This is a genomic window from Pseudoalteromonas sp. PPB1 (assembly GCF_015356275.1).
Lineage (GTDB): Bacteria > Pseudomonadota > Gammaproteobacteria > Enterobacterales > Alteromonadaceae > Pseudoalteromonas > Pseudoalteromonas rubra_D.
This window is the reverse complement of the sequence record NZ_JACEQV010000019.1, coordinates 57,672-106,669: the sequence shown is the minus strand read 5'-3', so window position 1 is coordinate 106,669 and position 48,998 is coordinate 57,672. Positions and strand designations below refer to the sequence as shown.

Genomic DNA, 48,998 nt, shown 5'->3' with positions numbered 1-48,998 from the left:
AGCTACGAAGACATTTTGGATCAGGTCAGTGAAGCATGGAATGCGTTTATCTCATGTGCTGACAGGGTGAAATCACTATGCTTTAGAGACTGGATAAAAATGACCAGTTAATTAATCAAAATGGTATTACTCTGGGAGGGCAGGTCATCAACTCTTTAAACGTCGGTGCGGCCTGCGTTTACCGACAAATACAACATGGAAAAGGTAATGAAATATAAAAACTTATTAATGGCGCTGCCATTGCTTGGTGCAATGGAAGTCGCGCTTGCGGTGGACTGTAGTAACTTAACTGACTGGCAGGCTCAAAGTGTCTATACCAAAGGGGACTCAGTCACTTATCAGTCTGTGAGTTATACCGCAAAGTGGTGGACTCAGAATCAAAATCCCGCAAATAACTCCACTACCTATGCTGTATGGAATAAGGATGGTAATTGTGATGCAACTGAGCCGGTACCGTCAGTAACGGTCACCTCACCAAGCAATAACGCGAGCATTATTATAGGGACGCCTATCGATTTGACTGCATCTGTTTCTCATCCACAGAATGTTGCGATTGAGCGGGCTGAATTCTTTATCGATGGTACGCTGATTGCGACAGATAATACCGCGCCGTATTCTGTGCCCTGGCAAGCACAAGGGCTAGGCAGTCATCAGTTACAGGTATTTGCAGTCGATGCCGCAGGCGGTAGAGGGGAATCCAGCGCTGTAAACTTTACAGTCGCTGCCGATGATTTCCCGCCGGGTGATCCTAATTTTAAAATTGTCGGCTACTTCCCAAGCTGGCAGGGGGCTGTCAGTGATATCCAGTTTGATAAACTGACGCATATCAATTACTCATTCTTGTTACCTAACGCAGATGGCACACTTCAGCCACTTGAAAATTTGAGTAAAATGACAGCGCTGGTAAATTCTGCGCATGCAAACAATGTAAAAGTTGGTATTGCTATAGGTGGCTGGAATGGTGGCGATGACAGCGCATTTGAAACATTTGCTGCGTCGGCACAAGGTCGCGCGACGTTTGTACGTGAAGTAATGGCCTTCGTAGAGCTACACAACCTGGATGGTGTAGATATGGACTGGGAATATCCAGATCCTGGCACATCAGCAAATAACTACGCGTTGTTAATGAAGGAACTGAGCGTAGAGTTGCGTGCTCGTGGTAAGTTCCTGACCGCTGCGGTTGTTGCGTTAGGCTATACAGGCGGTGGTGTTCTGGAGTCTGTATTCCAGGATATCGATTTTCTGAACCTGATGGCTTACGATGCGAACAATGGCAATCATGCGTCTATGCAGTATGCCAAAGACTCTATAGCATACTGGCAGAGTCGCGGTCTGAGTAAGGAAAAAACTGTATTAGGTGTGCCTTTTTATGCGCGTCCAACCTGGAAGGCATATCGGACTTTGGTCCAGGAAAACCCTGCTAATGCCTGCCGGGATACGGATGGCAGCAGTTATTATAATGGTATTCCAACTATCCGTGCCAAAACAGAATACGCAAAGCTTAATGCCGGCGGTATCATGAACTGGGAATTGTCACATGACAGCAAGGGACCGGCTTCATTGTTAACCGCAAAGTGGGAAGTCGCAAAGGGTCTGGCACCCAGCTACACCTGTCCGTAATACATCGATAAGTACGGAGTTCAGCAGCTAACCTAGTTGCTGAACTCACCTTCGATTAATAAAACCGTTTCAAAGTGTCCATATCTGGCAGTAAAGGCAGGCTTATCAGTTTGCTTTGCCAGAGCCGAATGACCTCGGATATGTCCTCGTAATGAGGGAGCAATAAATAGCTACCCAGCAGCACTACACCTATCTGAAGTACAGAGGCCAGCGGCGCACTGGTCGCAACGGGTTTGAGTGCACTGCCAAATGAGGCTTTCAATTCATTATTGTTGATGTCTACTGCGTAGCATTCATCGAGGATTAAATGGGTTAGCATGCCTAATACAACCATCACACCACACGACAGCGCAAAAGGCAGCCCTTTACCTAAATACAAAGGGATATTAACTGTGATGATGGCAAACATCAGCACAGACAACAGCGAATGGCTTGCGCCGCGGTGAATGGTATAGCTCTCAAATATAGGCTTCAGACCATACATGATGAGCAGATAGACGCCCAGCCCGGACAACCAGATGCTGAGCAGAGAATGAAACTCGATGGCCAGTGGCAGTCCAATGGCTGCACACAGTGCAAATATCGAAAACAAACTATTTAACGAGCGTGATTTGTCGGCGTCAAGATCTGGCAGAAGCCCAGCTAGCGCACCTAATATAAATAACAGCAGTATATCACTCATATCGGCAAGGCTGGTTGCCAGTATAACGGATGATGCGGCGGCACTAACTACCACCGCTGCTTTGAAGTGAGTTGCAAAATTGGCCACTAAGTAAACTTCCGGTTGTATGGAGAGTACACCAGCCACAAAACCAACTCTGTGGCTGCTCTATCGAGAGTGATCATAATGGCATTGTTATTGTTTTACTAGCTATAAAATAGGGGCTTACTTATAGTGATTGCCACAGCAGTGTGAACCACGCGATAAACAGAGTGATACTGCCAAGGGCAAAGGCGAGCGTACGCATTTTGAGGTTCTGGCCAAGTATATGCTCATAGCAATGCCAGTAACGTGCAGTAACGAATACTGTGCTGAATACATACCATAGTTGCCCTTGGATCCCCTGAATATGCAGCATCAGTAACAAGCAGATAAACAAAAGGGGTAACTGGAACTGGTTGTCATAACTGTTGGTCAATAATCGGATGCGCTCGGGAAAGCCTTCTTTACTGACAAAGCGGATGTCTGACAGTGTTATTTTGCGCTGATAGACAGCGCGGATCCGCAGACTGGCAGTTATAAACCACAATAGAGTATAAAGAGACACTAAAAAGAATATTGGGATGTGGATCCACATTGGGTTGTTCCTTCTGTAAATGAGATTGGCTTTACTTTATCTAATCAGGTGGCTAAGTTACTGTGTCAATATTGACGAAATTTGGGTTGAAAGTGACATGCGGATCGTACTTGTGTGCCCGCCGAAAGTGTTTGCCAGTGCACTGACTGGGGTGATCGACATATTAAACGTAGCTAATCAAGTTCTGGGGCGGTCTTTTTTTAGCTGGAAGATCGCTGCGCTAACCAGTGAACTTGAGGTTGTCAGTAGTCAGGGGCTGAAGATTCAATGCGACAGTACTTTGGCGGATTTACAAGATTATGATGCCATGATCTGGGTAGGCGCACATTACAGTGGCCACAGCGCTTTATGGCAACAGTGTATGCAGGTTAAGGAGGCACTAAGAGGGCTTAATGATGTACACCGTCATTGTCGTTTTCATCTTGCTGGATGCTGCGGTGTTGCTTATCTGGCAAGTACGGGTTTACTCGATAAACATCAGATCACGGCCAGTTGGTGGTTGGCTCCATTTTTTGCTAAGTATTTTCCTCATATTGACTTTAAATCCGATGAAATTGTTTTTCGCAGTAATGACGTTTATACCGCCGGCGCAGCACACAGCTATTTACACCTGATCCTCACGTTTATCAGCGATAGAGTAGGCAAAGAAGTGGCTGAGCAAATTGCTTCATGGCTGGCAATTCCACAAAAGTTTTCCAATCAAAATCAGTTTATTCGACTTAGTGTGTTACAGAACCATTCAGATAAGCAGGTCAAAGCGGTACAAAGGCTCATTGATGAAAATCTGCAGGATTCACTGACATTAAAACGATTGGCAGAGTCGGTATATATGTCTGAGCGAACTTTGATCCGGCGTTTTAAGCAGCATGTAGGGCTAACGCCTATAGATTATGTTCGATTAGTGCGGTTGGAGAAATCCAGATATTTACTTGCGAGTTCTGAACTGTCACAAGAGCAAATAGCCTATCAGGTTGGTTATCAGGATCCGCAAGCATTGGCGAGACAATTTAAAAAGCACTTTCAAATGAGTATGAAGGCCTTTAGAGAATGATAGTAATTTAGTATATGTTTTTTCTAAATGCTCTGTTATAAAAGTATTAAGTGCTATTGTGGACACTGCAATTATGAATGCTCACCTCTATCTTGCGGCGTTTTGCCTGACAACCCTTGTTGCCTGTGGTGGCGGCTCGTCAGACAGCAGCCCAACTTCAAATAATACCTCATCAAACACAACAACAGATACTCAAACTCCCCAGCAGGCTGGCGGAGATACTGAACAACCTACTCAGGAGCAGGGAGATAGCTCGCAAGGCGAGGGGAGCAATAATGCTTCTGAAGGAACTGATGAAACGCCGGAGCAGCAAAACACCCCGCCCGAGGTGATTGTCGATATCGCTCAGCCTGAGGTGATTAAAGGTGAGCCATTAACTCTGTCTGCCAACGTCGCAGACCCTGAAGATACTTCATTTAGTTATCTCTGGAAACAGTTGAGTGGGCCAGAAATTGAATTGGGTGATGTGACTGGTCCAACGCTGGTTATCACTTTACCAGAGACCTACCAGGCCGTTGGTGATACTTATCAATTTTCAGTCACGGTGACGGATCCACAGGGCGCAGAAACAACCTCTGAGATCGATGTTTATGCCAGTAATGCGATGTCAGATATTCAGGCTGCAGTGCTCTTACATCAGGGGACAATGGGGCCAACGCTGGAAGAGGTGAATGCAGCTACTGGCATGAGTGAAGAGCAATGGCTGGATGCGCAAATGGCATTACCGGCTACGTATCACTCTGCACTACTTGAAAACTATCCTGACAGAGATACGCCTTATCAGATAAATCGTATTGATGCCTGGTGGAAAGCCACATTGAATGCAGATGATCAACTGAGACAACGTGTGGCTTTTGCATTGAGCGAAATTCTGGTGGTCTCGGATGCAAACAATGCATTAAAAGGTGAACCGGAAGGCATGCTTGCCTACTACGATCTGTTGATTGAGCATGCGTTTGGCAACTACCGGGCACTGCTTGAAACTGTGACTTTATCGCCTGTGATGGGGACCTACCTCAGCCATCTTGGTAATGAGAAGGCAGATCCTGAACGTAATATCCGACCTGATGAAAATTACGCACGAGAGGTCATGCAATTGTTTACCATCGGGCTGGATTTGCTCAATCTGGATGGTAGCATCATGCGTGATGACAACGGCCAAAGTATCCCGACCTATTCTCAGCAGGAAATCACCGGGTTTGCACGTGTTTTCACGGGCTGGACGTTTGCATTCTCGGCTCGCTGGAATCGCCCAAGTCGTAATTTTAGTCTGCCTATGCAAGCATTTCCTGACTATCACTCAGAGCTAGAAAAGACACTACTGAATGGAGAAGTGATCCCGGTCGGTGTTGGGCCAGAAGACTCTATGCAGCTCGCTTTGGATAATTTATTTAATCATAGCAATGTTGCTCCCTTTATCTCCAAGCAGCTTATTCAGCGATTGATCACCTCAAACCCTACTGCTCAATATGTAGAACGCGTTGCTATGGTATTTAATGACAATGGGAGCGGTGTGCGGGGAGACCTCAGTGCTGTGATCCGTGCCATTTACCTTGATGATGAGGCGCGACGGTATGGATCTGTTCTGGCGCATCAGGGAAAAATAAAAGAGCCACTGCTTAAAGGGGTTCAGATGTGGCGTACACTGGATGCACACAGTGAGGAAGGTAACTACTTCACCTGGAACCTGGATGACAGGTTTGGTCAGGGCCCTATGCTATCACCTTCGGTATTTAACTTTTTCAGGCCAGATCACCAACCAGCGGAATTGAGTGAGCAAGGGTTATTTGCGCCTGAACTACAGATAGCGAATGATGCAGCAATGATTGGCACGTTAAACCAACACTACAGCGACTTGGTCTGGCGCATGGCTGAGCGCCACGATACGCTCAATCCATCGGCAATTTATTTGTATGGCCATAGTGATATCGCATTGCTAGAAGCCAGCGGCCTCAACGCGTTGCTCGACAGATATAATGTGCTGTACTTTGCAGGCAATATGTCACAAGCAAGCCGGGAAGCGTTTGTAGAGCTCGACGCGTACTTTGAGAATAAAAGTGCAGCGGACAGAGTTGGGCAGCTTTTGTTTATGGTGTCATTATCACCCGAATTTAACGTGCAGTATTAGGAGGCCGGCAAGATGAACAAGAGCAGAAGAGACTTTCTATCCCTGTGCCTGAAAGGAGGCATGTCGGCTGCAGCATTGACCAGTTTGCAGCTTCAGGCGCTGTCGGGCAGCATAGAGCAACGTAACTTTTCAGACTATAAAGCTCTGGTATGCGTGTACCTGTATGGCGGCAACGACTCCATGAATATGCTTGTTCCGCTGACGGGCGATCATCGTAGCTGGTACGAAGCAAGCCGGCAGAACCTCGCTGTGCAGGATGCGCTGTCACTGACAACTGCCAGCGAGTTTGAAGGTGGCGTTGGCCTGCATCCTGCGATGTCTTCATTACAGCCATATTTTGACCAGCAGACTTTGGCCTTTGTGGGCGGGGTAGGGACTTTAATCGCACCGACGTCCCTAGCTCGGTATCAGGCCAGGAGCGTACCATTACCGCAGCATCTGTTTTCGCATAATGATCAACAGGCAACCTGGATGCACGGCCAGGAAAAGCAAACGCTGAATACCGGCTGGGGTGCCAGGTTACTAGAGCGGTTAGATCAGGGCACGGTATTTGGCAGCAATATTACCGTAGATGGGGCAAATCCATGGCAAACTGGCATGAATACTAGTGCATTTGCATTGAGTAAAAGTGGTATAAGTAAAATTAACGCCCTGAGCGGTTATGAGCCGCGAGTAGAGCATGTAAGGCGCGTCATGCAAACCTTGTTTAACCAGACGTCTCATCCGCTGGCATCGGCGTATGGCAGCCGGTTAAATGGTTCTATCGAACATACTCTATACATGAACACTTTGCTGGAAGAAGCGCCTGTACTGGCTACTGAATTTGGCGAATCGAGTCTATCCGCGCAATTGGCAGCGGTCGCGAAAACCATCAGTATCCAGTCTCAGCTGGGTGCTAAACGACAAATCTTCTTTGTCTCTATGGGCGGATTCGATACGCATGATGAGCAGGAGTCTGCCCACCCGGCATTGCTGGGCGTGCTTGCACAAAGTTTAGTGGAATTCCAAAGTGCGATGGCTGAGCTTGAGCTGACAGAGCAGGTCAGTACATTTACCATGTCTGATTTTGGTCGTACATTAACCTCTAACGGAGATGGCACCGACCATGGCTGGGCAGGTAATCAGTTGATACTTGGTGGTGCGGTCAATGGCGGTGATGTGCATGGCGCTATGATGCCGCAGCAGCTCGATGGGTCAAATGATGTTGGAGGCGGACGCCTGATCCCGGCATTCGGCAACGAACAGTATTTCGCACCGTTGGCACGTTGGTTTGGTCTTGCAGACAGCGAAATGACAGAGTTATTTCCGAATCTTAGTAATTTTGATGCGCAGGCACTTTCCTTGTTCAAAGTATAGTTGTGTAGTTTTGCTTCTGCGTCAGTCATGTTAGATTACTTCGTGAAATATCACGAGGTAATCTATGTCTTCTGTAATCGCACAATTCTTAAACGATCCCCGTCTGCTGCTTAATGCAGTCGGCGAGGGGATATACGGGTTTGATCTATCAGGTAATGCCGTGTTTATTAACCCGGCTGCAGAAAGAATGACTGGCTGGTCTGCCGACGATTTACTGGGCAAGAAAATTCATCAATACCACCATCATAGTTACGCAGATGGCACCCCTTATCCAGCGGATCACTGCCAAATTTATCGAACTATGTTTGACGGCAAAACCCGGCATGTCACAGATGAAGTGTTTTGGCGCAAAGATGGCAGCTGTTTTGCTGTGGAGTACACGTCGACACCCGTATATAAGGATGGCCAGGTTATCGGTGCTGTCGCGATATTTCGCGATATATCAAAACAAGTTGAGGCAGAGCGGGCGTTGAGAGACGCGCTCGACCAAGTTCAGACGCTTTCTGAGCAACTCAAAGAGGAAAACAGCTATCTGCTGGCAGAGATTAATGAAGACTGGCAGGATTCCGGGTTGGTGGGCCAGAGTCATATTTTTCAGACTATGCTTGAGCAAATAAAGCTGGTTAGCCAGACCGATAGCACCGTACTGATCCTGGGTGAGAATGGCACCGGAAAAGAACTGGTTGCGCGGAATCTGCATCGCCTGAGCTTACGAAGTGCTCAGCCTTTTGTACGTGTTAACTGTGCTGCTTTTTCCCCCAGCTTGCTGGAGTCTGAACTGTTTGGCCATGAAAAAGGGGCGTTTACAGGAGCGAATGAAAGACGCAAGGGGCGTTTTGAACTGGCGCATCAGGGCACATTATTCCTCGATGAAATTGGCGAGTTGCCACTCGAAGCACAGAGTAAGCTACTGAGGGTGCTGCAGGAACAGGAGTTTGAACGTGTCGGGGGGAGCAAAACCATTTCAGTAGATATTCGTGTGATTGCCGCGACCAACCGAGATCTGTGGCAAATGGTAGAAAAAGGGGAGTTTAGAATGGACTTATACTACCGCCTCAATGTCTTTCCTATTAAAGTACCGGCGCTTAAAGAGCGGCTTGAAGACATTCCTTTATTATGTGCCAATATGTTATCGCGACTTAATGCTCGTTTGGGTAAGCAATTACGTGGTATCGCTAAATCTTCACTGGTAAAGCTTCAGGCTTACGACTGGCCCGGTAATATTCGTGAACTGCAAAATATTCTTGAACGTGAAGCCATATTAGCCACAGGCAGAACACTGCGGCTGACCCAGGCATTGGCTGCGAATATAGGAGAAGCGGCCGTATCTCAGGATCTATCTCTTGAACATGCCCAGCGGGAACACATACTCTCAGTCTTAGAACTTTGTCAATGGCGGGTGGCAGGCGAGCAGGGCGCAGCAGCATTACTGGGTATGCCAGAAAGCACTCTTCGATCAAAAATGAAGAAGCTAAATATTCAAAGAGAACGCGATATATAACGGGTGTTCGCGATATTTCACGAGTCTATGTTTTTCGCGAATATTAAAGTTGTTATAAAACAGCAAGTTAAAAACTTTCAGTTTGGTCTGAAACTTGCAAATTGTATTGGTGTGTTTCACTGATAATAAGCAAGTATTATGAAGTTCGATATTAAAGAAGAAGATATGATCATTAAGCCCTATAAGCAGGATGGGCCGATTTATATCCGCGAACAAAAGGGGCCTTTCCAGCAGATCCGTCGCTATCTGGGTTGGTTCCTGATGTTGGTTTTCATTGCCATTCCCTGGATCCCATACAAAGGCCAGCAGGCTGTATTACTGGATGTGGCTTCTCAGCAGTTTCGTATTTTTGGCGTTACTTTACTACCGCATGATTTCATGATCCTGGCCTGGGTATTTATGGCTGGTGCATTTGGCTTATTTTTTGTAACTAACTGGCTGGGCCGGGTATGGTGTGGTTACACTTGCCCACAAACGATTTGGATGCTGATGTTCACCTGGGTTGAACATCGGATCGAAGGGACTCGAAACCAAAGAATTAAGTTGGATAAAAGCAACTGGGACGGCAAAAAAGTATCTAAAAAACTGGCAAAACACGCAGTATGGCTGCTGATCTCTGTCTTTACGGCCACTTCTTTTATGGCCTATTTTGTGCCAGCCAAAGCACTGTATACCGATATGTTTACACTGCAATGGTCTGGTCTTGTGAGCTTCTGGGTGTTTTTATTCGCATTTTGTACCTACGGGAATGCAGGCTTTTTGCGCGAGAAAATGTGCAACGTGGCTTGTCCATATTCACGCTTTCAATCAGTCATGTTCGATAAAGATACCTTAGTTGTATCATACGATAGTGCGCGCGGCGAAAATCGAGGCCCCAGAAAACGCAAAGCAGATCACAAAGCGATGGGATTAGGCGATTGTGTAGACTGTAATCTATGTGTTGAAGTGTGTCCGGCGGGCATTGATATCAGAAATGGTCTGCAATACGAGTGTATTAACTGTGGACTGTGTATTGATGCTTGTGATGAGACTATGAATAAGTTTGGCTATGAAACCGGGCTTATCAAGTACACCAGTGAAAATACACTATCGGGTAAAAAGACGAATCCGTTCAGGCTAAAGCTGGTGGGATATGCGGCCCTGTTCGCTATGATTGTGGTCACTATGGTGGTCTGGGCAATGAATCGTACGCCTATAGAAGCTTCTGTGATCCGCGACAGAAACGCGTTGTACCGTGTGAATTATGAGGGGCTGGTGGAAAATCCATATACCTTGAGTATCATCAATAAAACACAGCAGACCTTGCATTATCAGGTTGGGATCAGTGGGATAGAACATGCCAGTTTAGCAGCGCCTGATTCGATCAAGATAGAGGCGGGGCAAATGCTTCTGGTTCCAGTGACGGTAACGGCGGATGGCTATGATTTAAGCCGCACAGCAACACCATTGAAGTTTGTGGTGACGGCCCAGGAGGATGCAAACATCACGATAGAAAAGGAAAGCTACTTCTATAAAAACCGCTAAAGGCGGGTTAGTTTCGGTCTTCTCCGATGTGCACCTCATTATTGAGTTGAGCGGTTTCATTAATGAGGTGCCTATTGAGCTTACTTTTCAAATGAGCTGGTAGCCACTTTAACATTATGCGTTTGTATTCCTCTGTTTTGACCAGGTTAACTAATGTCTGATCGAACAGGGCAACTGCTTTTTTGCCCAGGTCGTTATTGGTACAACCGATATAGCCTTTAGCAATGAGTGGCACGCCGATTAAGGCGATTTGTGTCAGGTTATCAGCGCCGAGGCGTTTACTCAGGTAGTAATGTTCACTCGGATAGCCCAGGACTAAGTCCACTCGCTTTTTCACCAGCATGTTTGTCAGGCTTTGTAGCGTATCCCAACCCGGCCGAATAACAACCTGGTCGCGTGGCAACCGCTCAATAAGTTTATCGAGCTTTTCCCCATATGAGCGACTTTGCGCAATACCCAGAGTGAGGTCATGTTTGAGCATCAGGTTTACCAAAGAAACAGGTTGTCTCACATCTAGCTCAAGCTTCTGTATGGTCTCTTTTCGCAGCGCAAGCCCGGGCGAAAGACCCACGGTTGAGTGGTGCTTTGTATAAGTGATGTATTTTTGTCTGCTGGCGGTTTTATAAAGCGACACCATACAGTAACCGCTGCGGCTGTGGCTCAGTTCATGAATGGCGCGACTGGCTGGAAAGCTATGATAATAATAGTCAAGTTTATTTAACTGAGTATGTAATAACGAAATGACCTGTTCATCTCGACCTTCGCCTTCATCCCTGTCTGCATAGATGTAGTAAGGTGGAAAGTCTAAGGTGATCCAGGATATTGCATGATTCTCGATACGAGCGTAACAAACTGAGGTAATACACGTTAACAACAGCAAAAAGAACTTCACGCATTTCTCCGAATATGTCATCCGAATAGTGAGTTTAGCAGAGGTCATAAAAAAGCGGAGTAAAAGGCGGTTCGGGCCGGATATTTCATGGAATTGGCTGAGTGAGATATTTGCGTTTTAATTATTTTTACAAATGGTAATGGTTTGCTACATTTTAGAGGGTTCCAACTCAGTTTGCACCGCTTGATGAACATGGATAGACAAACTTAGTTACGCTGCAATTGGTGCACTTTTCAGTTAAGATGGGGGGTTAGCGTAACGATTAATATAATAACTAAATTGGAAATAAGAGAAGACAATCATGGTTACGCTTATCGTCAGTGATATATTCGGTCATAGCGACTATCTCGAGGACTTTGCACAAAACCTGGACGGTGATTGCAAAGTGAGTTCTCCCTACGGGGATCGGCAGGGAAAAGGACACCTGCCAGAAAACCAGGTTTATCAGAGTTTTATCAATGAAGTTGGGCACGATGCGTATATGCGCAAAGTATTGGACGACATCCTGGCCTTTCAACCGGATCTGATCATTGCTTTCAGTGCTGGGGCTGTTGCTGCATGGCGGGCTTTGTCTGCAATTGCATTAAAGAGCTCTGTTAAGCTGATTGCATTTTACCCGGGGCAGATAAGAAATTATTTGCATCTCAACCCAGGCTGTCGGGTTGACGTCTTTTTTCCCTATCAGGAAAACCATTTTGACATAGTACCAGTCATGGAAATTCTGCAGCAACAGCCTAATGTTGAGTGCTTCCGTACCCGTTATGAGCATGGTTTCATGAACAGACTGTCTGCGCACTATGACAGTGATGCTTACGGCCACTATCTGGCCAGATGCCAGGGAGAAGTGGCGCAGCTGGCAAAGATTAAATTTAACTATCGACGCATTAAAGATGAACTAGACTTAGTGTCATCTTAATCATTGTGGGCACTTAACACCCCCGGTTATCGGTCATGGAAGTACAGCTTTAGGTTGTGATGTGGTGGTTGCTGATAGCGCATGGGAGCAGTGGTAGCAAGCTTGTTTGTTATCGCTGTGTTTCTGTCGCCGCATACTACTACCGCAATAGAAGGAGTTTTCTATGTCTGAAAAACTGACTATCCCTTATCGCCATTTTTTGGGTAATCCCATTGCTAAACCACCTTGCAGAATGCTTAATGCAATGATGTACGGATTTTTTTTAAAAGGGAAAATTGAGAAAATACAGGCGTTTTTCGATGCTACGTTGAACTCCGTACCTAATGAGATTAATACCTACAAGGCCATATCTTCGCATTGTCTGCTAACATTTACTGATATCGAAAATATTGCCTCTAAGGTTCCGCCATTTAGTAATTATGGCTACATGCAGGAAACCGATATCATTATCTGGGTGCCAGTTGCTGAGGTGTGCAAAAACACCAACCGTATGACTCACCTTTATTGGTATCCCGCGTTTATCACTGTGAATAACATCAATGCACTGATCAATGGCCGTGAAACCTGGGGATACAACAAGTACTTATGTCGTTATGAAATGCCCAGTGACCGGCGGCATGCGGATCATTTTTCTCTGAGTCTTGAGACCTTTCAGCCTTACGACCCGAATAAAAAAATGGCCTGGTACGAGTTATTATCCATCGATCGGGTAGCGGATGATGACACCTGGTTCGAGGAGGCGGTAGAGATAAGCAAGGAAGTTGCCGAGTTGCTCCATGAAACCGCCAGTGAAATCGATATTAGTAGCGAGTTTATCAAACAACTACTCACTGGGTTTACTAACCCGATGTTAGATCAAATCTTTTTCAAGCAGTTTCCGGATGGCTACGCCACCAACAGTGTGTACAGTGCGGTTGTTCATTCTCCTTCAGAAGTGAAAAAGCTCCATAAACTGGGTTTTTTAAAAGACGAATATAAAGTCACCATTAATCAGGTTGATGCATTTCCCCTGGAAGATATGTTTGGGATTGCTGTGGGTGAGCAGTTTGCCAAGCTACCTTACTACCTGTGTATGGACTTCGATCAAGACGGGGCCCATGAAATTGTCAGAGCGGAGTTGGGGTAGGGTGTCATTATGAGCAAAGAAAAAATTGCAATTTTAGGTGGTGGTGTATCGGCTATGACTGCCGCTGTTTATCTGACAGAAAAAGAAAATTGGCAGAAAAACTATGAGATCACAGTCTATCAGTTAGGTTGGCGCCTTGGTGGGAAAGGCGCCAGTGGGCGCAACCCAGATGCGCATGAACGTATTGAGGAACACGGCCTTCATGTATGGTTTGGATCATATGTTAACTCATTCCGGGCGATCGAAACCGTTTACAATAATTTGGATCGACCCAGCTCTGTGCCTATTGCAACATGGCAGCAGGCGTTAAAACCTCATAGCTTTGTGGTTTTACAGGAGTTCATTGACAATGAATGGGAAACCTGGCCAGTTGATTTTCCTTTGGTGCCTGGTAATCCGGCGGACGGTACTCTGGATCTGCATTTTTGGCAACTGATCCAGATGACCATTGCCTGGTTACACAAATGGATAGATGGCTTAGAAGATGAAGTGGAAGCTGCTCATCGGGAGATTCGTCTGCAAACGCGTAAACGCCGGGACCGGGGGTTGTTGCAGCACCTTGCCAGCGAAATTACGTCGGCATTTGATAGTCTGGAAGATAAAGTTTCTGATTTTTTTGATAGTGCACACGATGAGGCCAAAGAGATCTGGTCGACTCCCCGGTTACTGATCACGCAACTGCACGAATTATTGAATTTGCGTGCAGCGGATAAAAACCTCTCAAACAGTCGTGACCGCCTGGTTACCTGGTACATAGTTCGTAAGCTTAAACGCTGGCTTAGAGCTGAAGCGCGAGATTTGTTGGATGATCATCCGGGTATCAGGCGCTTATACATCTGTGCTGATCTTGCTATTGCGATGTTGATTGGCCTGCTCCGTGACCATGTCCATTCAGATGGTTTTGAAGCAATCAATAAATATGACTTTAAGGCATGGTTGAAACGCAATGGTGCTGATGAAGAGTATGTTGTTGAATCAGCGCCGGTGAGAGGGTTTTATGATCTCGTGTTTGGGTATGTTGATGGTGATTTTGATAATGGTAATGTAGAAGCGGGCGTTGCGTCACTGGCTATGCTTAGATTGATGCTGTGCTATCGCGGTGGCGTAATGTGGAAAATGCAGGCTGGCATGGGCGATATTATTTTTTCACCCATTTATGAATTGCTGGCTAAACGCGGCGTTCAGTTCGAGTATTTCCATCAGGTTGACGAGCTGATCCCGGCATTGCACGGTAGTGAGCATGTGGTTGATGAGATCACAATGACACAGCAAGTAAAGCTCAAAAATGGGCAGTATGATCCGTTTGTCGACGTTAAAGGATTACCATGCTGGCCAGATAGACCGAATTATGACCAGATAGATGATGCACAGGCTGCGTTATTACAGCAGCATAATGTCAATTTAGAATCTTTCTGGAGTAACTGGCCGGCAATTTATGAAGCTGAGTTTGGTACGCCATTGCCGACATTGTCGCTTAAGCGTGGCAGGGACTTTGATAAAGTGATCTTTGGTATTTCTGTCGGTGGTCTGGAGCATGTATGCCCACAACTGCTGGCTCTGGATCAAAAGCTGAGTTTACAAAGTAGTGAAGTCAAAACAGTGGCAACTCAAGCATTTCAGGTTTGGCTCAATCAAACAGATGAACAACTCGGGTTCAATTATACGCCACCCAGTGAAGAGCGTCCTATCCTCAGCGGGTTTTCGCAACCTTTTGATACCTGGGCTGCTATGTCGAATTTATTACCGCATGAAGATTGGCCTGCTAACGGACCAAAGAACATCGCCTATTTTTGCAGTGCGTTTGGTTGTGCTGAGTATCCACCCAGTAACCACCATAGTTTTCCTTCAGACCAAAAAGCCAAAGTAAAAGTAAATGCCATCAACAAGTTAGCGACAGAAATGAAACCGCTTTGGCCCAATGCCTATAATGCAGCGGGTCAGTACAATTGGAATACACTCTATGACGACAGCATCGCGCAAGGCGAAGAGCGTTTTGACAGCCAATACTGGCGGGTCAACGTTGATCCTAGCGAGCGGTATGTCTTGTCTGTAGTAGATAGTAGCCAATACAGGCTCCCAACAGATGGCACTATTTTTAATAATCTTTACCTGACAGGAGATTGGATCAGCACGGGTGTGAACGCCGGGTGTGTTGAAGCTGCGGTGATGGCAGGTATGCAAACCTCTCGTGCAATTTGTGGATTGCCTGAAAGTATCAGTGGTGAGGATGGCTTTAAACCGGACTGAGCCCTGTATAGCTGACTGTTCAGGGAGCCAAGTTAGCTAACTATAGAGATAATATACAAAAGACCTCCGATTTTGTTGGAGGTCTTTGCATTTCGACTATACTCAAACAAGCACAAGCGTGAAGCAGAAAAAGAGCACGGATATGTTTAAACTCTCAGCGATATCAATTTCAATAATTACAGTTTTTTTCTCTCCCGTTAGTGTTTTTGCAAACAATGATAGTATCGAAGTCATCGAAGTTTATGCGCAAAAACGTAAGCAAACGCTAGAGGAAGTGAGCATTTCAATAGCAACCCTGAAAGGCGATAATATCACCAGTCAGGGGATTAAAGACATCAGTGAAGTAGGCGGCTATGTTGCCAACTTTAAAATCAGTCAAAATGCTGCCGAGGGCACACCACCGGCACTAAACATTCGCGGCGTAGGGTTAATAGACTATAACACCGCAAATACGTCGCCGATCGCAATGTATATTGATGGCAGACCGGTTGGCTCTGCCAACAATCAGATCGCCAACTTGTTCGATGTTGAGCAAATTGAAGTACTGAAAGGTCCACAAGGCACTTTGTTTGGACGTAACAGTACTGGCGGTGCATTGCTTGTCAGAACTAAGCGCCCGGATGATGGTAACTATGGCTTTATTAAGGCGGGTGCTGGCACCGATGAATGGCGTCGGGTGCAAGGGGCATACAATGCAAAAGTTAACGAGTTAAGCGCGTTACGATTCTCTTTTAATCATACTGATTACGAATACACAAGCTATAACTTGTTTGACGCATCTCCAGAAGCTGGTCTCAAGCAGCAAGATGCCAGGCTCAGCTACTTAGCTGAATGGGACGAATTTACACTTTATGCGAAGCTTGAATATGGCCACTGGGATGGGATTGTGCAGCCAGTGGGCAATATTGGTATCTTTAAAGACCCAGCTAATGGGGTGCGATGTTCAGCGGCAGAAGCTGGTGGTCCTGGGTGCTTTGACATGTTTGGCTTCAATGATGGCAGCGATGATTATTGGGCTGTCAGCGTAAATAATGACTCTCCACATTTGTCTATTTATAAAGGCTGGACGGTACAAGGTGATTGGCGAATCTCGGACAGTCAGCAGCTGACCTACATAAATGGTTTTAATCGCCTGGACAGGCGCCACGCATTTAACTGCGATGGCAGCCCCGCGAGGCTATGTGAAGGAGAACTAGGCCTGAAAAATGAGATGCTTTCAAACGAATTGCGATACAGTCAAACCAATGACAGAGATCATCTTACACTGGGCTTATTTCACATAGAAGAACGTATCTATCAGGACAATTTCAATGATATTCTGCGAGATTATCGTGGCTTGTTAAGCACCGATCTAACTAATACATTCTTTTATGACAATGAAATTATCGTAAAGTCTGTAGCCGCGTTTGCGCAGTATGAGTGGCAGCTTAACGACGCACATCGTATTACTGTCGGACTTCGTTACAGCGATGAAACCGTTGAGTATGATTCAGTTTCCCGGCTAAACACTGTTGCAGATATTACGCAGCTAGATGGAGTGACCATTCCTTACTATCGTGTGAATGGTGAAGTGAAAGATGATGGCTTGTCTGGGCGCTTAGCCTGGAATTATCAATACTCTGATCCTCTCATGTTCTACTATAGTTTTGCCAACGGTACCAAAAGCGGTGGATATAATGGCGGGTTGCTTGCAACTGAAGAGCAGGCAAAGTTAGCCGATTATGGCCCTGAGGAACTCTACGCACACGAAATCGGGGCGAAATATAACAATGCGGATAATTTATCGGTCAATGGTGCTGTGTTCTTTTACGATTACAGCGACCAACAAGTATTTATGAACCAAGCTTCTACTGTCCCTGGCGCACCCCCGCTTCAGTTGCTTGAAAACGTCGGTAGCTCGACAATATACGGTGCTGAGTTGGCTATTCAATACAAGCTGAACGATGCCCTTAAGTTTAGAAGTGCAGCTGGCTATGTGCCAGAGGCAAACTTCGACGAGTTCATTGATCCGGTGGGCAATGTATTGACAGACAATCGGTTACCGTTTACCCCAGAGTGGAACATTAATGGCGATGTTACTCATACCATGTCATTTTTGCAAGGAGAGCTGGCTTCAACAATTGGGTTTGATTATCAATCCGAGTACTACTTCGATCAAAACCAAAATGCTTACGCAATGCAGTCAGGGTATACTCTATGGCGTGGGAGCGTGCACTATGAACGAGGTGACTGGCGCTTTGGTGTATGGGGAAAGAACTTGTTTGATAAAGAATACAGTCACTTAAAGTTTGATTTAAGTGCTTTTCTTGGCATGTTGGAAGACTTTAAAGGAGAGGGGAGACGCCTTGGGGTGGATATTTCGTATCGGTTTTAGCCAGGCATTGACCCTGAGCTGCTATAGTTTAGGTCTCAAATGGGTAGTGTAAGACTATTATGCGCGGCATTGCTGTGCCTGTTTACTTTTTTTGCAAACGCGAGCGTGTATGTCTTTGACGGCACGCAGCGAGGGCAAAATTTACATGACAAAGGAATGGTGCTGTCGGCTCAAAATGGTGCGCGGTTTCCGGATAACTTTGCTCAAGTAGAACAGTGGGCAAGCATACAGCCGGAGCAGACTAAACGTGCGCTGTTCTCTGGTCGATACTGGCTGGTTACAGAAATAGAAAATCACTCTAAGTACCAGGACCTGGTGCTTTATCCGTATAATACTGTGCTGTCTAATGTCGAGACGCGTATTTACTCACAGTCTGGTGTGGAACGGTTTTTTACTGGTGGTATGCATGCCAATGAGTATCCCTTTCACTACGGTAATAAAATCCACCTTTTACCTAACCAACGGTATTTTGTTGTTACCTTATTTGAGAGTGACTACTTTTACACACCAATCAAACTAGAGCTTATTCCGGTCAAAGAGTTTGAACGACAGGTGACAATTGATAATTTACTCATGTCACTTTGCTTTAGCGTGGGTATTGTACTTGGCTTGTATAACCTGCTGATTTATATCGGCTCTAAAGATATGACTCACTTATACTATGCCATGTTTGCTGCAACCTGGGTGTTTGCCTGGAGTCACTTCTTTCATATTTCCGATCAGCTTTTTGGTTTTTATTCTGCCCATTTACACTGGCTGGGTTTTGCGCTGACGCCGATTACCAATGTGCTTTTTTACAATCAACTCCTCAAGCTGAAAGAGACGCATCCATCTTTGTCTACAGCCTCGCTCTGGGTAGGTGCAATCGGTGCGATCGGTACACCCTTTTGTATCTTGTTCCCGGGTTTTGGTTTTCTCTGGGCAACCCTGGCCACGGGATCGGCATTGTGTATGGGGCTATACGTGGGCGTGTTGCGCTTGATGGAAGGCTTCAAGCCTGCGCGTTATTTTGTTCTGGCCTATGTGTGCATGGCCATTCCTAACATGGTCGGCAATGTGACTAACCTTGGATTATTGCCTCCCATTGCGGTTAATTTATATTTAATCGGCCTGATTGGCACTGCACTAGATGCCTTACTGCTAGCTTTTGCCGTTGCCGACAAATATCGTCTGACCAACGAGCAAAACATTGAGCTGAATAAAAACCTTGAAGCTAAGGTGCTTAAGCGGACTTATGAATTAGAGCAACTGGCTTCTGAATTACGGGATGCCAGCGAAGCTAAAAGTCGATTCCTGGCAAACATGAGTCATGAAATTCGCACTCCTATGACGTCGATAATTGGCTATGCCGATGGCATTATGCTCGGTGATATCAAGCCGCATGAGCGTAATCATGCTATTTCGGTGATTTTGCAAAATTCCCGTCATGTTCTTGGCCTGATTAACGATATTCTTGATATGTCTAAAATCGAAGCAAATCGGCTGGAAGTAGAGCTCATAGAAGCGAATCTGTTTCAGTCGATTGCTCATGTTGAGTCTTTGCTGGGTAAGCAGATCAGAGATAAAGGGTTGGAGTTCGAACTGAATTACCATTTCCCTTTGCCTGATTACATTGTGATTGACCCGACACGCTTGCGACAAATACTGCTCAATCTGACCTCTAATGCGCTTAAGTTTACTTCGGTTGGTAAAATTTCCATTGATGTTAATTGCACGCAGGATACCTTATCAATCAAAGTGCAGGATACCGGGATCGGGATGACGACGGCAGAACAGAAGGAGCTATTTAACGCGTTTCATCAAGCTGACTCGTCTACGACCAGAAAATACGGTGGTACCGGCCTTGGGCTAAATATCTCAAAAAGTCTGGCTCAGAAACTCGACGGAGACATTGAAGTTGAAAGTGAAGTTGGTTCGGGCACCGCTTTTACTTTGTCTGTGGGCTTATACACTACGCAACGCACTAAATGGCTCAACACCTTTTCGGAAATTCATCAAACTCAGGAACCTGGTACAGAGCCGGAGGGTTATGAATCTGAATCATTAAAAGGCGAAGTACTGTTGGCTGAAGATCACGTTGATAATTGTCGTTTGATAACGCGTATTCTGGAGCGAATGGGGCTTAATGTGACAGCGGTTGAGAATGGGCAGCTAGCTGTGCAAGCAGTGTTGGACGGAGAGTTTGACTTGATCCTGATGGATATTCAAATGCCCGTGATGGATGGTGAGCAGGCATTTAACTTCATTCAGGCTACGGGCAGCACGGCTCCAGTCATTGCTTTAACGGCAAACACTATGAGTCATGAGGTAGAGCGATATCTGAAACTTGGCTTTACAGATCATCTTGCTAAGCCAATAGACAGAGCAGAGTTCGCCAGAAAAGTAAGCCACTACCTGAATATTACCGTTGAAGAAGACCTGGCTTTACCCGATGAAGAGTTTTCAATATTAAAAGCACAGTATATAGCTGGTCTGCATGAGCAGCTGGTGCAGTTACAAAACCAGCTCAAATACCATGACTTTGAAGGGTTGTCACGCTCCATACATGCGCTGAAAGGCACGTCAGCAATGTTCGACTGCCATGACATTTATCAAACCGCATCTAAGATAGACGTGTTACTTAAAGAAAAAGAATATGACAAGGTCAACGTACCAATGGCGGAGCTTCTGGAGTTGATGCATATCGCAATTCAGCAGTCTGAATGTCATCAGGCTATCTGAGGGGCTCTGGTTGTTGTGCTTTTATTTCGGGTTTTGAGCTATTTTAAATGTAATAAGTTGTTCGGCTTTTGTTATTTAGCGATCACCATTTTTTGTTTTGGAAAAAGCAATAAAGTGTAATGTAATCACTACACTAGTCTTATTTATGTAATCTAAATGAGAATACATGCCTTTACCAGTTTTGTGTAAAAGTAGAAACATCAAAGCTTTAGCGATAAAGTGCTCAACATATTTTCACACTTCAGGGTGGTGTATTTTTGAGCTGCTGGTCTTTTTGGCTTACCTTTAAAGCGGGTTAGACAACAAGGTATGCAACTATGAAAACACCTATTCCATATATTTTACTGGCTTTATTAGCGGGCTGTTCTTCATCAGATAACGATGAGCAGAGCAACACAAATGCTCAGGAGCAGCAACAGCAGGCTCCTGCTAATGATGATTCAGCCAATGACGACACGGACAACAACACTGATAACTCTGATAATGATGACTCTGGCAGTGAAGATTCAGATCCGGGTGATAACGGCACGGATGATAGTGATGACTCGAGTGAACCCGATGAATCGCGCGGCATCTATTTTCCCACTGACGTCATGGCCTCTTCTCCTTTTAGTGATAGCAGTGAAGAAGTTGAGCGTGGCTTTGGCAATCGGCCAGCGGTAGAGTACGGCCCGTCCGTACCTACATATTTGTGGTCTACGCAGCGGATCGGGCGGATACTCAATGGCACAGTTCCTTTGTTGGACGTATTTAGAGTTCAGTCATTTTATCGCAACAGTACGAATGCGGACTGTTTTGGGCCTCAGGTGGCCTACACAGGTCATCCAGATGCGACTGGTCCGGCCTCTGCCTCTGGCACCTTACCTGGTGGTGATTTAGGGTTGTGGTCAGAGAGCGACAGCAATGGTAATGCCTGTGCTGTTGCGCAAACTAATGCGTTGTTAAGTGGGATCAGAGATCAGTCAAGAATGAGTCTGATGACCTTGGCCAGCATGGTTTCAGCAGCACTGGATTCAGGTATGAGTTTGCCCACAGATGGCAGTAGTATTGATGTGACCGGCGAAATGAATGCTAAAGGTGTTGCAGGTGTGACTTTCTCCGCTGCTGCCATAACCCGCTCGGGGAGTGAGTGGCTATATACAATTTCTCTGAAATATACAGTCAGTGGGTCAGATTATGACATTTCGTTATCTATGGCACATACGCCCGGAGTAGATCTGTTGAATTATTCTGGTCATCTTACTTACCAGGTGGAAGGTGAGCAGGGCGTCAGCGGCATAGAATTTCCTGGCGGTAATTGTAGTCAAAATGAACGCACCAGAACGGGGTCACTGGCTTATGAGCGTTCTGGAGATAATATGTCCCTGCAAGCCAGGGTTGCCACCTTGTGTGGTCACAGTAATAGCGGCATGTTCAATAGTGACAGCCAGGTAGATGTGAATAACAAGTATCACAGTGTCGATAATCCTGATGGATGGAGTGAGAACTTTTCAATATTTGGCGCTAATTTTGACCTTACAACATTGGCAGGACAATATGCCTATGTTTGGCAGGCCGGCGTGAACGACAGCCACAGTCGAATTTTCAATATCGGGTTTAATTCCCCGAGTCTCGACAATGGCGAAGCGCATTTTGGTTATGGGTCGAAAATTGAAGACACTGATGGGCTTATCCAAGGTTTCATCTGTAACTGGGCGGGTCCTGGTAATGATCACAGTATGCAGGCATTCTCGCAGCGACAGTTCTTTGAGTACGATAGTGCAACAGCGACCTATGACGGGACTGGTAGTAAAGCAAATATTGAATACGCGCCTACAGCGTCGTGTAGCTATGACGGCACTGGTAGCTTCGTATTCGATATAGATGCCAGTGGCGTATTGGGTGATATCGCTCTGGAAGATGCCTCACTGGTGTTCAGTCAGGATTTATGGGCACCCACTGATCCGAGTAAAACAGTAGCGGAATCCATCACCGACCGGGGGTTATCTGTACCAACAGTGCCTTACACCTGGCCCATTGATGAATAAATACAGTGTTATCGGGCCCTCAGCAGAGGGTCCGTAACCCTCTTATTCATCGTAGGCTTGCGATGGATCAAACTCTCTCCCGTCATCGACCAATGTCTAGTGTTGTCTTTATTTCAGTAATTCTATGTTTAATAGCGTACTCGTCGTTAACCGGGTGTTAGCGAATTGGCGAAATATCAAGCTACCTTTACCCGGCCCAATAGGAAATCATTATGACAACAACAGCATATCAGGCCTATCAACAGGCGTATGAGCAATTTGAGCAAGATCCTGAAGCATTCTGGTTACATAAGGCTGGTCGCCTCAACTGGCATACAACACCCAAAAAAGGCGTAAGTTATGACCATGAGTCATTGAGTCACTGGTTTGAGGATGGTCAACTCAACACCTGCTATTTGGCCCTGGATCAACAGATAAATGAGGGAAGAGCTGAACAAGTTGCACTCATTTATGATTCTCCGGTGACAGAGCAAAAAGAGTGTTACACCTATGCGGAGTTGCTGGAGAGCGTTAGTTACTTTGCAGGCGCGCTGAGTGAACTTGGTGTTGTTGCCGGGGATCGAGTGGTCATCTATATGCCGATGATCCCGCAAGCGGTAATAGCCATGCTGGCATGTGCGCGACTCGGGGCTATTCATTCAGTCGTATTTGGTGGCTTTGCGCCTAAAGAGCTGGCTGTGCGTATTGACGATGCAAAGCCCAAGCTGGTGCTGAGTGCGTCTTGTGGTGTTGAGGTAGGCCGAGTTATTGAATACAAGCCAATGCTGGATGAAGCTTTAGTGTTGGCAACGCATGAAGTTGAGCATACGCTTGTATGGCAGCGTCCTCAATATCGCGCATCGATGCTGCCTCCTCGGGATATCGACTGGTGTGAACTGGTCGCTGCCGCAACTCAGGTTGATGCTGTGCCATTACCTGCTACTCATCCGCTCTATATTTTATACACCTCAGGTACAACGGGTGTGCCAAAAGGGGTCGTGCGTGAGCAAGGGGGGCATGCTGTAGCATTACACTATAGTATGGAAGCTGTGTATGGTATGAAACCCGGCCAGGTATTCTGGGCCGCGTCTGATATTGGCTGGGTTGTTGGCCATTCTTACATCGTTTACGCGCCACTGCTGTTTGGCTGTACTACTTTATTGTATGAAGGAAAGCCAGTCAGAACCCCGGACGCAGGCGCATTTTGGCGGGTTGTCGAGGAGTATCAGGTAAATGCGTTGTTCAGTGCACCGACTGCTTTTCGTGCCATTAAAAAAGAAGACCCGGAAGGTAAGTTGTTCGCTCAGTACAATACCCGTTCACTGCAAACCTTATTTCTCGCTGGTGAGCGTTTGGACCCCGCTACCTATGACTGGTTGCAGTCGGTGACAAGGCTTCCTGTTATTGACCATTGGTGGCAAACTGAAACTGGCTGGCCAATTGCCGCCAACCCCATGGGTTTATCACCTTTGCCGACCAAAGCGGGTAGTGCATCCGTGCCTACGCCAGGTTATCAATTGACTGTCCTGGATGCGAATGGTGAACCTTGTGCGGCCAATGAGCAGGGGCTCATTGCACTCAAAACACCGCTGCCACCAGGTTGCCTGAGCAGTATCTGGCAAAATAGCACTCGCTTTAAGCAGGGGTATCTGTCGGAATTTCCCGGTTATTATCTCTCAGGAGATGGTGGGTATCTGGATGAAGAAGGGTACGTATTTATTATGGGGCGCACGGATGATGTGATTAATGTTGCAGGCCATCGCTTATCAACCGGGGAGATGGAGGAAGTGGTTGCAGCACATGACGCTGTTGCTGAGTGCGCTGTATTTGCGGCCAAAGATGAGCTAAAGGGACAGGTGCCGGTGGCCATGGTGGTGCTCAAAGATGGTAGTCAGCTTACTCAGGCGCAATTGCGTGAAGAACTGGTGCAGTCTATACGCGGCAGAATTGGTGCAATAGCGTGCCTGAAACAAATCCTGGTTGTAGAACGTTTACCTAAAACACGTTCTGGTAAGATACTGCGCAAGAATTTACGTCAGCTGGTGGATGGCGAAGCGATGACAGTACCGTCAACTATTGACGATCCTGCCACGCTTGATGAAATCAGTACCCTGTGGCAGGCTTCACAGCAATAACCTGCTGTATGTTCTACTAGATACACTTAGCCGGTTTTGGTAAACCGGCTATTTTAGTTGCTTGCTTTGCCGGGCCTTTAGGGAAAAGTTTGTATAAATAAATACTCTTGCCTTTGTCTTCCCCTAACTTCTGACCAATGGCCTTAACCAACATGCGAATAGCCGGGCTGGTGTTATATTCTTCATAAAAGTCGCGAACAAAGTTGACAACTTCCCAGTGGGCATCCGTCAGTGTTATATTCTCTTGCTCCGCCAGCAGCGGTGCCAGTTCTTTCTGCCAGTCCTGATGATTCAGCAGATAGCCTTCTTTGTCTGTTTCGATCTGTTTATCTTGAAAAACGAGCATAGTTACCACGTAATTGTTTTATGACATTGCTCAACCAGCGTGATCCACTGCTGGTCGTCGAGCGGTTCGATGTTATCCAGTGCGCTGATACCCCGGGCCTGTGCACAGACGCTGAGCATACAGGTATGATTTGCACTTAATGCTCGCCATGCAAGTTGATCATAACAGGCATCTCGAGTGAGCAGTAATACGTCTTGCTCACCGAGCAAGGAGGCATTGAATGTTGCTTTGTAGTAGCTCACTGGCTTGGAAAAAATATGTAATGTGGGGAGACTCATAAACTTACTACCTTGTCTTGCTGCTGAAGGAGTGCTTGCTGTGCATCCAGGGTCAGGAGTTGCGCATCAATGTTTAAATCGTCCTTAGTCAAGTCAAACTGGCTCATAGCCTCGGCACACACGTAGATTTGTTCAACGTCATAAATTTCTAGTGTTTTTAGCTGCTTAAAGTAATTTTTCATACCCAGATGAGACGCATTATTGCCTGCCTTTAGCGCAAGTACCGCTGGGCCTTTGAATAGCCAGGACACATTTTGATCCAGTGCGGCAAAAATCAATGCCACATCTAACCCTTCCCGGATATTAGCGCCATCAAAGGGAGCAGTGTGATTGATCACGAGAATGTTTTCGCTCATTTGAACTGCACCCATTTATCTGCTTTGGTTGCCAGCATGGCAAACTCTGCCAATCCGGCAACTTCAAATGGGCCACAGTGCGAGGTGTCCAGGCCATATTTCTCTGCAGCTGTGACACACAGTTTGAGTGCAATGCCCGCATCATTCAGCGATTGCCATAGGTGAGTTGGCTGAAGTTCATCACTGGCAAGGCGAAAATGTTGGCTGGCAAACAAAACGGCCTGTTGGTAAAGGAAGATACAGTCGATCTGGTGATCTTGTGCCTGTAAAGCATTAGCAAACCGCACCAGTTGTTGTAACGCATCATGATCGCTGACGTTGCTGTGAAGGGAAAGTACGTATTGACTCAAAAGTTACTCATAAAAAAAGCCCCGAATGGGGCTTATTTTAGCAAACTGAGCGTATTAGTCATCACTTGAACCAAGTAGGGCCAGGATAGACGTGAACAGGTTGTAGATGCTTAGGTACAGACTTACTGTTGCCAGGATGTAGTTTGTTTCACCACCGTTTACGATGCGGCTTGTGTCATACAAGATGAAACCAGACATCAGTAATACAACAGCGGCGTTAATCGCGATGAAGGCGATTGAGCTGCCGATGAACAGGTTAACCAGGCTAGAAACAATTACTACCAGCATACCTACAACAAGGAAACCGCCCATAAAGGAGAAGTCTTTCTTTGTTGTTAGTGCGTATGCAGACAGGCCAAAAAATACTAAAGCAGTTGAACCCAGGGCCTGAGCAATCAGTAAACTGCCATTTGGCATTGCTGCATAGTGGTTAAGCAGAGGGCCCAGACCAAAGCCCATGAGGCCAGTGAATAGGAAAACCAGACCAATCGCTGAACTCGAGTTCGCTTTTTTCTGGATCACGAACAGTAGACCGAATGCAATTAAAGAACAGACAAGACCGGTGAAGCGCGGTAGTGCCATAGTCATAGAGATGGCAGCAGTAATCGCACTAAATGCCAGTGTCATTGCCAGTAGGAAGTAGGTGTTTTTAAGCACCTTGTTAGTTTCGACCGTCGACATAGCCACTTTTTGGCCAGTGTACGAATGATTGAACGCCATTTTCAGCTCCTTATTAGAAACATTATGTTCCGAAAATTATTCTAGGCCAAGATTACCAAGAGTTAAATCGCTCGGCAAACCTTTCTGGTTTAGTAGACCCTAAAACTATGTTAAAAGTTCTCTAACTCCCGATTTTTGACCATAAAACCTCCCAATGAGTCCGATGTTTGTACAAATGAAGTGAATTTTAACCAATTAAACAAAAAAGCGAAAAAAAAGCTTCACAAGGGGGCCGGGATTCTCTAATATTCGCCCCGCTGCGGAGAGATGGCTGAGTGGTTGAAAGCACCGGTCTTGAAAACCGGCATACGTTAATAGCGTATCTAGGGTTCAAATCCCTATCTCTCCGCCATATTAAGGCCGCAAGTTTATCACTTGTGGCCTTTTTTCTTAGCATCACCCAAAGCATGTTTTAACCAGAGAGCCGCAATGCCCTTTTTACATAGCGTTTTGCCCGGTGTGTGCAGGCATTGATTGCATCAGACGCTTTGCTTGCCACTTCGTTTGCCTCCACAGCCTGATAGCCCTTCAAGCCAACGCGTATAGTACATTGAAATTGTGGCTGGGTTTGCGTCTGGTTTTCATCCGCTAAAAGGAACACTTCAACTTTGTCTATTTGACCTGCATAGCGGCCAAGCATCAGCCTTACCTGCGCATCTACGTAATTATCTTCGGCCTCTGTCGTGTCACTATGGGATGAAAACACATCTACCCACATATTTTGCTCTCGTTGGTTAGTATTGTTGTAAATAAATTCGGTACATGTCCGAATGTCGCCTTCACATGATCGTTTTACCTCTGCTACCGTATCAATCGAAAAGAATTAAATGAAATCGTTTGTTCTATATACTACAGTTCGGATTATTCGAAGTGTTATCGAGTTGGAGAAAGCACTATGCAGGATGTTATTAACTACAAACACTTAAAATACTTCTGGGCGGTGGCGCATGAAGGCAGCATCGCTAAGGCCAGCGCAAAGCTGAACATAACCCCACAAACCATCAGTGGTCAGTTGTCCTTACTGGAAGAGCGGGTTGGCAACGAGCTTTTGCAAAAAGAGGGGCGAGGCCTGCGGTTAACCGATACGGGCAGAGTCGTACTACGATACGCAGATGAAATATTTGAACTTGGCAACGAGTTGAGTGATGTTTTGAAGGGCAACAATGCGGTGGGGCCCGCCGAGTTCATTGTTGGGGCGTCGAGTGTATTACCCAAAACCATAGTACACAAAATTATCAAACCAGCTATGCATATAGAGCAGGAAATTAGACTGACCAGCCTGGAAGGGCCGGTAGACAGCATGCTTGCCGATCTAGCCGTTCATAAAGTGGATTTGGTGCTAAGTGATGTGCCCGTGACGGGGGCGTTTAGTGTCAAAGCCTATAACCATTTATTGGGGGAAAGCGGTATTACTTTTTTGGCGGCACCGGCATTGGCCCGGCAATATGAGAAGAACTTTCCAGCATCGCTTAACAGCGCGCCTTTATTGTTGCCAACACAACAACATGAAATTCGCAAAGAGTTTGATTTTTGGCTGAGTGACCAGAATATTCACCCTAAGATCGTAGCGCAGTTTGATGACAGTGCACTGATGAAGTCGTTTGGTCAGTCAGGTCTGGGGCTGTTTTTTATGCCCAGCACGATTGCTGACGATGTGTGTGAGGCATTTCACGTGCGCCCGGTGGGTGAACTAACGCAGGTTAAGCAAAAATTCTATGCAATATCAGCGGAACGTAAGATCCGACATCCAGCAATTGCAGCCATTTTTAACTCGGCAAAATCGGCGCTATTCCGATAAATTACGCTTGCACAGTGCCAGAAGATCACTTTTTTGGCCGACTTAAAGTTCGCTTTTTTCGATATTTTAAAGTCAATAATTCGAGTTTTACATATCATTGCGGCACCCTAGTATGGTTTTAGTACAACTAGTTCCCGAGGTGTTTTATGCAAGATCTGAAAGACTGGCACAGTCAACACTCAGAAGAAGTACTCAAGCAGTTCGAGGCCGACCCGGAGCAAGGCTTATCTTTGCAACAGGTCGACAGGCAACAGGCCGAGTTTGGGCTTAATGCCATTACTAAACATGATGGAGACGGACCAATCAAACGGTTTGTCTTGCAGTTTCATCAGCCTTTGGTCTATATCCTGCTCTCGGCAGTGGTGGTTACGCTGGCGCTTCAGGAGTGGGTTGATGCCATCGTTATTTTTGCAGTAGTACTGCTCAACGCCATTATTGGCTTCGTGCAGGAATCCAAAGCAATCAATGCTATCAATGCTTTGTCTGGCAGTATCAAATCTACCGCTACCGTGATCCGGGATGGGGTGAAAATGACCATTCCTGCCCAACAACTCGTGCCCGGCGACATCGTCCTGCTGCAAGCTGGCGATAAAGTGACTGCGGACATGCGTCTTATCAAGGTCAGAGACTTACAGGTCGATGAGTCGGCGCTGACTGGGGAGTCAGTCCCTGTTGAAAAGAACCTTGAGGCGCTTGCCAAAGAAGCCTTGCTGGGAGACAGGCAAAATATGGCGTTTTCTTCGACTTTGGTTGTATACGGCACGGGAGTTGGTGTCGTGACGGAAACAGGCGACAACACTGAAATTGGTAAAATCTCCGAGCTGATTGCTACCACGCCAACACTGGATACGCCACTAACCAAGCGCATCAAACAATTCAGTCATGTATTGCTGTACGCAATCGTTGGTCTCGCGGCCATTACTTTACTGATAGGCTACTTGCATGGTCAGCCATTGCTAGAATCATTTATGGCGGCAGTTGCTCTGGCTGTAGGCGCAATTCCTGAAGGGCTACCTGCGGCTGTGACTATTATGCTGGCCATTGGCGTCTCTCGCATGGCTAAACGTAAAGCCGTTATCCGTAATTTGCCAGCGGTTGAAACGCTGGGGAGCACCACGATCATCTGCTCCGATAAGACTGGAACCTTGACTAAAAATGAAATGACGGTGGAGCGCATTTACAGTGGTGGAAAGCTGTATAGCGTATCTGGGAATGGCTATGATCCGGAGGGCGTTATTGGGAGTAGTGATGCGCAACCGCTTGTCACCGAGCCGAAAAATGAGCCTGCCTTATCTGCCACACTCAGAGCCGGCGCGTTGTGTAATGATGCGCAGTTAATGGCGCCGGACCAGGACAATTCACAGTGGCGGATCAGTGGCGACCCAACAGAGGCGGCATTATTGGTGTCAGCTCATAAGGCGAGTATGTCACCAGCAGTCTCAACGCAAAACGCATCGACTGCATTCCATTTCAATCTGAATATCAGTATATGGCGACACTGGACGAAGTTGACAGTGTCCAAATGATCCACATGAAAGGCTCCATTGAGAGTATCTTGCCCAAATGCCAGTTTATGTTAAATGACCTGGGCGAGGAAATTGGGCTTGATTTGGACGCCATTGAGCAAGAAGCTGAACGACTGGCTGCAAAAGGTTTACGTGTTCTGGCATTTGCCAGTAAAACATCACTTGATGCACAAACCTCTCTGAGCCACGAAGATGTTGCGCAGGGTCTGGTTTTTCTCGGGTTACAGGCAATGATTGACCCGCCTCGCCCAGAGGCCATAGAGGCCGTTGCCGCCTGTCATCGAGCCGGGATCCGGGTCAAGATGATCACTGGCGATCATGCGTTAACTGCCACCAGTATCGCCAAGCAACTAGGCATTATACAGCCACAAGGTGCGGGTAAAACCGTCACTGGCTATCAGTTAGGTGATTTGTCTGAGCATGAGTTTAGTGACATTGCCAGTAATAATGATGTGTTTGCCCGGGTTAGCCCGGAAAACAAGCTACAGCTGGTGAAATCGCTACAAGCGGAAGGTCATGTCGTGGCGATGACGGGCGATGGAGTTAATGATGCCCCGGCGCTCAGAAGAGCTGATATCGGCGTTGCTATGGCATTAAACGGCACGGAAGTGGCAAGGGATGCATCCGATATGATGCTGACTGATGATAACTTTGCTACCGTGCGGGCGGCGGTTGAGGAAGGTCGCGGTGTATTCGACAACCTCAAGAAATTTATTGTCTGGACGCTTCCCACCAATGGCGGTGAAGGATTAGTGATCCTGCTGGCAGTGCTGTTGGGCGTTTCATTACCCTTATTACCGGTACATATCTTATGGGTTAATATGACGACAGCCATCTTACTTGGTCTGATGCTGGCTTTTGAGCCTCGCGAAAAAGGCATTATGGAGCGCCCGCCTTATGATCCGAATGCCCCCATTATAGATAGAATATTAATGTGGCGAATTTTGTTGGTGTCTTCTTTGCTATGTATCACTGCATTCGGTTTATATGAACTCGAGTTGATGTGGGGTGCAACAGAAGCGCAAGCGAGAACAGTTGCAGTCGCTATGTTTGTGGTGGGCGAAGCATTCTATCTGTTTAACTGTCGCTCTCTGGACCGCTCGGTGTTTTCTGTCGGTTTGTTCTCAAACCGTTGGATCTGGATAGGTATCGCGCTCATGATGGCGCTACAGTTATTGTTTACCTATCAACCTCTGATGAATGACTGGTTCCAGAGTGCGCCTATCTCACTGGAAGCCTGGCTACGAGTTATCGCCTGTGGCTGGTTCATCTCTCTGATTGTTGGGGTTGAGAAGCATTTGCGTAGCAAAAGCACAGATGCACAGGCGACCTCGGATCCAAACACTAACAGAGTGAGTGAATCGGTATGAACTCAAAGACGCATTCTTACAATTCAGACAAACGGACCTTGCTTATCCGGGCATTGATCTTCAGCGCACTGTGGTTATTACTCACTAAAGGGGCATGGTCCTCTTGGGTAATAGGTATTGTCGTTGTCCCTGTGTCTGTCTGGATGAGCATGCGTCTTTTTAATGATACGTCACGCAATACTGCAAGGAGCAATGGCAAAGTTGTAACAGGGCAGTTCCATTATGTTCGCCTGCTGCGTTTGTTGCCGTATTTTCTACTTAACTCCTTGAAAGGAGGAATACAAACCGCGCGCCTGGCATTTGCACGTCGCGTATCCATGCAACCGGGTACTGTACTGTATCCACTGCGTTTGCCACCGGGTCATGCACAGCTATGGTTTATTCACCTTATCAGCTTACTGCCAGGCACATTGAGTGCACAGCTCAGAGGAGACTCTTTGTTAGTGCACATGTTAGAGGTCACCGAGGGCAATTATAAGGATGTGATTGACTGTGAGCAAAAAATCGCCTACTTGTTTGATTTAGAAATAGATAAACAAGCTGTGACAGTTATGAAGGAGCAAAAATGAGTGAGTATTTAAACTGGATGGTGACCGTTCTAACCCTGGTTCTATTAGGTGGGCTTTGGCGGCTCTGGCTGGGGCCTTCTAAACTGACTCGGATACTTTCTTTGCAGCTGTTTGGCACGGTGGGAGTGGCCATTTTGGCTCTGCTGGCCGTTGTCTACCAGCAAAGTGCTTTGTTTAATGTTGCGTTGGTTTTGGCTTTGCTGGCGCCGACTGCGACTGTCATTTTGGTAAAAATGGGGGATACCAAATCATGACCTTGATTGACTGGTACAGCGCGTTGATGGTGGCACTGGGTGTATTTTTCTTTATTGCCGGGTGCGTTGGTCTGTGGCGCTTCCCTGACGAGTTATCAAAGCTGCATGCGCTGACCAAGGCCGATAATTTAGGGTTGGGGTTTGTTGTACTGGGCGTGATCCCTCAGGTTGCAGAGATTGCCGATGCCATTCAGTTGCTGGTGATCTGGGTTGCCGTGATGTTGGCCGGCGCGGTGTCTTGCTATCTGCTAGCCAGCCAAACGCAGTCTCAGCAACTGGAGCAGCCAAACGTGGATGAGCACCAAACAGGAGAAAACAAATGACAAGTGGTGAGCTGATTATTGATCTTCTATTGGGCTGTGGCGCCGTGGTGACAGCAGTACTGTGTCTCACTGCGAAAGACTTATTCCAGGCCATTTTGCTGTTTATCAGTATGGGCTTGTTGGTTACTTTAGCCTGGGTACGATTGGGCGCGTGGGATGTCGCAATCGCAGAGGCGGCGATCGGCGCTGGGTTGACTGGTGCTTTACTCATAGCAACACGCAGACAGCTCAGTCAATAGCATGGATTTGAATAATCACAGGGGGAGCTATGTTTAATGACATTACGCTGGCACGTAACGCGGAGCAGCAAGCAGGACTATCTGGCGGCGTTTTGTTTGTTGTTGGGTTAGTGGTTGGTTTAGTTTGCCTGTTTCTTGTCTTTGCGCTGATTGACGCTCCCGTGGCAGAGCAGCCGCTTGTTGCTTTGGTCGCCTCTAACCTGGAGCAAAGCGGCGTTCAGAACCCGGTTACGGCGGTGTTACTTAACTTTCGCAGTTATGACACCTTACTTGAAGTCGCTGTGTTGTTGATTGTCGCTCTGGCGGTGATGCCAGCAAGTGAAAAACAAAGTAACCAAGTCTTTGTTACGGTATCAAAACCTGCACAGCGCAGCTTGGTGTTAGAAGCATTTTTGCGCTGGTTGTTGCCTGCAATCGTAGTTACTTCCGGGTATTTACTCTGGACTGGGGCTGCTTTGCCTGGCGGAGCGTTTCAGGCAGGGGCACTTCTGGCAGGTGCTGGCATTTTATTATTACTGGCCGGGCATCACAGCTTTAACTTTAATGCACAGATAGCGCGTGTGTTGTTAGTGGTCGGCTTGGCGGTATTTTTATTGGTTGGTGCTGCTGTAATGGTATCGACTGGCACGGCACTGGCCTATCCGATTGCCTGGCTGGCACTTTGATTCTGATAATTGAAGTGGCGGCGACGTTAACCATAGCCGCTATTTTGGTTTTGCTGTTCTGCGCACTTCATGTTGCGCCTCAGCAAAAGACGGCTCGGTAAAGGGGGATAGTCCATGACACAAGCGCTGGCCTATAGTGTATTTGGTATTATTTTGTTCGGCATTGGTTTGTTTGGCGTGTTAGCGATTGCGCATGTCGTTAAAAAAATCCTGGCGATCAACATTTGTGGTGTGGGGGTTTTTATGGTGTTCATCGCTAATGCCTCATCCGGCGCATCGCCTGACTTTGTGCCTCATGCAATGGTTTTGACTGGGATAGTAGTGGCCGTTGCAGGCACGGCGTTAGCTTTGTCTTTGGTATGCCGGATCAATGCTCTTGAAAAGCACGAGGATGATGCCTGATGCCCTTATTTGATATGTCCACGTTACTACCTTTGCTGGTGGCTATTCCCCTGGCCGGTGCGATTGTCTCTGTGTTACTGAGCACGAAATATGTTCAAGTGCTAACCGGACTACTGACAGCAACAAGCTTGTTGCTGGTAATGGGGCTTATCTTAGGCGGGCTATCGTTCAATGGTACAGGGGAGACAATTGCTGTCAGATATTCGCTTGCTGGCTGGGCAGCACCTTTGGGTATTGCGTTGAGCCTAGATGGGTTTTCAGCACTGCTCATCACGTTGACGGTCTTCTTGGTCGCGGTACTGACCTTGTATTCAGCTTTTTACTTTGCAGCCTCGCCTGCTCGCGAGCGTTTTTGGCCTTTGTGGTGGCTGCTGGTGGCCGGGATCATCGCATTATTTTTATCTGCCGATATTTTTAATATTTATGTCACGCTTGAGATCATCGGGCTGGCGGCTGTTGCGCTGGTCGCGCTAAGTGGTAATAAGGCTGGCCTGACCGCGGCATTGCGATACCTGTTAGTGGGGTTGTTGGGATCACTTTGTTACTTGCTGGCTGTTGCTTTGTTATATCATGCTTATGGCACGCTGGACTTTTCGCAGCTTGCAGAGCGGGTTGAGTCTAATCCTTTAAGCTGGGCTGCACTTGCATTGATTACAGTCGGGTTGGTGCTAAAAACAGCCCTGGTTCCATTACACTTTTGGTTGCCCCATGCTCATGGCAGCGCGCCGGCACCAATCAGTGCGATATTATCAGCGCTGGTTGTTAAAGCGTCGTTTTACTTGCTGGTACGATTCTGGATGGAGATCCTTACGCCTGCCGTGACCAATGATGCGTTGATGTTGTTGGGTGTGTTAGGGGGAATGGCTATTGTCTGGGGGTGTGTACAAGCGCTCAGAGCAAAACGTCTTAAACTGATGGTGGCATATTCGACCGTTGCACAAATTGGTTATCTATTTTTGTTGTTCCCGCTTTTGATGAGTACGGATGGGGTTTCGGCATCGCAATTGGCTATACAGCATCAAAGTGCACTCGCTGCAGTATCATATTTTATTGTCGCGCATGCCTGCGCGAAAGCTGCAATGTTTATCGCCGCCGGCAATATCATCCATTCACTGGGTCATGACGACATTGCCAGGTTACAGGGCATGGCGAAATATATGCCTTTGAGCTTGTTTACTTTTGCAATAGCAGGGGGCAGTTTGATTGGCTTGCCTCCCAGTGCTGGGTTTATCGCCAAATGGTTGTTATTGAATGTCGCCATAGATACTCAGCAATGGTGGTGGGTTTTGATTATTCTGGCCGGGGGCCTGATGGCGGCACTGGCTATTTTCAGAGTGCTGGACCTGGCATTTATTAAACCTGAACAGGCGTGCGAGCAAAGTACCCCGGACAATTGGCAGAAAGTGCCCGTTGCTATGCCGATTAGTGGTCTGGCTTTGGCACTTTGTACCATGGCGCTAGGATTCAATGCAGACCTAATAATTGATTTGGTTGCGATAGGAGGCGGCGAATGATGTGGCAAAGCACACTGCCTTTACTGATATTGTTGAGCGCACTGGTATCTGGTGTTGCGATATTTTTTGTCAGTGACACCAAGCCAAAGCTGAGGAAAACGTTAAACTTTCTGGGGGCTTTTAGTTGTGTCGCATTGATACTTGTGATGATCTCTGGCGTTTATCAGGGGCAGGTGTTTGAAACGCGTTTGCCATTATTGCCTAACATGGATTTGGTACTTCATGCGGATGCTTTATCTTTATTATTTGTCGCTTTATCTGGGTTTTTATGGCTGCTGACCACGATTTATGCAATTGGATATCTCGAGCAATCACCTAACCGCAGTCGCTTTTTTGGATTTTTTAGCTTGTGTGTGTTTGCGACCATTGGCGTTGCGCTTGCGGGTAATCTAATAACGTTTCTGATTTTCTATGAATTACTCACGCTAACAACCTATCCGTTGGTGGTACACAAAGGGAACAAAGCATCGCTTGCAGCAGGGCGTAAATATCTCATTTACACTATGCTTGGCGGCGCTAGCTTATTGGCCGGGGTAGTGTGGCTAAAAGCCCTGGCTGGATCGCTGGATTTTACTGCGACCGGTCTACTGGCTTCTATGCCACATCTCGATCCACTCCATCTCAAAGTCATATTTGCCCTGATCATCTTAGGGTTAGGTGTAAAAGCGGCATTGGTGCCCTTACATGGCTGGTTGCCTGCTGCAATGGCTGCGCCTGCGCCAGTCAGCGCGTTGTTGCATGCGGTCGCGGTTGTTAAAGCGGGCGCATTCGGTATAGTACGGGTCGTATATGATGTTTACGGTGTTGAGTTTGCTCAGGAGCTGGGGTTAACTATCATACTCGCTGTGATGGCTTCGATCACCATAGTGTATGGCTCTACCCGAGCTGTATTTCAGGATGATCTGAAACGCAGACTCGCTTATTCGACCGTTAGTCAGGTTTCCTATATTGCCCTGGGCACCGCGATTGCCGGGCCGATTGCGACGATCGGCGGTATTGCACATCTGGTTCACCAGGGATTAATGAAAATCACCATGTTTTTCTGTGCCGGTAGTATCGCCGAAACGCTGGGCGTGACTAAAGTCAGTCAGATGAACGGTGCGGGTAAGCGTATGCCACTGACTATGCTCGCTTTTAGTCTAGCGGTGCTGGGGATGATAGGGATCCCACCTGCAGCGGGCTTTATCTCAAAATGGTACCTCGGGACTGGTGCACTGGAAGCTGGCTTTTATTGGGTGCTTGGGGTGCTTATTATCAGTAGCCTGCTTAACGCCATTTATTTTCTGCCTATTCTGTATGCCGCCTGGTTTAAACCGCAACAGGGAGCATGGCCAAAAGATCAACCGCGTGGGCGATTTGAGACACACTGGATGCTCATGTTGCCACCCATAGTCACGTCGATACTGGCACTGAGCGCAGGCCTTTTCGCGGATGCCCAGTTTAGCCCGCTTAATTGGGTTAAACTGATAGCTGCACGGGAATACGGTAGTGAATTTGTGTCGATCCTGACAGTAAGTTCGCAACAAATCCCCTGGATGTGGTTGGCCATTGGGGCACCTGCACTTTGCGCATTATTATTGGTGCGCAAGCGGATGCACAGGGCGGCACATTGGTTCTTGCCTTTGTCAGCTGGTGTTGCGCTGGTTGCCTACATGATGTCGGCACAAGGCACAAATGCCACTCCCTGGCTGTTTTTTGGCAGCATCATGACATTAAATGAAACTACCTCAACCTTTTTCTTACTGGCTGGTTGTTTATGGTTGCTGGCGGCGGTCTTCGCGGTTAATTTTGCAAAAACTGACAAGCGCAAGGTGCGCTTTTGTTTATTTTTTCTGTTAGCTATGTGCGGTAACTTCGGGCTTATTTTGGCTGAGGATATCTCTGGCTTTATTAGCTTTTTCACCCTTATGAGCCTGGCCTCGTACGGTCTGGTTGTGCACTTTGATACTGAGGAGGCCCATCAGGCTGGTAAGTCATACATGCAATGGGCGGTGCTTGGAGAGTTATTGCTGTTTACTGCACTGGCGGGCTTAGCATTTGGTTCAATTGACCCTTCTTCTGCGAGCAATCCCGAGCAGGCTTACCCCGCCTGGGCAATTGGGTTTTTACTGGCGGGATTTGGCGTAAAGGCAGGCTTGTTTGGTCTGCACGTTTGGCTGCCTATGGCACATCCTGTTGCCCCGGTTGCTGCCAGCGCACTATTAAGTGGGGTTATGGTCAAAGCAGGCTTGCTAGGATGGTTGAAGTTTATTCCATTTGGTGAGGTTGCGTTTGCTACTTTTGGCTCGTTGCTTGTTGTACTGGGTTTATTTGCTGCATTTTTTGGCGTGCTGGTTGGGGTGACTCAGGACAACCCCAAAGCTTTACTGGCGTATTCGACAATGAGTCAGATGGGGATTCTGATTGCGGCAGTTGGTGTGGGATTGAAGTATCCCGACGTATGGGCACTCCTGTTGCCAGCCATAGTGCTATACGCAGTGCATCATGGCCTTGCAAAAGCGGCGCTGTTCCTGTTTGCCGGCATGAATAATAGCCTGGCATGGCAAAAGTATCGTTGGCTATGTTGGTTAGCAGTAATCATTCCGGCGGCTGCGCTGGCTGGGCTTCCACTAACCAGTGGCGCGGTCGCTAAGGTCGCTTTGAAGGATGTCGTAGAGCAAGATCTCCTGATGGGAACCGTTTTACCGCTTACTGCAATCGGCACGACCTGGCTGATGATGCGCTTTTTAGCCTTGGTTGGACAGAAGGCTTCAAAAACAGCAGCTGGACAAGCCGATAGACTCCAGTTGGGGGCATTTGGTGCCTTGCTGATACTGGTCCTCGTGCTCAGTTACTTGTTACCCCAATCGGAAGGCGCATGGTCTGGTCAGCTAACTGTGACGGTTTTTTGGGGTGGCCTATGGCCAGTGTTACTTGGTTTTGGTTTGTATATGGCGACGCGTGCGTTCATAAACAGCATGGGGGCGTTACCTGCTGGCGATATTAATGTGGCCTACCAGGAAGCGGGTAGCCTTGTACGTCTCGGTGCTGACACCATGGCACAAGGCTTATCGCTGCTTAAAGATGAGCTAAAGCAGACATCCTGGCAGCTTCCCCAGCATGTTGTGCAGCGTAAAATCCGCTTGGTCAGCCTGGCGTTGGCGATATTGCGGTCTATGATGACACCTGGTGTGCTGTTTGCGTTGCTACTGTGTTCGGTGCTGTGGGCTTTGGCAGCCGGTGGATAGCTCTATACGACCAAAGTTGACTTGTGATACAGGTGATTCACGATAACACTGAACATCTCTGTGCAGACTGATAAAGGTGAAAGAGATGATAAAAAGGCAGGTAGCTAAGGCCGTGGGGTACTCGTTGTTGTCACCACTTATCGTTGGCATTGTGCTGGGTGGCTACTATGCGTTGCTAAGTGGTCAAAGTAAAATTTTGTTTCAAGTACTGATGACAGCTGTTGCTAATGCGCACATCGTCGGTCTGTCTATGGCGATTTTTGTGTTGCCGGCTTATATGGCTTTACTACGCTATAACAAGGTAAGTTATTCAGCAGTATTAACAGCAGGTATGTTGGGTGGTGCCGTGTTCAGCTTCTTATTTGTTGCAAGTTCAGGCATGGTTTTCATCATCAATGCGGTGATGGCTGGACTGGGCGGCGGGTTGTTTTTGTTCAGTTTACGCCGCAACGCGCAAAGGGCTTGATGGCTTTTTGTACAGCTCGGTGGTGTTTTACACTAATTTAATAGTTTTTCTGTCTAAAAGGTTTCATTTAGCTGCCCGAAAGAGTACCTTTACTTCTTATGTAAATTTGTTGAATGACCGCAATGCAGAAGAAAAAGTTCTACGATACCCTCAGCCTACAAGCTCAGGCCCTGGTTGGTGATGAGCACAACTACATCGCCAATATGGCAAACCTCAGCGCCTTATTATTTACCTCAATGGAAGACATTAATTGGGCGGGCTTCTACCTCTTAGATGGTACCGATGAACTCGTACTGGGTCCTTTTCAGGGGAACCCTGCCTGTATTCGTATCCCATTAGGAAAAGGCGTGTGTGGTACAGCAGCGGCTGAGTTAACGACTCAGCTTGTTGAGGACGTACATAGCTTTGATGGTCATATTGCTTGTGACGCTGCTTCAAATTCTGAAATTGTAATCCCTGTGATGAGAAACGGTGAACTGTTTGCTGTTTTGGATATTGATAGCCCGAGTTTGGCAAGATTTGACGATGAAGATAAAATGGGTCTGGAAGCACTGGTAAAATGCTTTGAAGGTACCCTGTAAATGAAAGAACTACTTAACGTTCAGGATTACCTGTTTTCCACCTTCGATGTCGGAGATTGGGAAGGAGAAGAAGAACGTGTAGCAGAGACGTTAAATGAGCTTATCCACGTAGCCTGGGAGCAACTGCCTGACGATCTGCCCTGCGAGAAAATTGATTTAATTATAAATGGAATATGGGAGCATCTGCGCGGCGATTTGGCACTTGTCGAAGCCGAGTATGATGAACTCATTGACTGGGTTACACATTACATTCAGTCATCTCTTGATGATAATATTGAACTATAGGTTTAGACATGGAAACCACAAACAAGCTAAAAGATATCAAAGAGGTTCTCGACTTTTTATATGCCGAGTTTCCTCAGTGTTTTAAACAAAAAGACGGTATTAAACCGCTTAAAGTCGGTATCTTTAAAGATATCGCTGCCAGAATTGAAGGATCTGAAAAAGTCAGTAAGACTCAGGTCCGTCAGGCGCTGCGCAAGTACACTTCTTCGTGGCGCTATCTAGAAGCCGTGATTAACAACGAATTTCGTGTTGATCTGGACGGCAATGATGCCGAGAAAGTTGAGCAGGAACATGTAGAGCATGCTCAAAAAGCACTTGAAGAGTCACGTGCTAAAATGGCTAAACGTAAGAAGCCTCAACGTCCAAGACAAGATGGCCGTGGTGAGCGCCGTCGCGATGGTGACACAAAATCTTACAAATCTCGCGGTGAGAACAAGCACCGTCACGGCAATAAAAACGCTAAAGTTAATGCTAAACCAGAGCAACAGCAACGTCGTAGCTCAGGTAAAGTTGAACCTCTTCCGGCAAATGAGGTCAAGGTAAATAATAAGGTTAAAGTAAAGTTGGGACAGGCCTTAGTTAATGCAACCATCACTGAAGTAAACAAAGACGAAGTTCATGTTGAATTAGTGACAGGGATGCAAGTTAAAACAAAAGCAGAAAGCCTGTTTATTCTTTAAGGAGTTGTGTATGAGTAATAAGTTACCTTTAATTGGTGCAATCGCACTGTTTGTATCTGGCGTGTGTTCAGCTGCAACACAGACCGTAACGGAAAAAGACATTCCCGTACTGGAGCCTGAAATCCAGCATGCGACGGCAACCAAAAGGGTAACCAGTAAATTTACTCGTGAACACTATAAGCGCTTTAAACTGGACGATGCGCTGTCTGAGCAGATCTTTGATCGCTATATTGAAAACTTAGATTACAACAAATCTTTGTTTCTTCAGTCAGACATCGACAAGTTTGCAGGCTACAGAAAGCAATTTGATGATGCACTTAAAAAAGGCAAGCTCGATTTTGCCTTTGAGATGTTCAATGCCAGTATGCAGCGTCGCTACGAGCGCTTTACCTATGCTATTTCTCTGTTAGATACAGAAATGAAGTTTGATAAGCCAGACGAGTTTGTATTTGACAGAGAAGAGATGCAATTTGCCAACACCCAGGCCGAGTTAGATGAATATTGGCGTCAACGTGTTAAGTCTGATGCTTTGAGACTAAAATTAACGGGTAAAGACTGGGCTGGTATTAAAGAGATCCTAACCAAGCGTTATAAAAATACCATTAAACGTTTGGTACAAACTAATAATGAAGATGCCTTTCAGATTGTGATGAATGCGTTTGCACGCAGCATAGAGGCACACACTTCTTACTTGTCTCCGCGTCGTGCAGAGCAGTTCAAAATGGATATGGAGCTTGAACTGGAAGGTATTGGTGCCGTGCTGGGGTATGATGAAGACTACACGATTATACGTAGTTTAGTGCCGGGTGGCCCTGCAGACAAAACTGAAAAAATTAAGCCGGACGATCGCATCGTTGGTGTGGCTCAGGATGGCGAAGAGTTTGTTGACGTGATTGGCTGGCGCCTGGACGATGTGGTTGATCTGATCAAAGGCCCCAAAGGTACTAAAGTAAGATTGCAGTACCTTAAAGGCAGTGACACGCATGGTACGCCTAAGGTTGTGGAAATCGTACGGGATAAAATCCGCTTGGAAGACAGAGCTGCTAAGTCTGAAGTTTTCGAAGCGAATTATTCAGACCTCACCAGTAAAGTGGGCGTGATTGAAATACCAAGCTTCTACAATAACTTATCAAAAGATGTTAAAAGAGAGCTCGATAAGCTCAAAGCGCAAAATGTGGATGGTATTATCGTTGACCTAAGACAAAATGGCGGTGGCTCACTGTATGAAGCCACACAGCTTTCGGGTTTATTCATCGATAAAGGTCCGATTGTTCAAATTCACACAGCATATAACCGTGTTGAAGCTCAAAAAGACAGTGATGGTGTTACTTATTATGATGGCCCTCTAACCGTATTGGTAGACCGTTATAGTGCGTCGGCATCCGAAATATTTGCAGCAGCGATGCAGGATTATGGTCGCGCAGTAGTCATTGGTGAGCAGACTTTTGGTAAAGGCACCGTACAGCAGCACCGTGGGTTAAGAAAGACCTATGACCTGTTCGACAATGCGCTTGGCAGCATTACTTACACCATAGCTAAGTTTTATCGTATTGATGGTGGCAGTACACAAAATAAAGGGGTGATCCCGGATATTTTGCTGCCTTCAGCGGTTGAACCTGCCGAGTGGGGCGAAAGCCAGGAAGATAATGCATTACCGTGGGATAGCATTGTCAGAGCCAAGTATCGACAATTGGATGATTTGAGTCCAACCATCAAGTATTTAAATGAGCGCCACGGGATCCGTATTGCAAAAGAGCCTGAGTTTGCTTATGTATACGACGATATAGCGCGATATAAAGCACAGAAGGACGACATTGCTATTTCTCTTGTTGAAGCTGAGCGCACAAAAGAACGTGAAGAGCGTGATGAGCGTGCACTTAAGCGTACCAATGAACGTCTGAAGCGTCTGGGACAAGAGCCTGTGAAAGACTTGGATGATGTACCAGAGATCATTGCTGAGCTGGACCCGTACCTGGAGGAGGCAGCTCTGATCACGCAAGACCTGATCAATTACGGTCGCCTGGCAAAAAACAATACCGCTGACTGAACACGGTTTAACAAAAAAGACGTACAGAAGGCTAAACTATGAAAAGGCGCATTGAGCGCCTTTTTTCGTTACCAGTGCGTGGGAAATTTGTTATTATTGTCAGCTGCAATATTAAAAATAGTCGGGCAGGAACTTGCCTGGCGCTGTCTTGGGCGCAGATTCATGAGTTGTGCTTAACGTTGAACTGACCCGGCAGAGATAATAATAAAGCACTCCATTAAGTGCGAAGGAGTATTCTGGTTTGAGACAACAAAAACAAGCATCCTATCTGGATGCCTTTATTCCTATTGTGGTATTGGTAAGCCTGTTAGGCGCAGCTGTATACCTCTACGGTGATAATTCTTCTTCAGGGCCAAACCAGATAGCCCTGCTATTTGCTACCTTTACAGCTGCGTTGATCGGGCTTAAAAATGGCTTTACCTGGAAGACGCTTGAAGAAGCGATGATCAAAGGGATCACCATCTCTTTGGGGGCAATCCTCATTCTGCTGATGGTAGGTGCTTTGATTGGAACCTGGTTGCTTTCCGGCACAGTGCCCACTTTAATCTACTATGGTTTACAGATTATTCACCCTTCGTGGTTTTACGCGGCTGGGTGTTTAATTTGTGGCATTGTGGCTATGAGTATTGGCAGCTCCTGGACAACAGCTGCAACAATAGGTGTTGCCCTGCTGGGGGTTGCTAATGGCTTGGGACTGGATCCTGTGGTGACTGCCGGGGCAGTTATATCAGGTGCATACTTCGGAGACAAGTTGTCTCCGCTGTCAGAAACAACGAATTTGGCGCCAGCGGTTGCGGGGAGTGATTTATTCGAGCACATTCAGCACATTCAGCACATGCTATGGACCACAGTGCCAAGCTTTGTTATCGCCTTAATCATATTTATTTTTATGGGGTTCAATGCTGATGTGTCGAGTGAATCGAGTAAAATTGATGAGATTGCTACGATCCTGCAAAGTAACTTCAATATCAGCATAGTTAACCTCGTACCTTTGGTTATTCTTCTCGGTCTTGCCATTAAAAAGATGCCAGCTTTTCCTGCTATTTCTATTGGCGCCGTTGTTGGTGCGATATGGGCATTGTTGTTCCAGGGAGATTTGATAGCGAGCCAGGTAAATCCGGATGAAGGCGTGTTGGTCAGTCATTTCAAACTGGTTTGGGCCACATTCTTTGATGGTTTTAGTCTCGAAACGGGTAATGCCAAGATGGATGACCTGCTCAGTGGCGGCGGGATGTCGAGTATGTTGACGACGACCTGGTTGGTTATGACGGCGCTAATGTTTGGTGCAATCATGGAAAAAACCGGATTGCTTGAGCTGTTTGTCAAGAGCATTCTGAAAGTGGCTAAGAGTACAGGTTCACTCATTGCCTCTACGGTTGCTACTTGTTTTGGTACTAACCTGGTTGCGGCTGATCAATACATTGCCATTGTGGTGCCTGGTCGTATGTTCAAAGAAGAGTATACGAAACGGGGCCTGAGAAGTGTTAACTTATCCAGAACACTGGAAGACGGGGGGACGATAACAAGCCCCTTGATCCCATGGAATACGTGTGGTGCGTATATGCAAAGTGTGCTGTTGATAAATCCACTTGATTATGCGGTTTACGCTTTCTTTAACCTAATCAATCCATTCCTGGCAATTGTGTACGCATACCTGGGCATTAAGATTTTAAAAATTAAGCCTAAAGCGATGCAGCAAGGTGCAACAGCACCAGACGCCTAGCTTATTAAAGCCTAAAAAAAGAAAGAAAAGCGCCTCATTGAATTTGAGGCGTTTTTGCTCGTCTCACAGTCATAAATCCCTTTGCCCTTAGCGCGGGCCGTTCTACAATAAAGATATTGATTTGTACTCATTTTTTCACTGTGTTCAGTTGTCTTCGTGACGCAAGCACATGTAATTTGATAATAGGAATTGTCATGACCTCAAAACCTCAGGCCAAATACCTGCATGATTATCAGCCTCCCACACATGACGTTGAGAATCTCGCCTTATGCTTCGAATTAGATGCCCAGAATACCAAAGTGACGGCTCGCTTTACGCTGTCGTCACTGGATGGCGCAACGTCCGTGATGCTGGATGGTATCGAGCTGACCCTTCAGTCTGTGAAAGTGGATGGACAAAGCCACTCAGATTACAAGCTACATGAGACTGGCCTGGAACTATTTGGGCTGGGTGAGCACGCTGAAATCGAAATCGTAAATACGATTTCGCCAGCTACGAACACCTCTCTCGAAGGATTGTATTTGTCAGATGGCGCCTATTGCACGCAGTGTGAGGCTGAAGGGTTTCGAAAAATTACGTATTTCCTGGACAGACCCGATGTGCTAACGACTTATCAGGTCAAGATCATCGGACCCAGGGAAATGCCACATTTACTGTCCAATGGTAATAAGGTCGACAGTGGAGAGCTGGCGGATGGTCGTCACTACGTGAGTTGGGAAGATCCCTTTAAGAAGCCGTCCTATTTATTTGCACTTGTTGCCGGCGACTTTGATGTCCTGACAGATACATTCGAAACACGTTCGGGTCGCCAGGTAGACCTGCAGTTATTTGTAGACAAAGGCAATCTGAGTAAAGCGCCGCATGCCATGGCGTCATTGAAAAAGGCCATGGCATGGGATGAAGAAAGGTTTGATCTCGAATACGACCTGGATATCTATATGATTGTTGCTGTCGATTTTTTCAATATGGGAGCAATGGAGAACAAGGGACTTAATGTGTTCAACAGTGCCTGCGTGTTAGCCAATCAGGAAACGGCCACTGATAGAGATTTTCATGTCATTGAGTCCATCGTCGGCCATGAATACTTCCACAACTGGACAGGGAACAGGGTAACTTGCCGCGACTGGTTCCAGTTGAGCCTTAAAGAAGGACTGACTGTATTTCGTGATCAGGAGTTCAGCAGTGATCTGGGTTCGCGTGCATTAAACCGGATAGATGCAGTGAATACAGTTCGCACCCATCAGTTTGCTGAAGATGCTGGGCCTATGGCGCATCCAATTCGCCCACAGCAAGTTATCGAAATGAATAATTTCTATACAGTGACTGTATACAACAAAGGCGCAGAAGTGATCCGCATGATGCACACCATCCTGGGGGAAGCTGGTTTTCAGAAGGGGATGAAGCTCTATTTTGAGCGTCATGACGGCCAGGCGGTAACTTGTGATGACTTTGTTGCAGCGATGAGTGATGCCAATAGCAAAGATCTAAACCAGTTTAAACTTTGGTATAACCAGGTTGGTACGCCCAAAATTAGCGCGCGTACGAGCTTTGATTCGCAACAGGGCGAGTTTACGCTACATCTGGCCCAAAGCCATGCAGAACATGATCCGGTAGAGGCTCCTTTGCATATTCCGGTTGCAGTTGAGCTGTTGGACGAGCAGGGAGAAGTGATAGCCATCCCTGAGTCGATTGCAAAACAAGGTAAAGTAATAGAGCTTACCGAAAAGCAGCAGAGCTATGTCTTTTCGGGATTAGAGGACGAGCCAGTTGTTGTATTACTTGAAGGGTTCTCAGCGCCTTGTTTATTGAATTATGATTATCAGCAACATCAGCTGCTTCACATTGCCAAGTATGCCAGCAGTGATTACGCACGCTGGGAAGCCATTCAGCAGCTTTATAAAGCCGAGATTAAGTCACTGGTAAATACTCAGATGTTTGATGAATATCAGCTACCAGAAAGCTTAATTCAGGCATTACGTATATTGCTTGATGATCTTAGTGGAGACTTGTCAATCCTCGCTGAGCTATTCACTGTGCCTGGCTTTGACGCCCTGAATGCTGACTATACACCAGTTCCGGTTGAGCAGCTGACGCAAGCTATTTCGATTATTGAGTGCCAGATAGCGACTCAGTTGAAATCAGTTTGGCGTGATGTGTATGCACAACTACAGGATGACGGAAGCCTTGAGGCAAAGGCAGTTGCTATTCGCACCATGAAGAATAAATGCTTGTTTTACCTCGCACAGGTGTCAGACCCTCAAATCCAGGGCTGGATCCAGGCACAAAGTGAGAGTCATAACATGACGTTGAAACTGGGGGCGCTTAGAGCGGCTGTCAACGCTGACCATGTACTGACTCAGTTATTACTGGATGACTTTGACAAACAATGGCAGTCAGATTTGCTGGTAATGGACAAATGGTTTGCATTGCAAGCGAGCCGGAGTAACGACAATTGCATCGACAACATTTTATCCCTGTACAACCATCCGTGTTTCGATAAAGCCAATCCAAATCGCGTTCGTGCTTTGATTGGTGCTTTCACGCGGGGTAACCCCAGGCACTTCCATCTCAAAGATGGTCGTGGATATGCGTTACTTGGTGACTTAATCGCTGAGCTAAACCAGGTCAATCCGCAAAATGCGTCCAGAATAATTACGCCTTTGCTGTCCTTCAAGCGTTTTGATGACACCAGACAAGGGCTAATGAAAGCTCAGTTGGAAAAACTGGCTCGACTACCTGAACTGAGCGATGATCTGTATGAAAAAATTGACAAAGCACTGAACTAAAAGTGCTTTTAGTCGAAATGTGTAAAGGTTTGTATCCACATTATGCATGAGTATTACTTTTACATGGATTTAAGCCATGAACAATGTATGGCGTATTACCACGGGCATGTTGAGTATATACAAGTCGTAGAGGATGGGGGAAAGCGGATCCGCTTTCCTGCCCATCATATCAGGCGACACGTATCAACATTAGGCGTTCGAGGTCGCTTTCGTTTGTTGCTTGATGAAAATAACCGCTTCGTAGCGCTGGAAAAAGTAGCTTGATGACAATTATGCGACGAGACATAAAGTATTTTTGTTAAATCGGTTTGTTTTAAACTTAAATTACGTGTTATAACTACTCTGGTAGGACGTCTTACCATGAGTGAAATACGCTCCAATGAGATAAAAATGCACCGATCAGACGCGTATTATTTGTAATTTAAAGCTATCGCTTCTATCGTTACGACAACAAAAAACAATAACTTGATAAGAATTACCCGCCAAAGGGGGGAGAAATAATGATAAAAACATCGCGCTTTGTGAAGAACAAGATCATGCTGGGCCTAAGCGCTGCATGTCTTGGTGTCGCTGGCACTGCTGCGCAAGCCGCCACGTTCCAAGTTGGTGATTTTGATGTGACCTTTGATTCTACGTTTTCTTACGGTCAGAGTATTCGTGTAGAAGACCGTGACTTTGATCACATTGGTAAGAGTAATCACCCGCGTTATAACTGGACCGGTTATAATGCCTCATTAGGCAACACCATCTATTCGTCTTCTCAGATCTGGTCACAACAGGGTGCATACTCTAACAACGGTGACGCTGGTAACTTGAACTTTGATTCGGGCGACACGTTCTCTCAGTTGCTCAAGGGCACCCATGAACTTGGCATCAGTAAAGATAACTACGGTTTCTTCTCTCGTTTCATGTATTTCTACGATTTTGCGATGGAAGATGGTGATTTTGCATACAGCAACCCGGTATCTGGACAGAAAGTCGATCCTTGCGCAGATGACGACACTAAAGAGCAGGTTTGCTCCGATGTTCGTTTACTTGATGCCTTCGTTTGGGCAGATTTTGATATAAATAACGGTAAAAACCCGTTATCAGTCAGATTGGGTCGCCAGGTAGTCAACTGGGGTGAAAGTACCCTGATCAGCCACGGTATTAATGTAAACCCGGTTGATATCGACCGTCTTAAAGCACCTGGTGCAGAGCTAAAAGAAGCGTTCATTCCGGTCGGCATGTTCTGGGCCTCTCTAGGCCTGACGGATAACGTAACGCTGGAAGCTTTTTATCAGTATGAATGGCATGAAACACGCCTTCCTGCGACAGGAAGTTATTTCTCTACTAATGATTTTGCGTCAGAAAATGGTTACAACCAGAACATTCAGCTCGGCTTCACAGCCAACCCGGATATTGATCTGGCACATCTGACTGAAGCACTGAATAACCTCCATACAAACTGGATGGGCGCGTTAGCTGCTCAAGGCCTGGACGTTACAGATCCAAATGTACTGCAAAGCGAAGCAGCTATTTCGCAGCTTACTTCTATGTATCTGGCATATCCAACCAAAGTTGCACTGAAAGGCAAAGGTCTGAATGGCAAGAGAGAG

General features: G+C 46.6%; 41 protein-coding genes, 1 tRNA gene and 1 pseudogene (1 of these 43 only partly in view). 34 read left to right on the top strand and 9 right to left on the bottom strand.

Annotated elements, in window-relative coordinates; translation table 11 throughout:
- The first annotated feature begins 207 nt into the window (after positions 1–207).
- Entirely contained in the window at positions 208–1,620 is a 1,413-nt protein-coding gene (locus tag IY568_RS17920; protein WP_194868302.1) for a glycosyl hydrolase family 18 protein, read from the top strand.
- A gap of 55 nt (positions 1,621–1,675) precedes the next feature.
- Here the strand turns inward: IY568_RS17920 and IY568_RS17915 are convergent, their stop codons facing one another.
- Positions 1,676–2,389: a metal-dependent hydrolase gene (locus IY568_RS17915; RefSeq protein WP_194868301.1), complete on the bottom strand. Its 714-nt coding sequence runs from the start codon at positions 2,387–2,389 to the stop codon at positions 1,676–1,678.
- 121 nt (positions 2,390–2,510) lie between these two features.
- On the bottom strand, positions 2,511–2,918 hold the full coding sequence (locus IY568_RS17910; protein ID WP_125559212.1) for an MAPEG family protein: 408 nt from the start codon (positions 2,916–2,918) through the stop codon (positions 2,511–2,513).
- 97 nt (positions 2,919–3,015) lie between these two features.
- Here IY568_RS17910 and IY568_RS17905 point away from each other — a divergent pair, with 97 nt between their 5' ends.
- From IY568_RS17905 to ccoG, 5 genes are all read left to right on the top strand, one after another.
- Entirely contained in the window at positions 3,016–3,969 is a 954-nt protein-coding gene (locus IY568_RS17905; RefSeq protein WP_194868300.1) for a GlxA family transcriptional regulator, read from the top strand.
- A gap of 73 nt (positions 3,970–4,042) precedes the next feature.
- Entirely contained in the window at positions 4,043–6,097 is a 2,055-nt protein-coding gene (locus tag IY568_RS17900; RefSeq protein WP_194868305.1) for a DUF1800 domain-containing protein, read from the top strand.
- Between the two features lie 12 nt (positions 6,098–6,109).
- Entirely contained in the window at positions 6,110–7,453 is a 1,344-nt protein-coding gene (locus IY568_RS17895; RefSeq protein WP_194868299.1) for a DUF1501 domain-containing protein, read from the top strand.
- 64 nt (positions 7,454–7,517) lie between these two features.
- On the top strand, positions 7,518–8,954 hold the full coding sequence (locus IY568_RS17890; protein ID WP_194868298.1) for a sigma-54 interaction domain-containing protein: 1,437 nt from the start codon (positions 7,518–7,520) through the stop codon (positions 8,952–8,954).
- A gap of 138 nt (positions 8,955–9,092) precedes the next feature.
- The gene (gene ccoG / locus IY568_RS17885; protein WP_125559220.1) at positions 9,093–10,478 is read left to right on the top strand and encodes a cytochrome c oxidase accessory protein CcoG; all 1,386 of its coding nucleotides are present in this window, start codon (positions 9,093–9,095) and stop codon (positions 10,476–10,478) included.
- A gap of 7 nt (positions 10,479–10,485) precedes the next feature.
- Here the strand turns inward: ccoG and IY568_RS17880 are convergent, their stop codons facing one another.
- On the bottom strand, positions 10,486–11,370 hold the full coding sequence (locus IY568_RS17880) for a transporter substrate-binding domain-containing protein (RefSeq protein WP_164517504.1): 885 nt from the start codon (positions 11,368–11,370) through the stop codon (positions 10,486–10,488).
- A gap of 301 nt (positions 11,371–11,671) precedes the next feature.
- On the opposite strand from IY568_RS17880, the gene IY568_RS17875 reads away from it, so the two are divergent.
- The 7 genes from IY568_RS17875 (at position 11,672) to IY568_RS17845 (ending at position 24,895) form a co-directional block, all read left to right on the top strand.
- Positions 11,672–12,286 (top strand): hypothetical protein, encoded by a 615-nt coding sequence (locus IY568_RS17875; protein ID WP_125559224.1) that lies wholly within the window; start codon positions 11,672–11,674, stop codon positions 12,284–12,286.
- A 163-nt stretch (positions 12,287–12,449) separates the two neighbouring features.
- Positions 12,450–13,412, top strand: coding sequence for an acetoacetate decarboxylase (locus IY568_RS17870; RefSeq protein WP_125559226.1), 963 nt, complete (start codon positions 12,450–12,452; stop codon positions 13,410–13,412).
- Between the two features lie 9 nt (positions 13,413–13,421).
- Positions 13,422–15,659, top strand: a complete 2,238-nt coding sequence (locus IY568_RS17865; RefSeq protein WP_194868297.1) for an NAD(P)-binding protein — start codon at positions 13,422–13,424, stop codon at positions 15,657–15,659.
- Positions 15,660–15,801: 142 nt separating this feature from the next.
- Positions 15,802–18,033, top strand: coding sequence for a TonB-dependent receptor (locus tag IY568_RS17860; protein WP_125559230.1), 2,232 nt, complete (start codon positions 15,802–15,804; stop codon positions 18,031–18,033).
- A 39-nt stretch (positions 18,034–18,072) separates the two neighbouring features.
- Positions 18,073–20,754 carry an ATP-binding protein gene (locus IY568_RS17855; protein WP_194868296.1) on the top strand — a complete coding sequence of 894 codons (2,682 nt, stop codon included), beginning with the start codon at positions 18,073–18,075 and terminating at the stop codon, positions 20,752–20,754.
- Positions 20,755–21,071: 317 nt separating this feature from the next.
- A complete protein-coding gene (locus IY568_RS17850) occupies positions 21,072–22,781 on the top strand; it encodes a hypothetical protein (protein ID WP_194868295.1) in 1,710 nt (569 codons plus the stop codon).
- 212 nt (positions 22,782–22,993) lie between these two features.
- Positions 22,994–24,895, top strand: coding sequence for a propionyl-CoA synthetase (locus IY568_RS17845; RefSeq protein ID WP_194868294.1), 1,902 nt, complete (start codon positions 22,994–22,996; stop codon positions 24,893–24,895).
- Positions 24,896–24,911: 16 nt separating this feature from the next.
- Here the strand turns inward: IY568_RS17845 and IY568_RS17840 are convergent, their stop codons facing one another.
- From IY568_RS17840 to IY568_RS17820, 5 genes are read right to left on the bottom strand one after another with little or no spacing between them, the layout of a single operon-like run.
- The gene (locus tag IY568_RS17840; protein ID WP_125559238.1) at positions 24,912–25,241 is read right to left on the bottom strand and encodes a TusE/DsrC/DsvC family sulfur relay protein; all 330 of its coding nucleotides are present in this window, start codon (positions 25,239–25,241) and stop codon (positions 24,912–24,914) included.
- 2 nt (positions 25,242–25,243) lie between these two features.
- On the bottom strand, positions 25,244–25,519 hold the full coding sequence (locus IY568_RS17835) for a hypothetical protein (protein ID WP_138536624.1): 276 nt from the start codon (positions 25,517–25,519) through the stop codon (positions 25,244–25,246).
- Positions 25,516–25,875, bottom strand: a complete 360-nt coding sequence (gene tusC / locus IY568_RS17830) for a sulfurtransferase complex subunit TusC (RefSeq protein WP_125559242.1) — start codon at positions 25,873–25,875, stop codon at positions 25,516–25,518. Before tusC ends, IY568_RS17835 begins: the two co-directional genes overlap by 4 nt.
- Entirely contained in the window at positions 25,872–26,225 is a 354-nt protein-coding gene (locus IY568_RS17825) for a DsrE family protein (RefSeq protein WP_125559244.1), read from the bottom strand. The genes tusC and IY568_RS17825 overlap by 4 nt, the downstream gene beginning before the upstream one ends.
- Before the next feature lie 54 nt (positions 26,226–26,279).
- Positions 26,280–26,945: a Bax inhibitor-1/YccA family protein gene (locus IY568_RS17820; RefSeq protein ID WP_125559246.1), complete on the bottom strand. Its 666-nt coding sequence runs from the start codon at positions 26,943–26,945 to the stop codon at positions 26,280–26,282.
- Between the two features lie 261 nt (positions 26,946–27,206).
- Between IY568_RS17820 and IY568_RS17815 the strand changes: the two genes are divergently transcribed.
- Positions 27,207–27,297 (top strand) — tRNA-Ser (locus IY568_RS17815).
- Between the two features lie 60 nt (positions 27,298–27,357).
- Here IY568_RS17815 and IY568_RS17810 read toward each other — a convergent pair.
- Positions 27,358–27,663 (bottom strand): HPF/RaiA family ribosome-associated protein, encoded by a 306-nt coding sequence (locus tag IY568_RS17810; RefSeq protein WP_138536628.1) that lies wholly within the window; start codon positions 27,661–27,663, stop codon positions 27,358–27,360.
- Between the two features lie 177 nt (positions 27,664–27,840).
- On the opposite strand from IY568_RS17810, the gene nhaR reads away from it, so the two are divergent.
- The 20 genes and pseudogenes from nhaR to IY568_RS17715 form a co-directional block, all read left to right on the top strand.
- On the top strand, positions 27,841–28,743 hold the full coding sequence (gene nhaR / locus IY568_RS17805) for a transcriptional activator NhaR (protein ID WP_194868293.1): 903 nt from the start codon (positions 27,841–27,843) through the stop codon (positions 28,741–28,743).
- A gap of 146 nt (positions 28,744–28,889) precedes the next feature.
- A pseudogene (locus IY568_RS24875) lies at positions 28,890–30,256 on the top strand (cation-translocating P-type ATPase); the annotation flags it as partial.
- An 18-nt stretch (positions 30,257–30,274) separates the two neighbouring features.
- Complete coding sequence (locus IY568_RS24865; RefSeq protein ID WP_267252215.1) at positions 30,275–31,639, top strand: HAD-IC family P-type ATPase; 1,365 nt, start codon at positions 30,275–30,277, stop codon at positions 31,637–31,639.
- On the top strand, positions 31,636–32,208 hold the full coding sequence (locus IY568_RS17795; RefSeq protein WP_194868292.1) for a Na+/H+ antiporter subunit E: 573 nt from the start codon (positions 31,636–31,638) through the stop codon (positions 32,206–32,208). The genes IY568_RS24865 and IY568_RS17795 overlap by 4 nt, the downstream gene beginning before the upstream one ends.
- A complete protein-coding gene (locus tag IY568_RS17790) occupies positions 32,205–32,462 on the top strand; it encodes a monovalent cation/H+ antiporter complex subunit F (RefSeq protein ID WP_010386030.1) in 258 nt (85 codons plus the stop codon). The genes IY568_RS17795 and IY568_RS17790 overlap by 4 nt, the downstream gene beginning before the upstream one ends.
- Positions 32,459–32,785, top strand: coding sequence for a monovalent cation/H(+) antiporter subunit G (locus IY568_RS17785; RefSeq protein ID WP_194868291.1), 327 nt, complete (start codon positions 32,459–32,461; stop codon positions 32,783–32,785). The genes IY568_RS17790 and IY568_RS17785 overlap by 4 nt, the downstream gene beginning before the upstream one ends.
- Entirely contained in the window at positions 32,782–33,024 is a 243-nt protein-coding gene (locus IY568_RS17780; protein WP_125559258.1) for a DUF4040 domain-containing protein, read from the top strand. Before IY568_RS17785 ends, IY568_RS17780 begins: the two co-directional genes overlap by 4 nt.
- A gap of 29 nt (positions 33,025–33,053) precedes the next feature.
- Positions 33,054–33,689 carry a Na(+)/H(+) antiporter subunit B gene (mbhE, locus tag IY568_RS17775; protein ID WP_194868290.1) on the top strand — a complete coding sequence of 212 codons (636 nt, stop codon included), beginning with the start codon at positions 33,054–33,056 and terminating at the stop codon, positions 33,687–33,689.
- 114 nt (positions 33,690–33,803) lie between these two features.
- Positions 33,804–34,091, top strand: a complete 288-nt coding sequence (locus IY568_RS17770; RefSeq protein WP_194868289.1) for an NADH-quinone oxidoreductase subunit K — start codon at positions 33,804–33,806, stop codon at positions 34,089–34,091.
- A complete protein-coding gene (locus IY568_RS17765; RefSeq protein WP_194868288.1) occupies positions 34,091–35,605 on the top strand; it encodes a complex I subunit 5 family protein in 1,515 nt (504 codons plus the stop codon). The genes IY568_RS17770 and IY568_RS17765 overlap by 1 nt, the downstream gene beginning before the upstream one ends.
- Positions 35,602–38,832 (top strand): complex I subunit 5 family protein, encoded by a 3,231-nt coding sequence (locus tag IY568_RS17760; RefSeq protein ID WP_194868287.1) that lies wholly within the window; start codon positions 35,602–35,604, stop codon positions 38,830–38,832. The genes IY568_RS17765 and IY568_RS17760 overlap by 4 nt, the downstream gene beginning before the upstream one ends.
- Before the next feature lie 88 nt (positions 38,833–38,920).
- Positions 38,921–39,298: a hypothetical protein gene (locus tag IY568_RS17755; protein WP_125559774.1), complete on the top strand. Its 378-nt coding sequence runs from the start codon at positions 38,921–38,923 to the stop codon at positions 39,296–39,298.
- Between the two features lie 122 nt (positions 39,299–39,420).
- Positions 39,421–39,879, top strand: coding sequence for a GAF domain-containing protein (locus IY568_RS17750; RefSeq protein WP_194868286.1), 459 nt, complete (start codon positions 39,421–39,423; stop codon positions 39,877–39,879).
- Positions 39,880–40,164, top strand: a complete 285-nt coding sequence (locus tag IY568_RS17745; RefSeq protein ID WP_125559269.1) for a hypothetical protein — start codon at positions 39,880–39,882, stop codon at positions 40,162–40,164.
- A gap of 8 nt (positions 40,165–40,172) precedes the next feature.
- Positions 40,173–40,844, top strand: coding sequence for an RNA chaperone ProQ (gene proQ / locus IY568_RS17740; protein ID WP_010386041.1), 672 nt, complete (start codon positions 40,173–40,175; stop codon positions 40,842–40,844).
- Between the two features lie 10 nt (positions 40,845–40,854).
- On the top strand, positions 40,855–42,891 hold the full coding sequence (gene prc, locus IY568_RS17735; RefSeq protein ID WP_125559271.1) for a carboxy terminal-processing peptidase: 2,037 nt from the start codon (positions 40,855–40,857) through the stop codon (positions 42,889–42,891).
- Between the two features lie 241 nt (positions 42,892–43,132).
- Positions 43,133–44,614 carry a Na+/H+ antiporter NhaC gene (gene nhaC / locus IY568_RS17730; RefSeq protein ID WP_194868285.1) on the top strand — a complete coding sequence of 494 codons (1,482 nt, stop codon included), beginning with the start codon at positions 43,133–43,135 and terminating at the stop codon, positions 44,612–44,614.
- A gap of 194 nt (positions 44,615–44,808) precedes the next feature.
- Positions 44,809–47,400, top strand: a complete 2,592-nt coding sequence (gene pepN / locus IY568_RS17725) for an aminopeptidase N (protein ID WP_194868284.1) — start codon at positions 44,809–44,811, stop codon at positions 47,398–47,400.
- A 42-nt stretch (positions 47,401–47,442) separates the two neighbouring features.
- On the top strand, positions 47,443–47,664 hold the full coding sequence (locus IY568_RS17720; RefSeq protein ID WP_125559277.1) for a DUF2835 domain-containing protein: 222 nt from the start codon (positions 47,443–47,445) through the stop codon (positions 47,662–47,664).
- Positions 47,665–47,900: 236 nt separating this feature from the next.
- Positions 47,901–48,998: the 5' portion of a DUF1302 domain-containing protein gene (locus IY568_RS17715; protein WP_125559279.1), read on the top strand. The gene runs 1,020 nt beyond the window's last position; the window shows 1,098 of its 2,118 coding nt (coding positions 1–1,098); the start codon lies at positions 47,901–47,903; its stop codon lies off the right edge, out of view.

Coding starts and splice junctions, on each gene's coding strand:
- IY568_RS17920 (WP_194868302.1), top strand. CDS start 208: ATGAAATATAAAAACTTATTAATGGCGCTGCCATTGCTTGGTGCAATG.
- IY568_RS17910 (WP_125559212.1), bottom strand. CDS start 2,918: ATGTGGATCCACATCCCAATATTCTTTTTAGTGTCTCTTTATACTCTA.
- IY568_RS17905 (WP_194868300.1), top strand. CDS start 3,016: ATGCGGATCGTACTTGTGTGCCCGCCGAAAGTGTTTGCCAGTGCACTG.
- IY568_RS17900 (WP_194868305.1), top strand. CDS start 4,043: ATGAATGCTCACCTCTATCTTGCGGCGTTTTGCCTGACAACCCTTGTT.
- IY568_RS17895 (WP_194868299.1), top strand. CDS start 6,110: ATGAACAAGAGCAGAAGAGACTTTCTATCCCTGTGCCTGAAAGGAGGC.
- IY568_RS17890 (WP_194868298.1), top strand. CDS start 7,518: ATGTCTTCTGTAATCGCACAATTCTTAAACGATCCCCGTCTGCTGCTT.
- ccoG (WP_125559220.1), top strand. CDS start 9,093: ATGAAGTTCGATATTAAAGAAGAAGATATGATCATTAAGCCCTATAAG.
- IY568_RS17875 (WP_125559224.1), top strand. CDS start 11,672: ATGGTTACGCTTATCGTCAGTGATATATTCGGTCATAGCGACTATCTC.
- IY568_RS17870 (WP_125559226.1), top strand. CDS start 12,450: ATGTCTGAAAAACTGACTATCCCTTATCGCCATTTTTTGGGTAATCCC.
- IY568_RS17865 (WP_194868297.1), top strand. CDS start 13,422: ATGAGCAAAGAAAAAATTGCAATTTTAGGTGGTGGTGTATCGGCTATG.
- IY568_RS17860 (WP_125559230.1), top strand. CDS start 15,802: ATGTTTAAACTCTCAGCGATATCAATTTCAATAATTACAGTTTTTTTC.
- IY568_RS17855 (WP_194868296.1), top strand. CDS start 18,073: ATGGGTAGTGTAAGACTATTATGCGCGGCATTGCTGTGCCTGTTTACT.
- IY568_RS17850 (WP_194868295.1), top strand. CDS start 21,072: ATGAAAACACCTATTCCATATATTTTACTGGCTTTATTAGCGGGCTGT.
- IY568_RS17845 (WP_194868294.1), top strand. CDS start 22,994: ATGACAACAACAGCATATCAGGCCTATCAACAGGCGTATGAGCAATTT.
- IY568_RS17840 (WP_125559238.1), bottom strand. CDS start 25,241: ATGCTCGTTTTTCAAGATAAACAGATCGAAACAGACAAAGAAGGCTAT.
- IY568_RS17835 (WP_138536624.1), bottom strand. CDS start 25,519: ATGAGTCTCCCCACATTACATATTTTTTCCAAGCCAGTGAGCTACTAC.
- tusC (WP_125559242.1), bottom strand. CDS start 25,875: ATGAGCGAAAACATTCTCGTGATCAATCACACTGCTCCCTTTGATGGC.
- IY568_RS17820 (WP_125559246.1), bottom strand. CDS start 26,945: ATGGCGTTCAATCATTCGTACACTGGCCAAAAAGTGGCTATGTCGACG.
- IY568_RS17810 (WP_138536628.1), bottom strand. CDS start 27,663: ATGTGGGTAGATGTGTTTTCATCCCATAGTGACACGACAGAGGCCGAA.
- nhaR (WP_194868293.1), top strand. CDS start 27,841: ATGCAGGATGTTATTAACTACAAACACTTAAAATACTTCTGGGCGGTG.
- IY568_RS24865 (WP_267252215.1), top strand. CDS start 30,275: ATGAAAGGCTCCATTGAGAGTATCTTGCCCAAATGCCAGTTTATGTTA.
- IY568_RS17795 (WP_194868292.1), top strand. CDS start 31,636: ATGAACTCAAAGACGCATTCTTACAATTCAGACAAACGGACCTTGCTT.
- IY568_RS17790 (WP_010386030.1), top strand. CDS start 32,205: ATGAGTGAGTATTTAAACTGGATGGTGACCGTTCTAACCCTGGTTCTA.
- IY568_RS17785 (WP_194868291.1), top strand. CDS start 32,459: ATGACCTTGATTGACTGGTACAGCGCGTTGATGGTGGCACTGGGTGTA.
- IY568_RS17780 (WP_125559258.1), top strand. CDS start 32,782: ATGACAAGTGGTGAGCTGATTATTGATCTTCTATTGGGCTGTGGCGCC.
- mbhE (WP_194868290.1), top strand. CDS start 33,054: ATGTTTAATGACATTACGCTGGCACGTAACGCGGAGCAGCAAGCAGGA.
- IY568_RS17770 (WP_194868289.1), top strand. CDS start 33,804: ATGACACAAGCGCTGGCCTATAGTGTATTTGGTATTATTTTGTTCGGC.
- IY568_RS17765 (WP_194868288.1), top strand. CDS start 34,091: ATGCCCTTATTTGATATGTCCACGTTACTACCTTTGCTGGTGGCTATT.
- IY568_RS17760 (WP_194868287.1), top strand. CDS start 35,602: ATGATGTGGCAAAGCACACTGCCTTTACTGATATTGTTGAGCGCACTG.
- IY568_RS17750 (WP_194868286.1), top strand. CDS start 39,421: ATGCAGAAGAAAAAGTTCTACGATACCCTCAGCCTACAAGCTCAGGCC.
- IY568_RS17745 (WP_125559269.1), top strand. CDS start 39,880: ATGAAAGAACTACTTAACGTTCAGGATTACCTGTTTTCCACCTTCGAT.
- proQ (WP_010386041.1), top strand. CDS start 40,173: ATGGAAACCACAAACAAGCTAAAAGATATCAAAGAGGTTCTCGACTTT.
- prc (WP_125559271.1), top strand. CDS start 40,855: ATGAGTAATAAGTTACCTTTAATTGGTGCAATCGCACTGTTTGTATCT.
- pepN (WP_194868284.1), top strand. CDS start 44,809: ATGACCTCAAAACCTCAGGCCAAATACCTGCATGATTATCAGCCTCCC.
- IY568_RS17720 (WP_125559277.1), top strand. CDS start 47,443: ATGCATGAGTATTACTTTTACATGGATTTAAGCCATGAACAATGTATG.